Below are 56036 nucleotides of genomic sequence, written 5' to 3'. Positions count from 1 at the left end.
AAGGGCATGCGCGCGGTGGAGAGCGAGGCGCTGTTCGACGACGCGCTCGCCTCCTGCCAGCGCGAGGCGCAGAACAGCTTCGGCGATGCGGCGGTGCTGATCGAGCGCTACGTGCAGCGGCCGCGCCACATCGAGATCCAGGTCTTCGGCGACACCCACGGCAACTGCGTCTGGCTCTTCGAGCGCGACTGCTCGGTGCAGCGGCGCCACCAGAAGGTGCTGGAGGAAGCGCCCGCGCCCGGCATGACAGAGGCGCTGCGGCGCGAGATGGGCGAAGCGGCGGTGGCGGCGGCCCGGGCCGTGAACTACGTGGGCGCCGGCACCGTCGAGTTCATCGTCGAGCAGCGCGAGGGCGGCATGCAGTTCTTCTTCATGGAGATGAACACCCGCCTGCAGGTGGAGCACCCGGTGACCGAGGCCATCACCGGCCTGGACCTGGTGGAGTGGCAGCTGCGCGTGGCCGCGGGCGAGCCGCTGCCGAAGAGGCAGGACGAACTGCACATCCACGGCCACGCGATCGAGGCCCGCATCTGCGCCGAAAACCCCGACAACAACTTCCTGCCCGCCACCGGCCGCCTGGCGGTGGCGCGCTGGCCGGCGCACGTGGCCTTCCGGCGCAACGCCCAGGGCGAGCCGGGCCTGCACGCCGCGCCGGTGCGGCTGGACGCGGGCTTCGGCGAGGGCGACACCATCTCGCCCTTCTACGACTCCATGATCGCCAAGCTCATCGTGCACGGCGCCACGCGCGAGCAGGCCCTGGCCCGGCTGGACGCCGCGCTGGCGCAGGTGCAGATCGTGGGCGTGGCCAACAACGTGCAGTTCCTGCGCCATGTGGTGCGCAGCCGCTCCTTCGCCCAGGCCGACCTGGACACGGCGCTCATTCCGCGCGAGGAGGCGGCGCTGTTCAACCAGCAGCCGGTGTCGCTGGCGCGCGCCGCCGCGGCCGCCATCGCCGCCGCGCTGCGGGACGAGCGCCTGCAGGCCGGCGCCGACCCCTTCAGCCGCCGTGACGGCTGGCGCTCGCACGGCGTCACGACGCGCCGCTTCGAGTTCGAATTCGCGGGCGAGCGTGCCGCGGCCGAGCTGGCCTGCCTGCACGACGGCGCGCTGCACCTGCGCGTGGACGGGCGCGAAGGCCTGCTCGCCTTCGAGGCGGCGCCGGACGGCCTCGCGATCGAGTTCGACGGCGAGCGCTTCAACGCCCGGGTCGACCGCTTCGGCGAGGTCGACCACGTGTTCACGCCGCAGGGCGCGGCGGTGATCACCGCGATCGACCTGCTGGCCCATGCGGGCGAAGGCGCGAGCGAGGGCGGGCGGCTCACCGCGCCCATGCCGGGCAAGGTGCTGTCCTTCGCGGTGAAGGCGGGCGACACGGTGAAGAAGGGCCAGGCCCTGGCCGTGATGGAGGCCATGAAGATGGAGCACACCATCGCCGCGCCGGGCGACGGGGTGGTGGCCGAGCTGCTCTACGCCCCGGGCGACCAGGTCGCGGAGGGGGCGGAGCTGCTCAAGCTCGCCAGCGCGGGCGCAACGGCACAATAAGCCCATGCGTATCGTTTTCTCCGCCACGGGCATGAAGGCCGCGCCCTGGCTGGCCGGGCTGCGCGAGGCCCTGCCCGGGGCCGAGGTGCTGGAGTGGCAGCCGGGCGCGCCGCCGGCCGACTACGGCGTGGTCTGGGCGCCGCCGCAGGCCTTCATCGACGAGCAGCCCGGGCTCAAGGCGCTGTTCAACCTGGGGGCGGGCGTGGACGCGCTGCTGCGCCTGGCGCTGCCGCCCGGCCTGCAGGTGGTGCGGCTGGACGACGCCGGCATGGCGGTGCAGATGGCCGAGTTCGTCTGCCATGCGCTGATCCGCCATTTCCGCGAGCTGGACGCCTACGAGCGTGACATCGAGGCCGGCACCTGGTCGTACCGCAAGCCGCGCGATCGTGCTGAGTGCCCGGTCGGCATCATGGGCCTGGGCGTGCTGGGCGCGCGCGTCGCGCAGGCGGTGCAGCAGTTCGAGTTCCCGGTGCGCGGCTGGAGCCGCTCGCCCAGGGCGCTGCCGGGCGTGGAATGCTTCGCCGGCGCGGACCAGCTGGACGCCTTCCTGGCCGGCACGCGGGTGCTGGTCTGCCTGCTGCCGCTGACCTCGGAGACCGAGAACATCCTCAACCAGCGCACGCTCTCGCGCCTGCTGCCGGGCGCCTTCCTCATCAACGTGGCGCGCGGCGCGCACCTGGTGGAGGCCGACCTGCTGGCCCTGCTGGACAGCGGCCAGATGGCCGGGGCGGCGCTGGACGTGTTCCGCACCGAGCCGCTGCCGGCCGGCCACCCGTTCTGGACCCACCCGCGCATCACCGTCACGCCGCACACCTCGGCCCGCACGCTGCGCGAAGCCACCATTGTCCAGGTCGCGGCCAAGCTGCAGGCGCTGGAGCGTGGAGAGCCCATCGCCGGTGTGGTCGAGACGAAGCGCGGATACTAGGAGCCCCATGAACATTCCCTCTCGCGTCAAGCTCGTCGACGTGGGCCCGCGCGACGGCCTGCAGAACGAGAAGCAGCCCGTGCCCGCCGAGGCCAAGGTCGGCCTGGTGCACCGGCTGCAGGAGGCCGGGCTGAAGGAGATCGAGGTCACCAGCTTCGTCTCGCCCAAGTGGGTGCCGCAGATGGCGGACAACGCCGAGGTGATGGCCGCGATCCAGCGCCAGCCCGGCGTGCGCTATTCGGTGCTCACGCCCAACATGAAGGGCCTGGAAGCGGCGCTGCCCTCCAGACCGGACGAGGTCGTGGTCTTCGGCGCGGCCAGCGAGGCCTTCAGCCAGCGCAACATCAACTGCTCCATCGCCGAGAGCATGGAGCGCTTCGCGCCCGTGGTGGCGGCGGCCCGCGCGGCGGGCGTCTACGTGCGCGGCGCGATCTCCTGCGCGGTGGGCTGCCCCTACGAGGGCGATGTGGCGCCCGAGCGGGTCGAACTCCTGGCGCGGCTCATGAAGGAGATTGGCGTGCAGCACATCGGCGTGGCCGACACCATCGGCGTGGGCACGCCGCTGAAGGTGCAGCGCGCGCTGGAGGCCGCCCTGCGCCACTACACGCTGGCCGACATCTCCGGCCATTTCCACGACACCTACGGCCAGGCCCTGGCCAACACCCTGGCCGCGCTGCAGATGGGCGTGTGGCAGTACGACACCTCGGTCGCCGGCCTGGGCGGCTGCCCCTACGCCAAGGGCGCGACTGGCAACGTGGCCACGGAAGACGTGGTCTACATGCTGCACGGCATGGGCATAGAGACCGGCATCGACCTGGACAAGCTGGTCGACGCCGGCCAGTACATCAGCGAACGCCTGGGCCGCAAGCCGAATTCGCGCGCGGCGACGGCGATCCTGAACAAGCGGGCGGGGTAAGAGCGCAAAGTGCCATAATCTCACTTTGAGATAGCATGGCCGGATGCGGGTGATCTCGAACCGGGCCCTGGTGGACTTTGCATCCGCGCATCCCGAGGCGCATGCTGCGCTCCAGGCCTGGCGACAGATCCTCCAGTCGGGCAGCTATCCCAACTTCGCGGCCTTGCGCCGCAGCTTCAATTCAGTGGATCGGGTGGGCGATTACCATGTGTTCAATGTAGGCGGGAACAAGGTGCGCGTGGTTGCAGCCCTTCATTTCAACCGCCAGATGGTGTTCATCCGCCACGTGTTCACGCACAAGGAGTACGACCTGTGGAAGCCGTGATTGACAGCCGGACGGCCGCTGAACTGGGCCGCCATGTGGCTGCGATCGAGAAGCACGTGCCGTTGCGCCCCATCCGGTCCATGAGCGATTACGAAGCCGCCGTGCAAGCCCTCAACGCCCTGCTCGACGCCGGCGCCGCCCAGGAGTCCCATCCGCTGGCCAACTTGGCCGCGACGCTGGGCGAACTGGTGGCCGACTATGACGAGGCCCACCATGCCATGGCCGCCGCGACGCCCGCCGAGATTCTTCTGCACCTGATGCAAGCCCATGGGCTGAAGCAGGGCGACCTGCCCGAGGTGGGCTCGCAGGGGGTGGTCTCTGAAATCCTGCGCGGGCGCCGTGAACTCAACCTGCGGCAGATCCGCGCGCTGGCACAGCGCTTCGGCGTGTCGCCAGCCCTGTTCCTCGGCAAGGAGGCTGCGTGATGTGCGGCGCTGAACTCACCGCCCTGCCCGAAGGCGTGCAGCGCGTCGCGCGGCTCCTGGAGGCGGCCGGCCACCCGCACCGGCCGGTGATGCTGGACGATGCGGCGCGCACCGCGCGGCAGGCGGCCGACGCGCTGGGCGTGGCGCTGGGGCAGATCGCCAAGAGCATCATCTTCCGGCGCAAGGCCGACGAGGTCGCGGTGCTGGTCGTCACCTCGGGCGACCGCCGGGTGGACGAGAAGAAGGTGGAGGCGCTGGTCGGCAAGCTGGGCCGCGCCGATGCCGAGTTCGTGAAGTCGCGCACCGGCTTTTCCATCGGCGGCGTGTCGCCCGTGGGCCATGCGCAGCCGCCGGTGACGCTGATCGACCGCGAGCTCTACCGCTTCGACGAGATCTGGGCCGCGGCCGGCCACCCGCACGGCGTCTTCCGCCTGAAGCCGGCCGACCTGGAACAGCTCACGGGTGCGCCCGTGGCGGACGTGGTGCAGCCTCCGGTGGCCGCGTCATGAGCGCACACCACGCCCTCGCCCGGCAGGCCCGCCGCGTCCTCGGGGATGAGGTGGCGGCCGTGCCCTCGCCGTGCATCTCGCTGTGCCGCATGGACGCCGACAACCGCTACTGCCAGGGCTGCCTGCGCACCCTGGACGAGATCGCGAGCTGGTCCACCCTCGGCGAGGACGCCCGGCGCGAGGTCTGGACGCAGATCGGCCAGCGCATCGCGCAGGCCGGGGAGCGCGCGTGAAGACCCTCACTTTCCACCTGGACTTCATCTCCCCGTACGCGCACCTCGCGTTCGAACACCTGCCGCAGGCCCTGCAGGGCATCAGCCACGCGGTCGACTACCGGCCGGTGCTGTTCGCCGCCATGCTCAAGCACGGCGGCCAGCTGGGCCCGGCCGAGATTCCCGGCAAGCGCGAGTGGACCTACCGCCAGGTGCTCTGGCTGGGCCATGCGAACGGCATCGACATCCAGATGCCCGCGGCCCATCCCTTCAACCCCTTGCCGCTGCTGCGCCTGGCGCTGGCCTGCGGCCGCGACGGCCTGGTGAACCGGCATGTGGCCGAGACCGTATTCCGCCACGTGTGGCACGGCGGCGCCGACGCGGCCGACCCCGCGCGCCTGGCGGCCCTGCGCGCACGGCTGGCCCCGGCCCGGGACCCCGATGGCGACGAGGTGAAGGCCGAGCTGCGCGCCAACACCGAGGCGGCCATCGCCGCCGGCGTGTTCGGCGTGCCCGCCCTGGTCGCCGACGGCCGTGTCTTCTGGGGCTTCGACAGCCTGCCCATGCTGCGGGCCGCCCTGCAGGGCGACCCCTGGTTCGACACCCACTGGGACGGCGCTGCAAGCGTGGTGCAAGGCATCCGGCGCTGAATCGGCGGGCAGCGACTGCCCCAGATGCCCAACGCCTTCAATTTCGCCGCCTCGCCCTTCGACTGCCTGCAGCCGCAGGAGCGCCGGCTGGTGCGTGACAGCGTGGACATCGCCTACTTCCGCGCCGGCGAGCTCATCCTGGACGTGGGCGCCCGGCCCACCCACCTCTTCGTCGTCATCAAGGGTCGCGTCACCCAGCACGACGGCGAGGAGCTGGTCGCCACCTACGGCCCCGACGACACCTTCGACGGCCGCGGCCTGGTGGCCGGCCGCGTGAGCCACCGCTTCGTCGCCGCCGAGGAGGTGGTGGCCTACCAGCTCGCGCAGGCCACGGTGAGCAGCCTGATCGCCTCCAACGCCACCTTCGGCGCCTTGCTCTTCTCCGACCTGGGCCACAAGCTCAGTGCCATCGCCCAGCGCCAGGACGGGCGCGAGATGCAGTCGCTCACGCTGTCGCGCGTGGACGAGGCCTACCTGCGGCCGCCGCAGTTCGTCGATGCGACGACCGACATCCTGTCGGTGGTGCGCATCTTCCAGCAGCACCGCAGCTCCAACGTGCTGGTGCGCGACCGCGCCAGCGAGCCGCCGCGGCTGGGCATCTTCACCGCCACCGCCCTGCAGCGCGCCATCCTGGACGGCCGGCCGCTGGACCGGCTGCCGGTGGGTGAGCTGTCCAACTTCCAGCTCATCACGGTGCGCCCCGGCGACCAGCTGGGCGACGCGATGGCGCTGATGCTCAGGCGGCGCGTGCACCGCGTGGTGGTCATGGAGGGCGAGGAGATCCGTGGCGTGCTGGAGGCGCTGGACCTGTTCAGCTTCCTGTCCAACCACTCGCACCTGATCTCGGTGCGCATCGAGGACGCCACGGACCTGCAGGGCCTGTCGCAGGCGGCTTCGCAGATCACGAAGCTGATCGCGCTGCTGGAGCGGGGCGGCACCAAGGTGGCGCTGATCGCCCAGCTGGTGCAGGGCCTGAACGCGCGCCTGTTCGAGCGCGCCTGGCAGCTGGTGGCCGGCCCGGACCTGGTGGCCCACAGCTGCCTGTTCGTCATGGGCAGCGAGGGCCGGGGTGAACAGCTGCTCAAGACCGACCAGGACAACGCGCTGGTGCTGCGCGAGGGCTACCTGCCGCCAGCGGACCTGCAGGCGACCTGCGACCGCTTCTCGCAGGTGCTGGCCGATTTCGGCTACCCGCCCTGCCCGGGGCGCGTCATGGAGAACAACCCCGCGTGGCGCGGCGACGTGGCCGCCTTCTCGCGCCAGGCGCGGGAATGGCTGCTCATGCCCACGCCCGACAGCCTGATGAAGCTCGCCATCTTCATGGACGCGCACGCCGTGGGCGGCGACGCGAAGCTGCTGGACGCGGTGCGCGACAGCCTGTTCCAGCTCTCGGCCGACAACGACCTGGTCCTGGCGCGCTTCGCCGCCGCCATCGACAGCTTCGCCCCGGCGGCCGGCTGGCTGGGCCGGCTGTTCTCGCTGGGCGGCGAGGGCGAGGGGCGGCTGGACCTGAAGAAGGAGGGCCTGTTCCCGCTGGTGCACGGGGTGCGCGCGCTCGCCTTCGCCCACGGCGTTCGCGAGACCGGCACGGCCGCGCGCATCGCGCGGCTGGCCGCGGCCGGGCAGCTGCCCGCGGCGCTGGGCCACGAACTCACCGACAGCCTGCATTTCTTCATGGGCCTGCGCCTGAAGGCGGGCCTGGCCGAACTGGACCGCGGCCAGCCGGTCAGCGGCGCGATCGAGCTCGCCAGCCTGGGCTCGCTGGACCGCGACCTGCTCAAGGACACGCTGGAGGTGGTGCGCCGCTTCCGCGGCCTGCTGCGCCAGCGCTTCCGGCTGGACCTGGTGTCGTGAAGCCGCCCGCGCTGCCCACCCGCTGGTGGCAGGCCCTGCGCCGCGAGTGGCTGCTCTACCACCTGGGCCTGCCCGAGTTCCGCTTCATGTTCGATGCGCCGCCGCCCGGCGAATGGGTGGCGCTGGACTGCGAGACCACGGGGCTGAACGTGCGCAGCGACGAGATCATCTCCATCGGCGCGGTGCGCATCGCCGGCAACCGCATCCTCACCAGCGAGCGCCTGGAACTGCTGGTGCGGCCCGAGCGGGGCGTCTCGGCCGAAAGCGTGCGCGTGCACCGGCTGCGCGAGCAGGACGTGGCCCAGGGCCTGCCGGTGGACGAGGCGGTGCGGCGCCTGATGCACTTCATCGGCAGCCGGCCCCTGGTCGGCTACTACCTGGAGTTCGACCTCGCCATGCTGGACCGGGCCGTGTTTCCCCTCCTGGGCATGGGCCTGCCGCAGCCGCGCATCGAGGTCTCGCGCCTGTACTACGAGTGGAAGTTCAGCCAGCTGCCCGCCGCCGAGCAGCAGGTGCGGGTCGACCTGGACCTGCGCTTTTCCACCCTGATGCAGGACCTGGGCCTGCCCGAGCGCGAGGCGCACGACGCGCTCAACGACGCGGTGATGGCCGCCCTGGCCTTCATCAAGCTGCGGCAGTTGCTGCAGCTGCCCTGAGGGCCCCCCGCGGCCTTGGCATGCAATCCCGTGAACGCGGGATGCGCCAGCGGCCCGGCGGCTTTGCACCGGTGGGCGGTTGCTGTAGCCTGCCCGGCAACAAGAGGGGGAGTTCCAGATGCTGGATTTCAACGCACGCCGTGGCTTCCTGCGGACGTCCTGCGGCCTGGGCGGGGCCGCGCTGCTCGGCGGATTGATGCCCGGGGCTGCCGCGGTCGCGGCGACCCCACCCACAGGAGGAAATGCCATGGACACCATCGACGCGCGGCTGGCCGCGCTCGGCCTGCAACTGCCCCAGCCGCTGAAGATGCCGCCCGGCCTGAAGCTGCAGTTCCCCTGGGTGCGCGTTCTGGGCTCGCGCGCCCTCATCTCCGGCCACGGGCCCACGGACGCCGAGGGCAACATCGCGCAGCCGCTGGGCAAGGTCGGCGCGGAGGTCAGCGAGGAGCAGGCCTACCACGCAGCCCGGCTCACAGGCCTCGCCATCCTGGGCAGCCTGAAGCGCGAGCTGGGCAGCCTGGACCGCATCGCCGGCTGGGTCCGTGTCTTCGGCATGGTCAATTCGGCGCCCGGGTTCAACCGCCAGCCGGCCGTGATCAACGGCTTCAGCGACCTGATCCTGGAGGTGTTCGGCCCGGAGCGCGGCGCGCACGCGCGCAGCGCGGTCGGCCTGGCCGAGCTGCCGTTCCGCATCCCGGTCGAGATCGAGGGCGAGGTCGCGCTGCGCGACTGAGCCCGGGGCGGGCGCTGCGGCGCGTGGCGGGGGCAGGACCCCGGGCCGTCGGCCAGGCCGCCCGGCGGGACTGTGCGGCCCGGGCGAAAACTGCTAGCCTGCCGCTCAACAATGAGGAGAAGGCCATGGTGGGTTCCAATGCACGGCGCAACTTCCTGAAGACCTCCTGCTGCCTGGGCGGGGCGGCCCTGTTCGGCAGCCTGGTCCCCGGGCGCTCCGCGAGCGCGGCCAGCCTGGACGTCCCGGTGGTGGACAAACTGGCGATCAAGGTCCTGGTGGACAGCAGCTTCGACATCTTCCTGCGGCCCACCCAGGTGCACGGGGTGGCCTTCGCGCCATCGCGGCCCCAGGGCGACTACCGCCGCTCCCTGCACAACGAGTGGGGCCTGTCCCTCTGGCTGGAGTCGCAGCGTGGCAGCGAGATGCGCAGCTTCATGCTGGACTACGGCTACACGCCGGAAGTCCTCGCCAACAACATGGAGTTGCTGGGCGTGGACCCGGCCCGGCTGGACGCCCTCATCATCAGCCACGGGCACTTCGACCACTTCGGCGGCCTGATGGGCTTCCTGGACCGGTACCGCGACAAGCTGCCGGCGGACATGAAGCTCTACGCCGGCGGCGAGGACAACTTCTGCCACCGCGTGGCACGCACCGCCACGCCGGGCCAGTTCACCGACTTCGGCACCCTGGACCGGCGTGAACTGGCCGCCCGCCGGATCACCACGGTGCTGGCCGAAACCCCGGCGGTCATCGGCGGCCACGCGTTCACCACGGGGCGCATCCAGCGCAACAGCATTGAGAAGGTGCTGCCGCAGACCCTGGTCGAGTTCGGCATGAAGGACGGCCTGGGCTGCGACAGCTCGCACTACCTGCCCGCCGAGATGGCGGGCAAGATCGTTCCCGACGAGCACATCCACGAGCACGCCACCTGCTACCACGTCAAGGACCGGGGCCTGGTGGTCATCAGCAGCTGCGGCCACGTCGGCATCGTCAACACGGTGCGGCAGGCCCAGGCGGTCTCCGGCGTGGAGAAGGTGCACGCCATCGTGGGCGGCTTCCACCTGGGCCCGGCGCCCCAGGACTACCTGGTGCAGGTGGTCGCCGAGATCCGCAAGCTGCAGCCCGACGTGGTGATCCCCATGCATTGCAGCGGCCTGAACTTCGTGCAGGAAGCGCGTGCCCAGATGCCGGGCAACCTGCTGCTGTCGACCACCGGCGGCCGCATCACCTTCGGCGCCTGATGAGCGCGGCGGCCGCGGCGCGTCCGGGCCTGCTGGCGCTCGTCCTGGCGCTGGCGGCCTCGTCCACCCTGGCCCATGCGCCCGGCCGGCGTTCGGCGGCCGAGCTGATGGACGCCATCATGTGGAACCGCGAAACCATCGGCGGCCCGTTCGCGCTCACGGATCAACAGGGCCGGCGCCGCACCGACGCGGACTTCCGTGGCCGGCTCATGCTGGTGTACTTCGGCTTCACGGCCTGTGCCGACGTCTGCCCGGGGGACCTGCAGCAGATCGCCACGGCCTTGCAGCAGCTCGGGCCGGCCGGCGAGGACGTGCAGCCGATCTTCATCACGCTGGACCCCGCGCACGACACCCCCGCGCGGCTGGCCCAGTATGTGCCGCACTTCCACCCCCGCCTGCTGGGCCTGACGGGCACGGCGCGCCAGATCGACCAGGTCGCCTCGGCCTACCGCGTCTACTACCGCACGGTCGCCCGGCCCCGGCGCGCCGGTGACGCCGTCGACCACTCGGCCTTCATCTACCTGATGGATCGCGAGGGCAAGTACCTGGGCTTCTTTCCGCCCGGCACGCCGGCCGCGCGCCTGCGCCAGGTCATCCAGCCCTACCTCGGCACCCCGTAGCCGCCGCGCGAGCCCGAGGGCCGTCCAGGGCAGGAAAAAAAAAGCCGGGCCCGCGGGCCCGGCCGGTGGCGGCGGCGCTGGGCGCCGCGGTTGTCAGGTTCAGTGGCCCGACGCGCCGGAGGCGCCCAGGCCGGTCTCCGAACGCACGCGCTGGGCCGCGAAGGCCGCGCGTTCCTTCTGCGCCTGCGGGCTGCGGTCCAGCACCGAGAAGAGCCAGATGCCGACGAAGCCGATCGCCATGGAGAACAGGGCGGGCGAGGTGTAGGGGAACAGCGCCGAGCCCTTGGGGTTGCCCAGCGTGGCTTCCCACACCGAGGGCGACACGATGGTCAGGCCCACCGAGGACACCAGGCCCAGGAAGCCGCCGATCACCGCGCCCTTGGTGGTGCAGTCCTTCCAGAGCACGGAGAGGAACAGCACCGGGAAGTTCGCCGAGGCCGCGATGGCGAAGGCCAGCGAGACCATGAAGGCGATGTTCTGCTTCTCGAACACGATGCCCAGCAGCACCGCGACCACGCCCAGCGCGATGGTGGTGATGCGCGAGACCTTGAGTTCGCTGGCGGTGTCGGCCTTGCCCTTCTTGATCACCGTGGCGTACAGGTCGTGCGACACGGCCGAGGCGCCCGAGAGCGTCAGGCCGGCGACCACCGCCAGGATGGTGGCGAAGGCCACGGCCGAGATGAAGCCGTAGAACACGTCGCCGCCCACGGTCTTGGCCACCAGCACCGCGGCCATGTTGGCCGTGCCGGCGCCGCCCTTGATCACGCCCTTGGCGACGTCGGACAGCTCGGGGTTGGTCAGCACCAGGGTGATCGCGCCGAAGCCGATGATGAAGATCAGCACGTAGAAGTAGCCGATCCAGGTCGTCGCCCACAGCACCGACTTGCGCGCTTCCTTCGCATCCGGCACGGTGAAGAAGCGCATCAGGATGTGGGGCAGGCCGGCGGTGCCGAACATCAGCGCCATGCCGAAGCTGATGGCGGAGATCGGGTCCTTCACGAAGCCGCCCGGGCCCATGATGGACAGGCCGGCCTTGGCCGCCGCCTCGGGCGACTTGCCGCCGTTGGCCTCGATGGCCGTGCGCACCTGCACCGCCTTGGCGAACAGCGCCTCGGGGCTGAAGCCGAACTGCGCCAGCACCATGAAGGCCATGAAGCTCACGCCGGCCAGCAGCATGATGGCCTTGATGATCTGCACCCAGGTGGTGGCGGTCATGCCGCCGAACAGCACGTAGACCATCATGAGCGCGCCCACGATGACCACGGCCATCCAGTAGTCCAGGCCGAACAGCAGCTTGATCAGCTGGCCCGCGCCCACCATCTGCGCGATCAGGTAGAAGGCGACCACCACCAGCGTGCCGGCGGCCGCGAAGCCGCGGATCGGGGTCTGCTGGAAGCGGTAGCCGGCCACGTCGGCGAAGGTGAACTTGCCCAGGTTGCGCAGGCGTTCGGCCATCAGGAAGGTGATGACCGGCCAGCCGACCAGGAAGCCGATGGAGTAGATCAGGCCGTCGTAGCCCGTGGCCATCACGGCCGCCGAGATGCCCAGGAAGGACGCCGCCGACATGTAGTCGCCCGCGATCGCCAGGCCGTTCTGGAAGCCGGTGATACCGCCGCCGGCGGTGTAGAAGTCGGCCGCGGACTTGGTGCGCGAGGCCGCCCACTTGGTGATCCACAGGGTGAGGATCACGAAGCCGCCGAACATGGCGATGGCCGTCCAGTTGGTGGCCTGCTTGGCCGCCTGGCCCACGTCGGCGCCCGCCGCGAGGGCCGCGCCGGTGGCCGCCAGGGCCGCCAGCGCGGCCAGGGTGTTCTTCAGCGTGCGGCTCACTTGGAGGCCTCCTTCAGGATCTCGGCGGTCAGCGTGTCGTACTCGCTGTTGGCCTTGCGCACGTAGATGGCGGTGATGACGACCGTGAACACGATCACGCCCATGCCGATCGGGATGCCCAGCGTGGTCACGCCGGCGCCGATCGGCTGCGCCAGGAAGGACTTGTCGAAGGCGATCAGCGCGATGTAGCCGTAATAGACCACCAGCATCAGCACCGCCAGCGTCCAGCCGAGCTTGTTGCGCTTCTCGCGCAGTTCCTTGTACTTGGGATTCGCCTGAATCCGCTCGACCACCGGGTCGTTCATGCTCTGTCTCCTGTCTCGCCCTGTGAAGGCTGTTCCCCGGGCGCGAAGGCGCCCGGCTTGCGCGCGATTCTGTGGAGGGGGACTGACCGCCTGCTTACTCGGTGCGACGGCGGGGCCGCGCCGCGCGCGAGGGCGTCGCGGGCGAAAAAGCGGGCCGGGGTGCACGCGAACGCACATTGTTTTGCCATGCTGAACGCGGGCCTCGGGTTGCACCCTAGTCTGTAAGCCCCGTATCAGTTGCGCGTCAGTTCCTGTTGGCGTCCGGTCAGCAGAGGGTCAGAGAGCCCGTCTGCCGGCCGGCCTGAGGGGCGTGAAAAATACTTGGCGCCTGGCAAGACCCCATGGCGCGAACTGTCAGGGGCGCTTCCCTAGAATGTTTGCCCCGACCACCGAAGGCCACAATGACACAGGGATTGATCCGTATCCGGGGTGCGCGCCAGCACAACCTGAAGAACCTCGACGTGGACCTGCGCACCGGCGAGCTGACGGTGGTGACCGGCCCCAGCGGCTCGGGCAAGTCCAGCCTGGTGTTCGACACCCTGTACGCCGAAGGCCAGCGCCGGTACGTGGAGACCTTCTCCGCCTACGCCCGCCAGTTCCTGGACCGCATGGACAAGCCGGCGGTGGACCGGGTCGAGGGCGTGCCGCCCGCGATCGCGATCGACCAGACCAACCCGGTCCGCTCCTCGCGCTCCACCGTGGGCACCATGACGGAGCTGAACGACCACCTGAAGCTCCTGTTCGCGCGCTCCGCGCAGCTGTTCGACCGCGAAACGGCCCGCCCGGTGCGGCACGACACGCCGGAAACCATCTACGCCGAGCTGATGCGGCGCACCGCCGCCGCCGACCCGCGCCTGGTCGTCACTTTCCCGGTGGAACTGCCCGGCGGCACCAGCGCCGAGGAAGTGCAGCAGTGGCTGGCGGCCAGCGGCTTCACCCGCGTGCAGGCCGAGCGCGAGGTGGCCACGCCGACCGGGCCGCGCAAGGTGCTGGACGTGGTGGCCGACCGCTTCCGCCTGCAGGGCACCGAGAAGGCGCGCGCCATCGAGGCCATCGAGGTGGCGCTCAAGCGCGGCTCCGGCCGGCTCGCGGTCTATGCGCAGAAGCCGGACAGCGAGGACTACGAGGCCTGGAAGTTCTCCACCGGCCTGCACTGCCCGGAGAGCGACATCCGCTACGCGGACCCGATCCCGTCCATGTTCTCGTTCAACTCGGCGGTGGGCGCCTGCGAGGCCTGCCGTGGCTTCGGCCGGGTGATCGGCGTGGACTGGGGGCTGGTGATCCCCAACGACAAGCTCACGCTGCGGGCCGGCGCCATCAAGCCGATCCAGACCCCCGCCTGGGCCGAGGCCCAGGACGACCTGATGCGCCATGCCGAATCCGCCGGCATCCCGCGCGACACCGCCTGGAACAAGCTGACGCCCGAGCAGAAGGCCTGGGTGCTGGACGGTGCGCCCAACTTCAAGGAAGGCAACTGGAACAAGCAGTGGTACGGCATCAAGCGCTTCTTCAAGTACCTGGAGAGCAAGTCCTACAAGATGCACATCCGCGTGCTGCTGTCCAAGTACCGCAGCTACACGCCCTGCGAGACCTGCGGCGGCGCCCGGCTGAAGCTGGAGAGCCTGCTCTGGCGCATAGGCACCCGCGAGGACGCGGACGCCGCGCTGCCGCCGGCCCGGCGCTTCATGCCGGTGGGCGTGCAGTGGTCGCGCGCGCAGCTGGAGTCGCTGCCCGGCCTCACGCTGCACGACCTGATGCTGCTGCCCATCGCCCGGCTGCGTGATTTCTTCTCGCGCGTGGAGCCCACGGCCGAGGCGCACGCCGGCGGCGGTGACCTGCAGGCGCTCAAGCTCCTGTTCGAGGAGATCAACACCCGCCTGCGCTACCTGGTCGACGTGGGCATCGGCTACCTCACGCTGGACCGGCAGAGCCGCACGCTGTCGGGCGGCGAGGTGCAGCGCATCAACCTCACCACGGCGCTGGGCACCTCGCTGGTGAACACGCTCTTCGTGCTGGACGAGCCCAGCATCGGCCTGCACCCGCGCGACATGGGCCGCATCACGCAGGCCATGCACCGGCTGCGCGACGCCGGCAACACCCTGGTGGTGGTGGAGCACGACCCGGCCGTGATGGTGGCCGCCGATCGCGTGATCGACATGGGCCCCGGCCCCGGCGAGCGCGGCGGCGACATCGTGTTCGACGGCACGGTGCAGGACCTGCGCGCGGCCGACACGCTCACCGGCGCCTACCTGGGCGCGCGCAAGCACGTGGGCATGGGCTTCAAGCGCGCGGTCACCGACGCCACGCCCCGGCTGATCCTGGAGGGCGCGCGCGAGCACAACCTGCAGGACGTGTCCGTCGAGTTCCCGCTGCAGCGCATGGTCTGCGTCACCGGCGTCTCGGGCTCGGGCAAGTCCACCCTGGTGCAGGACATCCTGGCGCCGGCGCTGATGCGCTACTTCGGCAAGGCCACCGAGGCGCCGGGCGCGCATGCGCGCCTGCTGGGCGCAGACCACCTGAGCGACGTGGTGTTCGTGGACCAGTCGCCTATCGGCAAGACGGCGCGCTCCAACCCGGTCAGCTACGTGGGCGCCTGGGACGCGATCCGCGAGATCTTCGCCACCGCGCCGCTGGCCCGCCAGCGCGGCTACACCGCCGCCAAGTTCAGCTTCAACTCCGGCGACGGCCGCTGCCCCACCTGCGGCGGCTCGGGCTTCGAGCACGTGGAAATGCAGTTCCTCTCCGACGTCTACCTGCGCTGCCCGGACTGCGACGGCCGGCGCTACCGGCCCGAGATCCTGGAGGTGACCATCGAGCGCCAGCCGGTGGGCACGCCCCGGCCGCGCGTGATGAGCGTGGCCGACGTGCTGGAGCTCACCGTGAGCGAGGCGGCGCTGCTGTTCGCGGGCGACCGCGAGGTGATACGCGCGCTGCAGCCCATCGTGGACGTGGGGCTGGAGTACGTGAAACTGGGCCAGCCGGTGCCCACGCTCTCGGGCGGCGAGTCGCAGCGCCTGAAGCTGGCGGGCTTCCTGGCCCAGGCGGCCAAGGCCGCCACCGGCTCGCGCCAGCCCACCGCCACGCGCGGCGTGCTGTTCCTCTTCGACGAGCCCACCACCGGCCTGCACTTCGACGACATCGCCAAGCTGATGCGCGCGCTGCGCAAGCTGCTGGAGGCGGGCAACTCGCTGATCGTCATCGAGCACAACCTGGACGTGATCCGCGCGGCCGACTGGCTGATCGACCTGGGTCCCGAGGGCGGCGACGCCGGCGGGCTGGTGGTGGCCGAGGGCCCGCCGGAGGAGGTGCGGCAGCACGCCAGCTCGCACACCGCCCTGGCGCTGCGCGAGTACGACACCACGCTGGGCGTGGGCGAGCCCCTGGCGGCCTACGCCGCGCCCGCCCGGCGGCCCGAGCCGCCGCAGGCGATCCAGATCGTCAACGCGCGCGAGCACAACCTCAAGTCGCTGTCGGTCGAGATCCCGCACAACCGCTTCAGCGTGATCACCGGCGTCTCGGGTTCGGGCAAGTCCACGCTGGCCTTCGACATCCTGTTCAACGAGGGCCAGCGCCGCTACCTGGAGTCGCTGAACGCCTACGCGCGCAGCATCGTGCAGCCGGCCGGCCGGCCCGAGGTGGACGCGGTGTACGGCATCCCGCCCACCGTGGCGATCGAGCAGCGCCTCTCGCGCGGCGGCCGCAAGTCCACAGTGGGCACCACCACCGAGGTCTGGCACTTCCTGCGCCTGCTGTACGTGAAGATGGGCGTGCAGCACTGCGTGCACGACGGTGCCGCGGTGAAGCCGCAGACGCCGGACAGCATCGCCGCCCAGATCCTGCGCCGCTACCGCGGCCAGCACGTGGGCCTGCTGGCGCCGCTGGTGGTGAACCGCAAGGGCGTCTACACCGAACTGGCCGACTGGGCGCGGCCGCGCGGCTACACCCACCTGCGCGTGGACGGGCAGTTCCTGCCCACCACCGGCTTCCCGCGCATCGACCGCTTCAAGGAACACACCATCGAGCTGCCGGTGTGCGACCTGGACGTGACGCCCGCGAACGAGGCGCTGCTGCGCGCCAAGCTGGCCGAGGCGCTGGAGCACGGCAAGGGCGTGCTGCACCTGCTCGCGCCGCTGGACGGCCTGCGTGACGCGCTGGCGGCCGGCGATCCGCACCACCACCTGGGCCGCGTGGAGGTGTTCTCCACCCTGCGCGCCTGCCCGGTGTGCAGCACCAGCTACCCCGAGCTGGACCCGCGCCTGTTCTCCTACAACAGCAAGCACGGCTGGTGCCCGGACTGCGTGGGCACCGGCGTCAAGCTCACGCGCGAACAGCGCAAGGCCTACGACGACACCCTGTTCGCCGCCGACGACAAGGGCCGCGAGCAGAGCTTCGAGGAGCCCGAGGTGGAGGAGGTCGGCGACGAGCCCTGCCCGGCCTGCCAGGGCGCGCGCCTGAACGCGCAGGCCCGCAACGTTCTCTTCGACGGCACCGGCATCCACCAGGTGGCGGCGCTGTCGGTGGGCGAGGTGCGCGGCTGGGTGCAGGGCCTGCAGGCCCGCAACGTGCTGAGCGTGCGCGAGGAAGGCATCGCGCGCGACCTGATCCCCGAGATCCGCAGCCGGCTGGAATTCCTGGAGGAGGTGGGCCTGGGCTACCTCACGCTGGACCGTGGCGCGCCCACGCTCTCCGGCGGCGAGGCGCAGCGCATCCGCCTGGCCGCGCAGCTGGGCAGCAACCTGCAGGGCGTGTGCTACGTGCTGGACGAGCCCACCATCGGGCTGCATGCGCGCGACAACCAGATCCTGCTGGACGCCCTGCACAAGCTGGGCGACAAGGGCAACACGCTGGTGGTGGTGGAGCACGACGAGGACACCATCCGCCGCGCCGACCACATCATCGACATCGGCCCCAGCGCGGGCAAGCGCGGCGGGCGTGTGGTGGCCCAGGGCGACGCGGCCGCGGTGGCGGCCGTGGACGAGTCGGTCACCGGCCGCTATCTGCTGCACGCCATGCGCCACCCGGTGGCCGCGCGCCGGCCGGTGCCCTCGGGCACCGCACTGCAGTTGCGCGGCGCCAGCCTGCACAACCTGCAGGCGGTGGACGTGGAGGTGCCGCTGCAGCGCCTGGTGGCGGTGACCGGGGTCTCGGGCTCCGGCAAGTCCACGCTGGCGCGCGACGTGCTGCTGGCGAACGTGCAGGCCGCGGTGCAGCAGCGCAGCACCAAGGCCGGCCGCGACGCCGACGACAAGGGCAAGCACCCGGCCTGGAGCGGTTGCACCGGCCTGGACGGCTACCAGACCGTGGACCGCGTGCTGGAGGTGGACCAGACCCCCATCGGCAAGACGCCGCGCTCCTGCCCGGCGACCTACATCGGCTTCTGGGACACCATCCGCAAGCTCTTCGCCGACACGCTGGAGGCGCGGGCGCGCGGCTACGGGCCGGCCCGGTTCTCCTTCAACACCGGCGAGGGCCGCTGCCCCAGCTGCGAGGGGCAGGGCGTGCGCACCATCGGCATGAGCTTCCTGCCGGACGTGAAGGTGCCTTGCGAGTCCTGCCACGGCGCGCGCTTCAACCCCGAAACCCTGGCCGTGACCTGGCGCGGCAAGAGCATCGGCGACATCCTGCAGATGGAGGTGGACGAGGCGGTGGAGTTCTTCGGCGCGATGCCCTCCATCAGCCACCCGCTGCAGCTGCTCAAGGACGTGGGGCTGGGCTACCTGACGCTGGGCCAGCCCTCGCCCACGCTCTCGGGCGGCGAGGCGCAGCGCATCAAGCTGGTGACCGAGCTGTCCAAGGTGCGCGACGACGTCACGCGCCGCGGCCAGAAGCCGCCGCACACGCTGTACGTGCTGGACGAGCCCACGGTAGGCCTGCACATGGCGGACGTGGAGAAGCTGGCGCGCGTGCTGCACCGGCTGGTGGACGGCGGCCACAGCGTGGTCGTCATCGAGCACGACCTGGACGTGATCGCCGAGGCCGACTGGGTGATCGACCTGGGGCCCGAGGGCGGCAACGCGGGCGGCCGGGTGGTGGCGGCCGGCACGCCGGAGCACCTGGTGCTGCTGGGCACGCACACGGGGAGGGCGCTGGCGCCGGTGCTGGCGCGCTGAGGCGCTGCGGCTCCGAGGCGCTGGAGGGGGCCGCCCCTTCCGTCGCCTGGACCGTTACAGGACAGGCCCTTCCGTCGCTCTGAACGGAACGGGGTGGTCTCTTCTGTCGCGAGAGGGCTGTTTCTTCTGTCGCCCGGACCGGGACGGGGGTGGGCCACTCCGCTCATGTCCCCCGCCGCGCTGCGCGCGGCTCCTCCTTGACTTCGCTGCGTGGCCCACCCCCATCCCGCTCCTCGAGCACGGGCGCGCCGCCGTGCGGAGCTCGTTTCAAGCTCAGGGCTGGGTCACGTACGTACTGCTCCAGTTCAACTCTGCTGGTGTGAGCCAAACTCACGCACGATGCGCTGCGGGCTGCCCCCAGACGATCGATCGCCCAGGTCTCCAGGACCGTGGCAGGGGCGGCTCATGGAGCGGAATCAAGGAGGAGCGTTGCCGCTTGCGGCAACGCGGGGGACATCCGCGGAATGAGTCGCCCCTGTCGCGGTCCGGGCGCGTGAGCGGTGTTGTCTCCTCCCCCACTCCGGGCGCGTGAGCTGCGCTGCAGCCCCGCTTCCGACCGCCCTGCCTCAGGCCGCGCCGCGCCGGGCGCTCAGGATCGCTGCGGCCGCCTGCGCGAAACCCGCGCCCCGCTCCGCTGGCGTGACGTAGGCCGGCGGGTGCTGCAGCTGCGAAGCGAAGCGCTGGATGTTGGCCACGCCCAGGCTGTGCGGAAAGTGGCGGAACATCAGCTCGTCGTTGGTGGAGTCGCCCACGTAGGCCCAGCGCTGCAGGTCGTCTTCCAGCGCCAGGCCCAGCAGTTCGCGCGCGATCCATCGCGCGCCCTGCCACTTGTCATGCGCGCCGTACCAGCCGTTGATGTGGATGGAACTCACCGTCGCATTCATGCCGGCCTCGCGCATCCGCGCCACCACGGCCTCGATGTCGGGCTGCGGCAGGTGGGTGAACTCGGAATGGTCGATCGCGATGTCGGTCTCGCGGCCGGCGCTGTCGCGTGCCAGCGTGGCGCCCGGCACCTCGCGCAGGATGCGCTGCGCGACCTGCTGCATGCGGGCGTAGTTCTCGCGCCGCTCGGCCTCGCCCTGCTGGTAGAGCTTGCGCAGCCGGCCCTGGCCTTCATGCACCAGGGCCACCGCGCCGTTCTCGGCCACGATGGCGTCCACCGGCCAGGCCGCGGCGAAGGGCTGGCTCCAGCCGACCGGGCGGCCGGTGATGGGGATCAGGTGCAGGCCGGCCGCCTTGAGCGATGCGAGCGCGGCCAGCGCGTCGGGCGTAATCCCGCCCTCGGTGGTCAGCGTGTCGTCGATGTCGGTGAACACGCCGACCAGGCCGGCGCGGGCCGCCGCCGGCCAGGTGGCCAGCGGGCGCAGGGCCCGTGCATCGGCCTCGCCCTGCGCGGCCCGGCCCGCGGCCCGCGCCGCGCAAGCCGCCGCGTCCTCGCCAGCCCCCGGGGCGCTCATGGCCTCACTGCGCGCCGTGCAGCGCCAGCCCCGCGTGCTCGCGCAGCGGGTGGAAGTGGATCTTGGGGAAGCGCTCCTGCGCCAGCCGCACGTCGTAGGGGCTGGTGCACAGGAAGGCCAGCGCGTCGGCCGCGTCACGCGCCATGCGCTGCGGGTAGGCGTCGGTGAAGGCGCGCAGCTCGGCCGGCGTGTCGGCCGTGATCCAGCGGGCGCCGGTGTACTGGCAGCCCTCCAGCCGGATGTCGGCGTCGTACTCGGTCTTCAGGCGGTGCTGCACCACCTCGAACTGCAGCTGGCCCACCGCGCCCAGCAGCATGGGACCGCCGATCTCCGGCCGGAAGACCTGGATCGCGCCTTCCTCGCCCAGCTGGGCCAGGCCCTGCTGCAGCTGCTTGGTGCGCAGCGGGTTCTTCAGGATCACGGTCATGAACAACTCGGGCGCGAAGAAGGGCAGGCCGGTGAACTGCAGCGCCGCGCCGTCGGTGATGGTGTCGCCCAGCTGCACCCCGCCGTGCGTGGTGAAGCCGATGATGTCGCCGGCGTAGGCCTCGTCCACCGCCTCGCGCCGCTGCGACAGGAAGGTGACCACCGAGGTGGGCCGCAGCTCCTTGGCGGTGCGCTGCACCTTGAGCTTCATGCCCGGCGTGTACTTGCCCGAGGCCATGCGCACGAAGGCGATGCGGTCGCGGTGGTTGGCGTCCATGTTGGCCTGCACCTTGAAGACCACGCCGGAAAAACCGCCGTCGTCGGGCTGGATCACCTTTTCCTGCATCTGGCGGTTCACCACCAGGTGGCTGGTGCGGGGGCCGGGCGAGGGCGCCAGGTCCACCAGGGCGTCCAGCACTTCCATCACGCCGAAGTTGTTCACGCCGGAGCCGAAGAACACCGGCGTCTGCTTGCCGGCCAGGAAGGCTTCATGGTCCCAGGCGGGCGAGGCGCCCACGGCCAGCTCCATGCTCTGCTCGGCGTTCTCGAACTCGGCGCCGAAGCGTTCGATGAGGCGCGCGCGGTCGGTCAGCGGGATGGTCTCGAAATCCTGCGGCAGGCGCTCGGAGCCGGATTCGAACACCGTCATGGCGTTCGTGCGCAGGTTGATGATGCCGCCGAAGCCCTTGCCCTGGCCCACCGGCCAGGTCATGGGTACGCAGGGCATGCCCAGCTCGCGCTCGATCTCGTCCAGCAGCTCCAGCGGCTCGCGCACCTCGCGGTCCATCTTGTTGACGAAGGTGATGATGGGCGTGTTGCGCTGGCGGCAGACCTCGATCAGGCGCCGCGTCTGCGCTTCCACGCCGTTGGCCGCGTCGATCACCATCAGGGCCGAGTCCACCGCCGTCAGCACGCGGTAGGTGTCTTCCGAGAAGTCCTTGTGGCCGGGCGTGTCCAGCAGGTTGATGACGTGCTCGCGGTAGAGCATCTGCATCACGGACGAGGCGACAGAGATGCCGCGCTGCTTCTCGATCTCCATCCAGTCGGAGGTGGCGTGGCGCGAGGCCTTGCGCGCCTTCACCGAGCCCGCGATCTGGATCGCGCCGGAGAACAGCAGCAGCTTTTCCGTCAGCGTGGTCTTGCCCGCGTCAGGGTGGGAGATGATGGCAAAGGTGCGGCGGCGCCGCGTCTCGGCGGTCAGGGGCGAGGCAGACAAGGGAGGGCTCCGGAACATCCGGTCACTGAAACCCCCGATTGTCCCATGAGGGTGCTACGGTGCCCGGATGGCCACGCCGAATGCCGATCCGGACCGTGAAGTCCCGCAGGTGCAGGGCCGCGAGCTCATCGTCTCCCACCCCGGCAAGCTGCTCTTCCCCGAGGCGGGCGTGACCAAGCGGGACCTGGTGCAGCACTACCTGGCGGTGGCCCCGGGCGCGCTGCGCGGCGCGGGCGGACGGCCCTGCGTGCTCAAGCGTTTCCCGGACGGCGTGGGCGGGGAGGCCTTCTTCCAGAAGCGCGTGCCCTCGGCCCGGCCGGACTGGATCGAGGTCGCGACGATCCGCTTCCCCTCCGGCCGCACCGCCCAGGAGATCGTGCCGCGCGACGCGGCGGCGCTGGCCTGGATGGCCAACCTGGGCTGCCTGGAACTGCACCCGCACCCCGTGCGCGCGCAAGACCTGGACCACCCGGACGAGCTGCGGGTGGACCTGGACCCGGTGCCGGGCGTGAAGTGGCGCCAGATCGTGCAGGTGGCGATGGAATCGCGCGAGGTGCTGGCCGGCCTGGGCCTGCAGGGCTGGCCCAAGACCTCGGGCTCGCGCGGGCTGCACATCCTGGTGCGCATCGCCCCGCGCTGGGCGTACCACGAGGTGCGCTCGGCCGCGCTGGCCCTGGCGCGCGAGATCGAGCGGCGCGTGCCCAAGCTCGCCACCACCGCCTGGTGGAAGGACCAGCGGCACGGCGTCTTCATCGACTACAACCAGAACGCACGCGACCGCACGGTGGCCTCTGCGTATTCGGTGCGTCCGCTGCCGGATGCGCGGGTGTCCATGCCGCTGCGCTGGGACGAGCTGGCGGCCTGCAACCCGGCGGATTTCAGCGTGAAGACCGCGTCGGCGCGCTTCGCCGCGCTGGGCGATGCCCACGAGGGCCTGGATGCGGTGGCCCAGGGCGACATCGCGCCGCTGCTGGAACTCGCGGCGCGGCAGGCTCGCGAGGGCGCCGAGGACGCCCCGTGGCCGCCCTACCATCGCAAGCCGCACCGGGCCGCGCCGGCGGGCCAGCCTCCGGTGCGGCAGGCGGATGCGCCCGCAGGGAAAGCGGCCGGGGCCGCGCCTGGCACCGGGTCACGGCCGCGTGGCCGCAAGCCCGGCCCCGGGGCCGCCGGCTAGGCCTTGAACACCTGCGCCAGCTCGAAGGGCGCCGCCACCTCCAGCTGGTCGTAGCGGCAGTCGGCCGCCGGCTTGTCGGGGCGCCAGCGCATGAAGACCGTGGCGTGGCGGAAGCGGTCGCCCTGCAGGTGGTCGTAGCGCACCTCGCACACCCGCTCCGGCCGCAGCGCTTCCCAGGACAGGTCCTTGCCGGCGCTCCAGCGGCTCTGCGCGCCCGGCATGCGGCTGGGCACGGCAGGCTTCCCGGCCGCCGCGGGCTCGTCCATCGCATCCGCGAGCACGTCGGCGGAAGCTTCCGGCGTGTCCGGCGCCTCGGCCGCGTTGCCGGCGGGCTGGTTCCAGTGCCGCCAGGGGTGGTCCGCCAGCGCGTTCTCGCGCAGCGGCGCCAGCAGGTCCACCAGCTCGCGCCGCACCTCCAGGGTGAAGGCCGAGGTCACGCCAACGTGGTGCAGGGCGCCCTCGGCGTCGTACAGGCCCAGCAGCAGCGACCCCACGGCGTCCTCGCGGTCCTTGTACCAGCGGAAGCCGGCCACCACGCAGTCCGCGCTGCGCACGTGCTTGACCTTGAACATCGCCCGCTTGCCCGGCTGGTAGGGCGCATCGGCCGGCTTGGCGACCACGCCGTCCAGTCCCGCGCCCTCGAAGCGCGCCAGCCAGTCCTCGGCCTGGGCCCGGTCGCGGGTCATGGGCGTCAGGTGCAGCGGGCCCTTGGCCTGGCCCAGCAGGCGCTCCAGCCGCACCCGGCGCTCGGACTGCGGCAGCGCCAGGGTGGACTTGCCGCCCGCGGCCAGCAGGTCGAAGGCGACGAAGGCCGCCGGGGTCTGCTTGGCCAGCCGCGCCACCCGCGAGGGCGCCGGATGGATGCGCTGCTGCAGGGCGTCGAAATCCAGGCCGCGCGGCCCGGCCACGACGATCTCGCCGTCCAGGATGCAGCCCTTGGGCAGCAGGTCCGCCAGGGCGCGCTCCAGTTCCGGGAAGTAGCGGTTGAGCGGCTTGAGGTCGCGGCTCTGGATGTGCACGCCGTTGCCGTCGCAGAAAACCAGGGCACGGAAACCGTCCCACTTGGGTTCGTAGAGGAAGCCGCCTTCGGGCGGGAGCGTGTCGGCCACCTTGGCCAGCATGGGTTCGATCGGGGGGGAGGGCAGTGCCATTTCTCCCTTGTACCCTATAATTGCGCCCATCCGAGGAGCGTTGCAGCACCCACGCGGTGCGAGGCTCGGAAACTCTGCAACGACGCTCACCCACTGTCCTGTCGGGTGAGCCGCACATCCCCCTGCGATCGCGTCCCCGCCAGCCGGCAGTGGCTTCCTGAACCGAGCATTGGAGTCACCATGAACGCCGTCCTGAAACCGACCGCTGACTACGTCATCGCCGACCCGTCCCTCGCCGCCTGGGGCCGCAAGGAAATCCGCATCGCCGAAACCGAGATGCCCGGCCTGATGGCCGTGCGCGAGGAATACGCCGCCAGCCAGCCGCTCAAGGGCGCGCGCGTCACCGGCTCGCTGCACATGACCATCCAGACGGCGGTGCTGATCGAAACCCTGCAGGCCCTGGGCGCCCAGGTGCGCTGGGCCTCCTGCAACATCTACTCCACGCAGGACCACGCCGCCGCGGCCATCGCCGAGGCCGGTACCCCGGTGTTCGCGATCAAGGGCGAGACCCTGGCCGAGTACTGGGACTACACGCACCGCATCTTCGAATTCGGCCCCAAGGGTGCCGACAACGAAGGCCCGAACATGATCCTGGACGACGGCGGCGACGCGACGCTGCTGATGCACCTGGGCAAGCGCGCCGAGAAGGACATCTCCATCCTGGCCAACCCCAAGGGCGAGGAAGAGACCTGCCTGTTCGCCGCCATCAAGGCCAAGCTGGCGCAGGACCCCACCTGGTACAGCCGCAAGGCCGCCAAGATCATCGGCGTGACCGAAGAGACGACCACCGGCGTGCACCGCCTGAACGAGATGAGCGCCAAGGGTTCGCTGCTGTTCCGCGCCATCAACGTCAACGACTCCGTCACCAAGAGCAAGTTCGACAACCTCTACGGCTGCCGCGAATCCCTGGTGGACGGCATCAAGCGCGCCACCGACGTGATGATCGCCGGCAAGGTCGCGGTGGTGTGCGGCTATGGCGACGTGGGCAAGGGCTCGGCCCAGGCCCTGCGCGCGCTGTCGGCCCAGGTCTGGGTGACCGAGATCGACCCGATCAACGCCCTGCAGGCCGCCATGGAAGGCTACAAGGTCGTGACCATGGAGTACGCCGCCGACAAGGCCGACATCTTCGTCACCGCCACCGGCAACAAGCACGTGATCCGCCACGAGCACATGGCCGCCATGAAGGACCAGGCCATCGTCTGCAACATCGGCCACTTCGACAACGAGATCGACATCGCCTCGCTCGAGAAGTACACCTGGGAAGAAATCAAGCCCCAGGTCGACCACGTGATCTTCCCGGACGGCAAGAAGATCATCATGCTGGCCAAGGGTCGCCTGGTGAACCTGGGCTGCGCCACCGGCCACCCCAGCTTCGTGATGAGCTCGTCCTTCACCAACCAGACCATCGCCCAGATCGAGCTGTTCACCCGCAGCGACTTCTACGAGCAGGGCAAGGTCTACGTGCTGCCCAAGCACCTGGACGAGAAGGTGGCGCGCCTGCACTTGAAGAAGGTCGGCGCCATGCTGACGGAGCTGTCGGAAGAGCAGGCCGAGTACATCGGCGTGCCGCAGAACGGCCCCTACAAGCCGGACACCTACCGCTACTGAGATCGCGGTGCGCGCGGACCAGCTGCTCGTGGAGCGCGGGCTCGCCGCCACCCGGTCGCAGGCCCAGCGCCTGATCGCCACCGGCGTGCGCTGGCTGGCGCCCGGCGGCTGGCGCCCCGTGGCCAAGAACGGCGACGAGATCCCGGCGCATGCCGAGCTGGAACTGCTGGACGACGCCGAGACGCGCTATGTCTCGCGCGGCGGCCTGAAGCTCGAGGGCGCGCTGAAGGCGGCCGGCCTGGACCCCGCCGGGCTGCGCTGCCTGGACGTGGGCCAGTCCACCGGCGGCTTCACCGACTGCCTGCTGCAGCACGGCGCCGCGCACGTGACGGGTGTGGACGTGGGCCACGGCCAGCTGCACCCCTCGCTGCGGCTGGACGGCCGCGTCACGGCCCTCGAGAAGCTGAACGCACGCGAGCTCACGCTGGCGCCGCTGGGCGGCCAGCCCTTCGGCCTGGTGGTGGGCGACCTGTCCTTCATCTCGCTCACGCTGGTGCTGCCGGCCCTGGTGCCCCTGCTGGCGCCGGGCGGCCAGCTGCTCATGCTGGTGAAGCCGCAGTTCGAGCTGCAGCCGGGCCAGGTGGGCAAGGGCGGCATCGTCGCCGACCCCGCGCTCCATGCCGTGGTACGCAGCCGCATCGAGGCGGCCTGCGACGCGCTGGGGCTGCAGCTCGGGGGCTGGTACGACAGCCCCATCGCCGGCGGCGACGGCAACCGCGAGTTCTTCGTGCACGCGCGCAGGCCCTGAAACGAGACACAAGAAAGGAGGCTGCGCATGGCCTCGCACACCGACGACAACAACCCGGCCCGCTCGGGCATCCCGATCAGCCTGGAGTTTTTCCCGCCCAAGACGCCCGATGGCGCCGAGAAGCTCAAGGCCGCGCGGGCGGGGCTCTACGCGCTCAAGCCCGAGTTCTGCTCCGTGACCTACGGCGCCGGCGGCTCCACGCAGGAGGGCACCTTCGCCACCGTGGCCCAGATCCTGGCCGAGGGCGTGGACGCGGCCTCGCACTTCTCCTGCGTGGGCGCGACGCGCGCCCGGGTCAGCGAGCAGCTGCAGCAGCTGCGCGGCATGGGCGTGCGCCGCCTGGTGGCGCTGCGCGGTGACCTGCCCAGCGGCTACGGCGCGGGCGGCGAGTTCCAGTACGCGAGCGACCTGGTGGCCTTCATCCGCGAGCAGACCGGCACCCACTTTCATGTCGAGGTGGCGGCCTACCCCGAGGTGCATCCGCAGGCGCGCTCGCCCGAGCAGGACCTGCAGGCCTTCGCCGCCAAGATGCGCGCGGGGGCCGACAGCGCCATCACGCAGTACTTCTACAACGCCGATGCCTACCTGCGCTTCGTGGACGACGCGCGGCGGCTGGGCGTGGACCGGCCCATCGTGCCCGGCATCATGCCGATCTCCAGCTCCACGCAGCTGATGCGCTTCTCGGACGCCTGTGGCGCGGAGATCCCGCGCTGGGTGCGGCTGCGCCTGCAGGGCTTCGGCGACGACACCGCGTCCATACGCGCCTTCGGGCTGGACGTGGTCACGCGGCTGTGCGAGCAGCTGCGCGACGCGGGCGCGCCGGCGCTGCACTTCTACACCATGAACCAGGCCGCGGCGACGCTGGAGATCTGCCGCCGGCTCGGCCTCTGAGCCGGCCAGGGCCCGCAGCCGCGCCGTTGCGCCCGCGCGTCAGCCGGCCGCGGTAACGCTGACCCAGGTCAAATCCCCGGCGCCCGCAGGGCCGGGGCGTGGCGCATCTTGCGCCGCAGCAAATCGCGCCGGGGCGCGCCTGCCTGTAATGGACCCAGGGCCACGAGGCCCCGTTCCACAACACACAGGAGTCCTTTCCATGCGCAAGTCCGTCCTCGCCCTCGCCGCTGTCACCGCCGTCCTCGCCACCCCCATGCTCGCCGCCGCGCAGGACGCGGGCCACTGGATCGTCCGGGCCCGCGCGGTGCACCTGGACCCGGCCAACGGCAACAGCGGGGACCTGCAGGCCGCCCTCTCCAGCGTGACCGGCGTGCCGACCGAGGCCGCGATCAACAGCCGCACGATCCCCGAAGTCGACATCAGCTATTTCTTCACGCCCAACATCGCCGCCGAGCTGGTGCTGACCTACCCGCAGAAGCAGGACGTCTCCCTCAAGACCGCGGCGGGCAGCGCGAAGATCGGCAGCTTCAAGCACCTGCCGCCCACCCTCACGGCGCAATACCACTTCACCGGTTTCGGCAAGCTGCGCCCCTACCTGGGCGCGGGCCTGAACTACACCAACATCTCCGATGTGCAGTTCGACCCGGCGCTGTCCGCGCTGCAGCTGAACCTCAAGCGCAACAGCTTCGGCCTCGCCGCGCAGGCGGGCGTCGATTACGAGCTGGGCGGCGGCTGGCTGCTGAACCTGGACGTGAAGAAGGTGCAGATCCGCACCGACGTGACCGCGGCCGGCACCAAGCTGGGCACCTTCAAGGTCGACCCGCTGCTCGTGGGCCTGGGCATCGGCAAGCGGTTCTGAGGAGCTTCCGGGCCGGCGGCTGCGGCCGCCGCCCGTTCAGCGCTCGTCGTAGCTCACGACCACGCGCGGGGTGAGGGGCCTGGCCTGGCAGGTCAGCACGAAGCCCTTCTCGATCTCCCAGGGCTCCAGGGTGAAGTTCTTCTCCATCGCGACCTGGCCCTCGACCAGCTTGGCGCGGCAGGTGCAGCACACGCCGCCCTTGCAGGAGTAGGGCAGGTCCAGGCCGGCGTCCAGGGCCGCGTCCAGCACGCGGCCGTCGTGGTTCATGCCCAGGTGCCAGGTCTTGCCGTCCAGCACCACGTCCAGTTGCACGTCGGCCGGCGCGGCCGCGGCGGGCGCCTGCGCGCGCGCCGCCGCAGCGCCCGGGGCGCCGGTGAGGAAGCGCTCGGCATGGATGCGTTCGCGCGCCACGCCCGCGGCCAGCAGCGCGCGCTCCACGCCCTCGATCATGGGCTCGGGCCCGCAGAGGAAGGCCTCGTCGATGTCCGCCGCCGGCACCAGCCCCTGCAGCAGCTCGGTGGCCTTGGCCTCGTCCAGGCGGCCGTTGAGCACGGCCAGCTCCTGCGGCTGGCGCGACAGCAGGTGCACCAGCTTCAGGCGCGCCGGGTGGCGGTCTTTCAGGTCCTGCAGGGCCTCGTTGAACATGATGCTGCCCACCCGCTGGTTGCCGTAGACCAGGGTGAAGCGGGAGTCGGGCTCGCTCTCCAGCGTGGTGGCGATGATGGACAGCAAGGGCGTGATGCCGGAGCCGGCCGCGAAGCCCACGCGGTGGCGGGCACCGGGCACCCGCGGGGTGAAGCGGCCGTCGGGCGGCAGCACCTCCAGCGTGCTGCCCGGCTGCAGGTTCTGCACCGCCCAGCGCGAGAAGCGTCCGCCCTCCACCGGCTTGATGCCGACCTCGATCTCCAGCGCGCCGTCGTAGCGCTGGCGCGGGCTGCAGATCGAGTAGCTGCGCCGCAGGTCCTCGCCGTCCACCCGGGCGCGCAGGGTGAGGAACTGGCCGGGCGTGAAGGCGTAGGCGTCGCGCAGGGCAGGCGGCACGGCGAAGGTGATCGACGCCGCGCCGGCCGCCTCGGGCGTGACGCGCTTGACCGGCAGGGAATGGAAGTGCAGGGCCATGGCGCAGGCGGTCTCAGTAGGGCTTGAAGTGGTCGAAGGGCTCGCGGCAGTCCAGGCACTTGAACAGCGCCTTGCAGGCCGTGGAGCCGAAGTGCGAGGTTTCGGTGGTGTTGGACGAGCCGCAGCGGGGGCAGGGCACCGCATCGCCGCCGGGCTTGCGGCGCGCGAACTGCAGCGCGTGCGCGCCGGCGCTGCTCACCGGTGGCGCGATGCCGTAGGCACGCAGCTTCTCGCGCGCGGCCGGGGTGATCCAGTCGGTGGTCCAGGCGGGGGCGAGCTGGGTGAGCACGCGGGCCCCGAGGCCGGCGGTCGCCAGCGCGGCCTTCACGTCGTCCTCGATCTGGGACATCGCCGGGCAGCCGTTGTAGGTGGGCGTGATGACCACCTCCAGCACGTCGTCCGCTTCCCGGATCTCGCGCAGGATGCCCAGTTCGCGGATGGAGACCACCGGGATCTCCGGGTCGGGCACGGCCTCCAGCAGCGCCCAGGCCTGCTCGGCCCGCGTCACCACGTCGCGCCCGGGTGCTGGCGCGCCAGGCTCTGCATCTCCGCCAGCACGAAGCCCAGGTGCTCCGAGTGCAGGCCCTGCTTGCCGCCCGGCACATGGCCGATGGCGGGCGGGCGCGCGAGCGTGGCCTCGTCGAGTGCGTCGTCGACCATCGCGTCCCAGGCCTCGCGCAGCAGGGCGGTGTCCACGCCGGTGCCGTTCGCCACGGCCTCGCGCTCGGCGGCGCCCGGCGTCCAGAACTCCTGGGTGTAGGGCATCAGGTGCGCCAGCGCGGCCTGCGTGCGGCGCTGCGACTCGTCGGTGCCGTCGCCCAGGCGCACCAGCCAGTCGCGGGCATGGCGCAGGTGGTAGCGCGTCTCCTTCAGGGACTTGGCGGCGATGGCGGCCAGCTGGGGGTCGCGGCTGGCCTGCAAGGCCTCCCACAGCAGCACCATGAAGGCGCCGTAGAGGAAGTTGCGGGTGATGGTGGTGGCGTAGTCGCGGTCGGCGGCGGCGGTGCCCGCCAGCGGGCCGTGGTGCGGCAGCTCCAGCAGCGTGAGGTTGCGGAATTCGCCCGGATCGCGGAAGTAGGCCAGGCTGTCCTCGGTGGTGCCGGGGGCCATCTGCGCCGCCGCGTGCTGGTAGAGCAGGCGGGCCTGGCCGACCAGGTCCAGGCTGATGTTGGTGAGGGCGATGTCCTCCTCCAGCACCGGGCCGTGGCCGCACCATTCCGCGTTGCGCTGGCCCAGGATGAGCGCGCTGTCCGCCAGGTGCAGCAGGTAGTCCGTCGGGGCCGTGGCCATCACATGTGCCCGACGTCGTCGGGGATCTCGTAGAAGGTGGGGTGGCGGTAGATCTTGTCCGCTGCGGGCTCGAACAGCTCGCCCTTGTCCTCGGGCAGGCTGGCCGTGATCATGGCCGAGGGCACCACCCACAGGCTCACGCCTTCCATGCGCCGGGTGTACACGTCGCGCGCCATCTGCAGGGCGTGCTGCGCGTCCGAGGCGTGGAGGCTGCCGCAGTGCTTGTGCTCCAGGCCCTGCTTGGAGCGCACGAACACCTCCCACAGCGGCCACTCGTTCCTGACATCGCTCATCGTCGTCTCCCCGCGCCGGTCAGGCGGCTTGCTTCAGTGCGCGCTGCTTCTGCTTGCGCGCATGGGCCAGGGCCGCGTCGCGCACCCACTGGCCGTCCTCGTGGGCCTTGACGCGGGTGGCCAGGCGCTCCTTGTTGCAAGGGCCGTTGCCGTTGACCACGTTCCAGAAGTCGTCCCAGTCGATCGCGCCGTAGTCGTGGTGGCCGCGCGCCTCGTTCCACTTCAGGTCGGGATCGGGCAGGGTCACGCCCAGCACCTGCGCCTGGGGCACGGTGGCGTCGATGAACTTCTGGCGCAGCTCGTCGTTGCTGATGCGCTTGATGCCCCAGCGCATGCCGATGGCGCTGTTGGGGCTGTCCTTGTCGGGCGGGCCGAACATGGCCAGCACCGGCCACCACCAGCGGTTCACCGCGTCCTGCACCATGGCGCGCTGGGCGTCGTTGCCCTTCATCAGCGTGAGCAGGGCCTCGTAGCCCTGGCGCTGGTGGAAGCTCTCTTCCTTGCAGACGCGGATCATGGCGCGCGCATAGGGGCCATAGGAGCAGCGGCACAGCGGGATCTGGTTCATGATCGCCGCGCCATCCACCAGCCAGCCGATCACGCCCACGTCGGCCCAGGTCAGGGTGGGGTAGTTGAAGATGGAGCTGTACTTGGCCTTGCCGCTGTGCAGGGCGTCCTGCATCTGCTCGCGGCTCACGCCCAGGGTCTCCGCGGCCGCGTAGAGGTACAGCCCATGGCCGCCTTCGTCCTGCACCTTGGCCATCAGGATGGCCTTGCGCTTGAGCGAGGGCGCGCGCGAAATCCAGTTGCCCTCGGGCAGCATGCCGACGATCTCGCTGTGCGCGTGCTGGCTGATCTGGCGCACCAGGGTCTTGCGGTAGGCCTCGGGCATCCAGTCCTGCGGCTCGATGCGGCCGTCGGCGTCCATGCAGGCGTCGAAGCGGGCCTGCAGCTCGGCCTCGCGGCCGGCGGCGGCGGCCGGGACGGCCGCAAGGCGCGCCTGCGGGTCCGGCAAGTCCATGGCTTGGGTGTACATGGCGCCCAAGTATAGCGATTAGCCGACCGATCGGTCGGCTAATTTCGTCACCATGGTGTCGTCTTTCTGTGCAGCGGTGTTGCGCGGACGCAGCAGCGCGCGGCCTTGGCAGGCAGGAGTCAGGGTTTCTGCTCATGGAAGCCCTTACATTGAGTAACGGCACAGCTTTTGCTGGGCACATCGCGGTCGGGGCGCGGCGCGCCACGCACAACACAAGATCCCTATCAATCACCCAGGAGTGGAAATGAAGAACTTCAAGACGGGCCTCGTGGCCGCCGCCGTGCTGGCCCTCGCCGCGGGCAGCGCCTCGGCGCAGAGCTCGGTGCAGGTCCAGGGCCTGCTGGACGTGTACGCGGGCAGCATCCGCATGGCCGGCGACGGTGCCAGCACCTCGACGCTGGGCAGCGGCGGCATGACCACCTCCTGGTGGGGCGTGAAGGGCTCGGAAGACCTGGGCGCCGGCCTGAAGGCCAACTTCGCGCTGACCAGCTTCCTGCAGGTGAACTCCGGCCTGCCCGGGCGTTTCCCCGGCGACACCTTCTTCGCGCGTGACGCGAACGTGGGCCTGTCCGGCAGCTTCGGTTCCCTGGCCCTGGGCCGCAACCTGGCGCCCAACTTCCTGCCCACCATCATCTTCAACCCCTTCGGCGACTCGTTCACCTTCTCGCCGCTGGTGCTGCACGCCAACGTGCCGCTGTTCAACGGCACCAACTGGGGTGCGACCACCCCGTCGGACACCGGCTGGTCCAACGAGCTGCTGTACACCACGCCCAACTACAACGGCCTGAGCGCCAACGTGCACTACCAGCTGGCGAACTCCAGCAGCTCGGCGCACAACGTCGGCATCAACGCGCTGTACTTCAACGGCCCCTTCGCCGCGACCGCCTTCTACGAGCGTGACCAGCTGAACAACCCGGTCGTGTCGCAGTTCAGCACCAAGGACGTGAAGAAGGACTGGATGGTCGGCGCCTCCTACGACTTCAAGGTCGTGAAGCTGTTCGGCACCTACGGCAAGGCCGAGTCCGACGACGCCGCGCTGCCCAGCGCCAAGACCCTGTCCCTGGGCGCCTCCGCGCCGCTGGGCGCCGGCTCGCTGATGGCCGCCTGGGCCAAGACCAAGCTGAGCACCGGCGAAGACCGCAAGACCGCGTCCTTCGGCTACGACTACTTCCTGTCCAAGCAGACCGACCTGTACGCCGCCCTGATGCGTGACGAGATCACCGGCGCCAGCAGCGGCACCAGCTTCGGCGTCGGCATCCGCAAGCGCTTCTGAGGCTGAAACACGCGCTCACCCCCGCGGCCTGCCGGTGCTGACACACTGGCCGGGTGCGACGGGTCCGCGACAGGGGCTCCCGCAGGGGAGCCCTTTTTCTTTTCATCGCCCTGCTGCCGGGCCTGGCCCTGGCGCAGGGCGGCTGCGCGCCCGGCGCGCTGGCCGGGCCGGCGCTGGACGCGATCAACCGGGCCCGGGCCCGGGGCGCGCGCTGCGGCCGCCAGGCGATGCCGCCGGCGCCGCCGATGCGCTGGAGCCCTGCGCTCGCGGCCGCCTCCGCCGGGCACGCAGCGGACATGGCAAGGCGTGATTACTTCGAGCACCTGAGCCCGGAAGGCGCACGGCCCGGCGACCGCGCGCGCAGCCAGGGCTACCGGTACCGGGACCTGGCCGAGAACATCGCCTTGGGGGACCTGGACGCCGCCGGCGCGGTGCGCCTCTGGCTGGGCAGCCCGCCGCATTGCCTCAACCTGATGGATGGCCGCCTGCGCGAGGTGGGCGTGGGGTGCGCGGACAGCCCGCGCGGCCCCTGGGAGCGCCGCTGGGCCATGCTGCTGGGGTTGCCGCGCTGAGCGGCGCGCCCTCAGCCGGCCGATTCGACCAGGTGGCCCTGGCCGCGGCCGCGGCCCAGCAGCTGCACCACCTGGGGCAGGGCGGCCTCGAGGTCGGCGCGCAGGGTGTGCGGCGGGTTGACCACGAAGATGCCGCTGGCGCTCATGCCCGGGTCCCGGCGCTCCTCCGGTGCCAGGGCGGCGGGTCCGGTCTCCTCGTGGCCGATCGCCAGCGTGGCATGCAGCCAAGCCTTGCCGGCGCGGTTGCACACGGTCTTCAGCCGGCGCGGCAGGTCGTGCGCCTCCGGCCGGGGGATGACCGGGTACCAGATGAAGTAGGTGCCGGTGGCAAAGCGCTGCAGTGCGTCCTGCACGCAGGTGATCACCTTGCCGTAGTCGGACTTGATCTCGTAGCTGGGGTCCACCAGCACCAGGCCGCGGCGCGAGGGCGGCGGCAGCAGGGCCTTGAGGCCCTCGAAGCCGTCCTGGCGCGTCACGGTCACCTGGCGGCCGGCCTGCAGCTGGGCCACGTTGCCCGCCAGCGCCCGGCTGTCGCTGGGGTGCAGCTCGAAAAGCTTGAGCTTGTCGCGTGCCTCGGTGCGCAGCAGGTGCTGGACGATGAAGGGCGAGCCCGGGTAGATGCGCAGCTCGGGGCCGCGGTTGAAGCCGCGCACCAGGGCCAGGTAGTCGGCCAGCAGGGGCGCCGGGCTGGGCAGCCCGGCCGCGCCTTCGGCCAGCCGCAGCACACCGGCCTGCGCCTCGCCGGAGGTGCCGGCGAATTCGTCGTCCAGCCGGTACAGGCCGGCGCCCGCGTGCGTGTCCACCACCATCAGGGCGGCGTCCTTGCGGGTCATGTGGCGCAGCACGGCCACCAGGGCCATGTGCTTGAGCACGTCGGCGTGGTTGCCGGCATGGAAGGCATGGCGGTAGCTGAACATCCCCCTATGCTACCCGGCCCGGGGCCCGCTCATTGCGCTAAGTGATTGATTCTTCGTATAATCTCAGGCTCCGCAGCGAATGATGCCCCGCGGCGGAGGTTCGGCGAGGCCGCAAGGCCGGGCCGGATGACCCCACCTAAGAGGTCGCCAGAAGAGCGACACCGACCGTGGAAAAGGGCACGACAAACCACAGGAAATCTCATGAAAACGTTCAGCGCGAAACCCGCTGACGTGACGCACGAGTGGTTTGTGATTGACGCCACCGACAAGGTGCTCGGGCGAGTTGCCAGTGAAGCAGCAGCCCGTTTGCGCGGCAAGCACAAGGCCATCTACACGCCTCACGTCGATACCGGCGACTTCATCGTCGTCATCAACGCAGCCAAGCTGCGCGTCACGGGCGCCAAGCCCCTGGACAAGATGTACTACCGCCATTCGGGCTACCCCGGCGGCATCTACCAGACCAACTTCCGTGACATGCAGGCCAAGCATCCCGGCCGCGCACTCGAGAAAGCCGTCAAGGGCATGCTGCCCAAGGGCCCCCTCGGCTACGCGATGATCAAGAAACTCAAGGTGTACGGCGGCGCAGAGCACCCGCACACCGCCCAGCAGCCCAAGCCGCTGGAGATCTGAGGAGCCCGGAATGATTGGTGAATGGAACAATGGCACCGGCCGTCGCAAGTCCAGCGTCGCCCGCGTGTTTCTGAAAAAAGGCAGCGGCAAGATCACGGTCAACGGCAAGGAGATCGAAAAGTTCTTCGGCCGCCAGACCTCGATCATGATCGTCAAGCAACCCCTGATGCTGACGAACCATGCCGAGAGCTTCGACATCATGGTCAACGTGCATGGCGGCGGTGAATCCGGCCAGGCCGGCGCGACCCGCCACGGCATCACCCGTGCGCTGATCGACTATGACGCGTCGCTGAAGCCCGTGCTGTCGCAAGCCGGCTTCGTCACCCGCGACGCCCGCGAGGTGGAACGCAAGAAGGTGGGCCTGCACTCTGCCCGCCGCCGCAAGCAGTTCAGCAAGCGCTAAACCGCTCCGGTCCCGGAAAAAGCCGCACAAGTTCTCTTGCTGCGGCTTTTTTCTTGGGCGTATGGTCGGGCATGCGCTGGAAGCTGCTCCGCCGCCGCCTCACCGTCAGCGCGCCGCGCATGGCGGTGCGCAGCCGCCTGCCCTGGCCCCTGCGCTGGGCCCGGGTGGCCGTCGCGCTCGGCGTCTGCGCGGCCCTCGGCCTGTGGGCCTTCGAGTCCGGCCGGTCCCTTGCAGGCATCGAGGCCGGCGGCCGCGAGGCGCTGTTGCGATTGCGTGGCGAAGCCCAGCGCCTGCGCCGTGAGCGTGACCAGGCCCAGGCGGTGGCCGACAGCGCCGCCAGCCTGCTGACCGCCGAGAAGGCCGCGCAGGACCGCCTGGCCGCCCAGGTGCGGGCGCTGGAGCAGGAGAACCGCGCCCTGCGCGACGACCTGGGCTTTTTCCAGGCCCTGATTCCCGCCAGCGGCGACGGCATCGCGATCCGCGCGCTGCAGGCCGAGGTGATCACGGGCAACCGCCTGCGCTGGCGGGTGCTGGCCATCAACCCGGCCCGCAACGCCCCCGAGTTTCGTGGCCACCTGGAACTGACCCTGGGCGGCACGCAGGGCGGCAGGCCCTGGCGGATGGCTCTTCCGGGCGGCCCGCAGGCGCTGGAATTCCGGAAATATCGGCGCGTCGAGGGAATCTGTGATCTGCCGCCACAGGCCATGGTAAAAAACGTCTCTGCCCGCTTGTTGGAGGGCACGGCCATCCGGGCGAGCCAGACCGTGGACCTGTAGCCCCCGCACGAGGAGACCCCATGTTCGGAAAGAAAGCCCCCCCGCCGATCAAGAGCCTGATCGCCCAGGGCAGCCGCATCGAGGGCAACCTTCGCTTCACCGAGGGGCTGCGGGTGGACGGCGAAGTGAGCGGCAACATCACCGCCAGCGCCGACGCGCCCAGCATGCTGGTCATCTCGGAATGCGGCTCGGTCGAAGGCGAAATCCGCGCCGGCCACGTCATCGTCAACGGCCTGGTGCGCGGGCCCGTCCATGCCTCCGAACTGCTGGAACTCCAGCCCAAGGCGCGCATCGAAGGGGACATCCACTACAAGTGCCTGGAAATGCACCAGGGCGCCGTGATCGCCGGCCAGCTCAAGCCCCTGGCCCAGGAAGAGGAAAAGCCCCTACTGAAGCTGGCGGCAAGCGGGGCGCCCGCCTAATTCCCGAGCGTTGTGCTGTAGTATTAGGGCTGTCTGAAAGTCCCCGGAGTTTGAACGCCATGAGCGCTGTTGCCCAAGAGACCGTTTCCGAAATGCCCGCGCCGCTGCTCTTCACCGACAGCGCGGCGGCCAAGGTGGCTGACCTCATCGCTGAAGAAGGCAACCCCGAGCTGAAGCTGCGCGTCTTCGTGCAAGGCGGCGGCTGCTCGGGCTTCCAGTACGGCTTCACCTTCGACGAGATCGCCAACGACGACGACACCGTCATGACCAAGAACGGCGTCTCGCTGCTGATCGACGCGATGAGCTACCAGTACCTGGTGGGCGCCGAGATCGACTACAAGGAAGACCTGCAGGGCGCGCAGTTCGTGATCAAGAACCCGAACGCCACCACCACCTGCGGCTGCGGGTCCAGCTTCTCCGCCTGAAGATTTCACTCAGGCGGGCCAGACCGCTCCCAGCACACGGGCGCCTTGGGCGCCCGTTGTACTTTGCAGTTCCAGCGGCTCGTTGCGCAGCGCCTTGCGGGCGAGCCAGGCGAAGGCGGCCGCCTCCACCTGCAGCGGCGGCAGGCCCAGCGCCTCGCTGGATGCGACCTGCGCGCCAGGCAGCAGCGCCTGCAGCCGCGCCATCAGGTGCCGGTTGTAGGCGCCGCCCCCGCACACCACCAGCCGGGCCAGGCCCGGCGCGTGCACGCCCGCCGCATCGGCGCAGGAGCGTGCCGTCAACTCGGCCAGCGTGGCCTGCACATCCGCGGGCGCTGCCTGTGCTGGCAGCCTGGGCAAAAGCCAGGCCGGGTTGAACAGGTCGCGGCCAGTGCTCTTGGGCGGCCTGCGGCTGAAGTAGGGCTCAGCCAGCAGCGCTTGCAGCAGGCCGGGCAGCACCTGGCCGGTCGCCGCCCAGGCACCGCCTTCGTCGAAGGGCCGGCCCGTGTGGCGCTCGCTCCAGAAGTCCAGCAGGGCATTGGCGGGGCCACAGTCGAAGCCCAGCTGGCTGCCGTCCGGGCGCAGCACGGTGAGGTTGGAGATGCCGCCCAGGTTGAGCACCCCCAGCGTGCCGTTGCCACCGCCGAACATCGCCCGATGGAAGAAGGGGGCCAGCGGCGCCCCCTGGCCGCCGGCTGCGACGTCGCGGCTGCGGAAATCGGCCACCACGCGGATGCCGGTCAGCTCGGCGAGCAGCGCGGGCTGCGCCAGCTGCAGGGTGTAGCCGGTGCCATCGAATTCCTGGGGACGGTGGCGCACGGTCTGGCCATGGGCGCCGATCGCCGCCACGCGGGCCGCCTGCATGCCGGCCTGCACCAGCACCTCGCGCACCGCGTCCGCATAGCAGCGCATGAGCGCGTTGGCGGCCAGGGCGGCCCGGTGCAGCTCGTCCGGGCCGCTTGTGTTGAGGGCCAGGAGCTGGGCCCGAAGGTCGGCGGGCAGCGGCAGGGCCGCATGGGCCAGCACGCGCGGAAGGGCCTGGGCGAAGTCGGCCAGCACGGCGTCCACGCCGTCCAGCGAGGTGCCGGACATGAGGCCGATGAAAAGCTCGGACATGGGGCGATGCTAGCTGCGCCGGCCGGCGGAGCTCAAGCGGCCGGGCCCGGCGCTCAGTCGGCGCGGGCCAGGGCCACGCCGCCGCTGGCGGCCTCGGCGGCCGCTGTCAGCTGGGCCCGCATCACCCGGGCCACGCGTTCGAAGGCCGGGCGGGACGCCTCGGCCACGGGCGCGCCGCCGGAATGGCGGGCCATGGCCACGGAGGGGTCCTGGTGGACGCCGTTGACGCGGAATTCGAAGTGCAGGTGCGGGCCGGTGGCCCAGCCGGTCTGGCCGACCGCGCCCAGCGTGTCGCCTTGGGCGATGTGCTGGCCGGTGCGAACGCCGATGCGGCTGAGGTGCGCGTACACGGTCTCCTCGGAGGCGTTGTGGCGCACGATCACCACGTTGCCGAAGCCGTTCTGCTGGCCCGCGAACTCGACGGTGCCGTCGGCGACGTCGCGCACCGGCGTGCCGATCGGGGCTGCATAGTCCACCCCCAGGTGGGCCTTCCACTGGTTGAGGATGGGATGCAGCCGCATGGCGAAGCCGCTGGAGATGCGCGAGAACGCCACCGGCGAGGCCAGGAAGGCGCGCGTCATGCTGCGGCCGTCGAAGCCGTAGTAGCCGCCCTTGCGGTTGCCGTCCTGGAACCAGATGGCCTGGTGCGCGGTGCCGCGGTTGACGAACTCCACGGAGAGGATGCGCCCGGTGCGCAGGGGCTCGCCGTCAGCCTCCAGCGATTCGTAGACGACCTCGAAATGGTCGCCGGTGCGCAGGTGGCGGTGGAAATCGATGTCGCTGCCGAAGATCTCCACCATCTGGGAGACCACGGTGTCGGGGATGTTGGCCTCGTCGGCGGCGGCGAACAGGGAGCTGCGCACCGTGGCGCTGCCCATGCGGGTGGCCGCCACCAGGGGCGCGGTGTCGATGCGCGAGGCGAAACGGCCGTCGGCGCCGCGTTCCACCACCAGGCGCTGGAAGTTGCCGCTGTCGTCGCTGACCCAGCGCACCGTGAGCTTCTTGAGCTCCTGGTGCTCGCCGGCTTCGACGGTGACGGTGCGGCCGTAGCGGGCCAGCACCTGGCTGCGGAAGGCCGCGTCACGGCGCAGCCAGGCGGCCGCGGCCTCGTCCTCCACGCCCAGCCGGGCGAGCAGGGAATCCACGGTGTCGCTGGGACGCGCCACTTCGGTGCGGAACAGCCGCAGGTCCTGGGTGTCCAGCTGGTCCAGCTGGGGCTGCACCGGCAGGGTGTTCACGCTCTCCAGCACCTGGCGGACCGTGACCGTGGAGGGATCGGGGTCCAGCGAGGCGACGCCGAAGGCGGTGCCGGCCCCGCCCAGCAGCAGGGCGGCCAGCAGAGCGGTCGCCTTGCGGGGGTGGTGCGAGAGTGCGTGTGCCCTGCGGGACACAAACCTTTCGCATGCGGCAATCCAACCGTTCTTCAATTCGGATCCTCGGGGTGGTGGCGGGCGGAAGTTCCCAGTGGGGTGCCTGCCAGTGCCCCACGGCCTTCGGCCGGAGCCGGGTAGGACGGGACCGCCAACTAGAATCGGCGTCTCCCGCGGGGCTGGCGCAGTATACCCAGCGCCCTCAAGCTCATCCACGAAAAATTCCCATGAATTCCGCCGCTGTTACAAACTTTCCTGTGACCGACCGTGTCCGCCAGGCGCTGGCCGTCACGCTGCGTGGCGTGCAGGAGCTGCTGCCCGAGGATGAGTGGTTGCGCAAGCTGGCCCGCGCCGAAGCCACCGGCAAACCCCTGCGCATCAAGCTGGGCCTGGACCCCACCGCTCCCGACATCCACATCGGCCACACCGTCGTCCTGAACAAGATGCGGCAGTTGCAAGACCTGGGCCACACCGTCATCTTCCTGATCGGCGACTTCACCTCCATGATCGGCGATCCCTCGGGCCGCAACACCACCCGGCCGCCGCTGACGGCCGAGCAGATCAAGGCCAACGCAGAGACCTACTACAAGCAGGCCAGCCTGGTGCTGGACCCGGCGAAGACCGAGATCCGCTACAACAGCGAGTGGAGCGACCCGCTGGGCGCGCGCGGCATGATCCAGCTCGCCGCCCGCTACACCGTCGCCCGCATGATGGAACGCGACGACTTCACCAAGCGCTTCCGCGAGGGCCGCTCGATTTCGGTGCACGAGTTCCTGTACCCCCTGATGCAGGGCTATGACTCGGTGGCCCTGCAGAGCGACCTGGAACTGGGCGGCACCGACCAGAAGTTCAACCTGCTCATGGGCCGCCACCTGCAGCAGGAGTACGGGCAGGAGCCGCAGTGCATCCTGACCATGCCGCTGCTCGAGGGCCTGGACGGCGTCGAGAAGATGTCCAAGAGCAAGAACAACTACATCGCGCTCACCGAGGACCCCAACACCATGTTCGCCAAGGTGCTGTCCATCTCGGACACGCTGATGTGGCGCTGGTACACCCTGCTGTCCTTCCGCAGCGAGGCCGAGATCGAGGGCCTGCGCGAGGAGGTGGAGGGCGGGCGCAACCCCAAGGACGCCAAGGTGCTGCTGGCGCACGAGATCACCGCCCGCTTCCATGGTGAAGCCGCGGCGCAGCGCGCACGCGAGGACTTCGAGAACCGCAGCAAGGGCGGCATCCCCGACGAGATCCCCGAGCTGGCGCTGTCGGGCGCCCCGCTGGGCATCGCGCAGCTGCTCAAGCAGGCGAACCTCGCCCCGTCCACCAGCGAAGCCAACCGCCTCATCGACGGCGGCGGCGTGCGCATCGATTCCAGCGTGGTCAGCGACAAGGGCCTGAAACTGGCGGCGGGCACCTACGTGGTGCAGGTCGGCAAGCGCAAGTTCGCGCGGGTGACGCTGGCCTGAGCCCGGCCATGGTCCAGTCCGGCTGGAAGACCCTGCCGCCGCAGCTGCTGCTGCGCATGTCGGTGGTCGTGGCCGTGCTGACCATCCTGATGAAGGGCGGAGCCTGGTGGCTCACGCAATCGGTCGGCCTGCTCTCCGACGCGATGGAATCCCTGGTCAACCTGCTGGGCGCGGCCTTCGCGCTGCTCATGGTGCGCATCGCCAGCCGGCCGGCCGACGACGACCACCCCTACGGCCACCACAAGGCCGAGTACTTCTCCGCCGGCTTCGAGGGCCTGCTGATCCTGCTGGCCGCGCTGGGCATCATCGCGGCCGCGGTGGAGCGCCTGCTGCACCCGCAGGCGCTGGACCAGCTCGGCGTGGGCCTGGTGCTCTCCGTCCTCAGCTCGGCGCTGAATGGCGCGCTCGCCTGTGCCATGCTGTCCTCGGCGCGCCACCACCGCTCCATGGCGCTGGAGGGCGACGGCCGCCACCTGATGACGGACGTCTGGACCTCCGTCGGCGTGGTCGTGGGCATCGCGCTGGTGGCGGCCACGGGCTGGGCCTGGCTGGACCCGGTGGTGGGCCTGGGCGTGGCGCTGAACATCCTGCGCGAGGGCGCCGCGCTCGTGTGGAAGTCGTCCCAGGGCCTGATGGACGAGGCGCTGCCGCCCGAGGTGATGGACGTGGTGCGCCGCACGCTCGCCGAATTCGAGCATCCCACCATCCGCTTCGACCACATCTCCAGCCGGCGCTCCGGCCAGCGGCTCTTCATCGACCTGCACATGCACATGCCCGCCGGCTGGACGCTGGGCCGCGCGGCCGCGCTGCGCACCTCGGTCGAGCAGGCGCTGATGAGCGCGGTGCCCGGCCTGCGCGCGAGCATCCAGCTGCTGCCCACCGACGTGGAAGCCCACTTCGACGACGCGAAGGACCTGATTTGATCGGCCTGGTCCAGCGTGTGCGTGAAGCCCGCGTGCGCATCGCGGGCGAGGTGGTGGGCGAGATCGGCCCCGGCCTGCTGTTGCTGCTGTGCGCCGAGCCGCAGGACGGCCCGTCGCAGGCCGAGCGGCTGCTGGCCAAGCTGCTCAAGCTGCGCATCTTCAGCGACGAGGCCGGCAAGATGAACCGCAGCCTGCAGGACGTGCAGGGCGGGCTGTTGGTGGTCAGCCAGTTCACGCTGGCGGCCGACATCTCGGGCGGCAACCGGCCCAGCTTCACGGCCGCGGCGCCGCCTGTTTTGGGACAGCAGCTCTACGAGCTCTTCCTCGAGAAGGCGCGCGCCGCGCACCCGGGGGTGCAGTGCGGCCGCTTCGGCGCGGACATGCAGGTGGAACTGGTGAACGACGGGCCGGTCACGATCCCGATGCGCATCGCCTGAAGCCCTGCGGGCCGGGGCCAGCCCGCTGGCCTGGGGGCAGGTCGCCGCTGCGGCGCCGGCTAGTAGGGGTTCGGCAGGCCCAGCCCGCCCATCAGCAGAATCTCGGCCGTCTCCATCGCCAGGGCGTCGGCCTCGGAGGTCTCGTGGTCCCAGCCCTGCGCGTGCAGGGTGCCGTGCACCAGCAGGTGCGCGTAGTGGTCGGCCAGGGCCTTGCCCTGCGCGTGCGCCTCGCGCTCCACCACCGGCCCGCACAGCACCAGGTCGGCCATCACCACCGGCGCCTGCGCGTAGTCGAAGGTCAGCACGTTGGTGGCGTAGTCCTTGGCGCGGTACTGCGCGTTCAGCGCCCGGCCCTCGTCTTCGCCGACGATGCGCACCGCGATCTCGCCCGGGTGCTGCAGGGCCTGGCGCATCCAGCGCGACACCCTGGCCCGCGTGAGGATGGCGCGGTGGCGGGCCAGCCCGGCGAAATCGCCGAACTGCAGCGACAGGTCCAGCCCGGGCAGGGCTGCGGCCGGCGCCGGGGCGGCTTTCCGTGGGGCCCCGGCCACGCGGGCCTTCCGCTCAGCGCCCGGCATCGGTCTTGCGCGCCGCGTCGTAGGCGTCCACGATGCGGGCCACCAGCGGGTGGCGCACCACGTCGGCGCTGGTGAAGCGGGTGTGGGCGATACCGCGCACGCGCTTGAGCACGCGCTCGGCATCCACCAGGCCCGACAGCGAGCCCTTGGGCAGGTCGATCTGGCTGATGTCGCCGGTGACCACGCACTTGCTGCCGAAGCCGATGCGGGTGAGGAACATCTTCATCTGCTCGGGCGTGGTGTTCTGCGCTTCGTCCAGGATGACGAAGGCGTTGTTCAGGGTGCGCCCGCGCATGAAGGCCAGGGGCGCGATCTCCAGGGCGTTGCGCTCGAAGGCCTTGGTGACCTTGTCGAAGCCCATCAGGTCGTACAGCGCGTCGTACAGCGGCCGCAGGTAGGGGTCCACCTTCTGCGACAGGTCGCCGGGCAGGAAGCCCAGCTTCTCGCCGGCCTCGACAGCCGGCCGGGTGAGCACGATGCGCTGCACCGCGCTGCGCTCCAGCGCGTCCACCGCGCAGGCCACCGCCAGGTAGGTCTTGCCGGTGCCCGCCGGGCCGATGCCGAAGGTGATGTCGTGGCTGGCGATGTTGTCCAGGTACACGGTCTGGTTGGGCGTGCGGGCCTTCAGGTCGGCGCGGCGGGTGTGCAGCGTGCCGGCGCCTTCCTCGTCCTCGCCCATGGGCATGTCCGAGGCCACCATCAGCTGCACGCGGTCAGCCGGGATGGCCCGGCCGGCCAGCTCGAACAGGGCCTGCAGCACCTCGACGGCGCGTTCCGCCTTGGCCTTGGGGCCTTCGATGCGGAACTGGTCGTGGCGGCGCGAGATGCGAACCTGCAGCGCCGTCTCCAGCGTGCGCAGGTGTTCGTCCATGGGGCCGCACAGGTTGGCCAGGCGCGAATTGCTCGCGCCCGTGAAGGTGTGTCTGAGAATCAAGCTGATAATCCGGGAAGCAGCGGCCGAGGAGGGCCGAAGGACCCCATGATAGGCAAATTGACGGGCACGCTGGGCGAGAAGAATCCGCCCCAGGTCCTGGTGGACTGCAACGGCGTCGGCTACGAGGTCGACGTCCCCATGAGCACCTTCTACAACCTGCCGGCGGTGGGCGAACGCGTCACCCTGCTCACCCACTTCGTGGTGCGCGAGGACGCGCAGCTGCTCTACGGCTTCGCCAGCGCCGGTGAGCGCGAGGCTTTCCGCCAGTTGATCCGCATCTCGGGCGTGGGGCCGCGCACCGCGCTGTCCCTGCTCTCGGGCATGGGCGTGGCCGACATCGCGCATGCGGTCGCCACCCAGGACAGCGGGCGGCTGGTGAAGATCCCCGGCATCGGCAAGAAGACGGCCGAACGCCTGCTGCTGGAGCTCAAGGGCAAGCTGGCGCCCGACCTGGGCCTGCCCGGCCACGCGCCGGCGACCGATGCGCAGGCCGACATCCTGCAGGCCCTCCTGGCGCTGGGCTACAGCGACAAGGAAGCCCAGGCGGCGCTCAAGCCGCTGCCGAAGGACGTGGGCGTGAGCGAAGGCATCAAGCTGGCGCTGAAGGCGCTGGCGAGGTAAGCCATGAGCATCCAGACCGACGACTTCGGCGCCCCGCCGCCCCGGCGCGTGGTGTCCGCCGCGCCCGCCTCGCCCAGCGAGGAGGCGATCGAGCGCGCGCTGCGGCCCAAGCTGCTGCAGGAGTACGTGGGCCAGGCCCGCACCCGCGAGCAGCTGGAGATCTTCATCGGCGCCGCGAAGAAGCGCAGCGAGGCGCTGGACCATGTGCTGCTGTTCGGCCCGCCCGGGCTGGGCAAGACCACGCTCTCGCACATCATCGCGCAGGAGCTGGGCGTGAACCTGCGCCAGACCAGCGGCCCGGTGCTGGAAAAACCCAAGGACCTGGCCGCGCTGCTCACCAACCTCGAGAAGAACGACGTGCTCTTCATCGACGAGATCCACCGGCTGTCGCCCGTGGTCGAGGAGATCCTGTATCCCGCGCTGGAGGACTACCAGATCGACATCATGATCGGCGAGGGCCCGGCGGCCCGCTCCATCAAGCTCGACCTGCAGCCTTTCACCCTGGTGGGGGCCACCACCCGCGCCGGCATGCTCACCAACCCGCTGCGCGACCGCTTCGGCATCGTCGCGCGGCTGGAGTTCTACACCGCTGAGGAGCTGGGCCGCATCGTGCACCGCAGCGCCGGCCTGCTGGGCGCGCCCATCGACGAAGGCGGCGCGGGCGAGATCGCGCGCCGCTCGCGCGGCACGCCGCGCATCGCCAACCGCCTGCTGCGCCGTGTGCGCGACTACGCGGAGGTCAAGTCCGACGGCCGCATCACGCAGGAGATCGCCAACAAGGCCCTGGCCATGCTGGACGTGGACCCGCAGGGCTTCGACGTGATGGACCGCAAGCTGCTGGAGGCGGTGGTGCTGCGCTTCGACGGCGGCCCGGTCGGTCTGGACAACATCGCCGCGTCCATCGGCGAGGAGTCCGGCACCATCGAGGACGTGATCGAGCCCTACCTGATCCAGCAGGGCTACCTGCAGCGCACGCCGCGCGGCCGCATCGCCACGCTGGCGGCCTTTCGTCACCTGGGCGTCGCGCCCCCGAGCAGCGCCGGCGAACTCTTCTCCTGAGCCTGCGGCCTGAAGTGCATGGCGATCAGCCATTGCGCGCCGTAGTAGGTGGACAGCACCCAAAGCGGTGCCAGCGGCAGGGCCAGGGCGAAGCGGTTGACCGCCAGAAGTGAATCGCTGGCCATGAAGAGCAGGGCGCCCAGGCCCACGGCGGCGGCGTCGCGGCCGCCCAGCACCGCCGCGCGGCCCAGGGCTTGCGCCGCCATCAGCGCGATCACCGCCACGTAGGCCGATACTGGCATCCGCAAGGCCGGGGGCAGGGTGGGGAACAGGAAGGCCAGCATGGCCGCGCCGTAGGCCAGCGTGGCCGCCAGCGCGAGCGGGCGCGGCAGCCAACCGGCCCCGTCGCGCAAGGCAGCGATGTAGCACAGGTGGGCCAGCAGGAAGGCCACCAGCCCGCCCACGAAGTGGCCGGGCAGCATCAGCAGCACGTCGCCGGCGAGTGAGAGCAGCAGCCCACCGGCCAGCCAGCGGCCCGGCGCGGCCCGCAGCGCCGGCACGCCCAGGCGATGCACGACGCAGGCCATGAGCAGCAGCAGCGCCGCGGGCTTGGCCACCTGGTGCACCGTGCCCCAGCCCGCGGCGGAGGAGACCGTGGCCAGTGCGGCGGCCTGCAGCGCCAGCACGGGCAGCGCGCCCAGGCGCCCCTGCAGCAGCGCACCCAGCGCCCAGGACGCGGCCACCAGCCCCGCCAGGGCGGCCCAGGCCGTGCCGGCGGGCAGGGCGTCCACCTGCCAGAGGAACAGGGCCGCCGCGCCCAGGTGTGCCAGGAACAGCAGGCCCGCGAGCGGGCGCAGGCGGGCGGCCATGGGGGGATCCCAGCGGCGCACGGCCGAGAGGTCAAAGGGCCCCGCGCCGTCGCGCAGTTCGGGCGGCAGCCAGCCCGGTGGCTTGAACCACACCCGCAACTTGTCCAGGGGCGAGCGCGCCTGCCACGAGAGACGGGCCAGCGTTCCATACACTTCCAGGTTGGCCCACAGCGGGTCGCAGCTGCGCAGCGGGCTGCGGGTGCCGTAGACGCAGGGCTCGGTCTCCTCCACGAAGGTGCCGAACATCCGGTCCCAGACCATCAGGATGCCGCCGTAGTTGCGGTCCACGTAGCCCTCGTTCACGGCGTGGTGCACCCGGTGGTTGGAGGGCGAGCAGAACCAGCGGTCGAAGCCGCCCAGCCTGCCCACGTGCTCGGTGTGGACCCAGAACTGGTAGAGCAGGTCGACCAGCGCGACCACCGCGAACACCAGCGGCGGCACGCCCGCCAGCGCCATCGGCAGGTAGAAGACCCAGGCGAGCAGCGGCCCGGTGCTGGTCTGGCGCAGGGCCGTGGAGAGGTTGTAGTGCTCGCTCTGGTGGTGCACCACGTGCGCGGCCCAGAGCAGGGCCACCTCGTGGCCGGCGCGGTGCAGCCAGTAGTAGAGGAAGTCGTAGGCCAGCAGGGCCAGCCCCCAGCCGGCGGGCGACAGCCAGAACGCGTCGTTGCGCCACAGCGCGGCCTGGGCCTGGACGCTGGCATACAGGCCCAGCGTGAGCAGCGGCGCGAGCGCCGCGCTGACCTGGCTCAGCAGGCCCAGGGAGATGCTGCAGAGCGTGTCGGGCAGGCCGTAGGTGTCGCGGCCGCGCCAGCGGCCCCAGGCGTATTCCAGGGCGATCAGCGCCAGGAAGACGGGTGTCGCGAGGACGATGACCTGCGAGGGGCTCATTGCCCCGATTGTCCCGGCCTCAGGTCAGGGCGCCTCTGGCGTCAACCCTGAGGAGGCGCTCCACCACCCCGGCCTGCAGCCCGCCGCGCACGCCGACCATGTGCGCGTGCAGGTTCACCGTCGGGTCGCAGTGGCCGGGCACCAGCCAGACGGAGTCGCCGATGGCGGGCAGCAGCCCCCGGGCCGGGTCCGGCCGCAGGATGCCGTGCTCGTCGCCGCCGTTGGCGAATTCCAGGGTGCCCAGCGCCGGGTGCGGCCATACCGCCGGCAGGCCCGAGTCGATGGCGTGGCTCTTGTGGCCGGCGTCGCAGACCGCGTGGTCGCGGCTGCGGCTGATCACCTGCGCCTTGACGAAGAGCGCGTGCTCGAAGCGCGGCTGCGCCGGGTCGGGCGCGTTGCGGCCGTAGTCGGCGTCCATGAACAGGAAGGAGCCGGTCTGCAATTCCCCGTACAGGCCGCTGGCCGCTTCGCAGGCAAAGGTGCCGGTGCCCGCGCCCGTGACCAGGCCGACGGGCAGCCCGGCCGCCTCGATGCACTCGCGCGTGTGGCGCGCATCGCGCACCGCCGCGGCGATTGCCTCGTGGCGCTCGGCCACCCCGCGCAGGTGCTGCGCCCGGCCCTGGTAGGCCTGCAGGCCGGCGAAGTGCAATTCGGCGTGCTGCGCGATCGCCCGCGCCAGTGCGACCGCCGCCTCCCCGGGCGGGACGCCGCAGCGGCCCTGGCCCACGTCGATCTCCACGAACACGTCCATCGCGGCCGGGCCGGCGCCCCGCGCCGCCAGCGCGTGGGCCAGGCCCTGGATGCCCGCCTCGCTGTCCACGGCGATGGACAGCCGGCCGCCGCGCCCGGCCAGGTCCAGCGCCAGGGCGGCCACCCGGGCCAGCTTGGCAGGCGCCACCACCTCGTTGCTGATGTACAGGTCCAGCACGCCGCCGGCGGCCATGGCCTCGGCCTCGGCGGTCTTCTGGACGCAGGCGCCCACGGCCCCGGCCGCGACCATCTGCACCGCCAGTTCGGCGCACTTGTGCATCTTGGCGTGCGGCCGCCACTTCATGCCCTGGTCGCGGGCGAAGGTGGCCATGCGCGCGATGTTGCGCTCCATGGCGTCCAGGTCCACCACCAGCGCCGGGGTGTCGATCGCGTCCACCGGCTGGCCGGGGCGCGGCAGGCGGGCCTCAGGCGCTGCCGTCATCGGCCGCTTGTTGTTCCAGGTGCTGGGTGTCCGACCAGTGCAGCAGGGTGAAGCCTTCCGGCGTCCAGAGCAGGCGGTTGATCGCGCCGTTGGGCAGTTCCCAGGTGCGGGGCGCGTTCACCTCCTGGCCGGTGGCCACGCGGTAGAGCGCGTCCAGCACGCCGCCGTGCGCCACCACTACGATCTGCTCGCCCGGGTGCCGCGCCGCCAGTTCCTCCATGGCCTCGACCACGCGCCGGCGCAGGTCCACCAGCGATTCCCCGCCCTCGGGCGGCTCCCAGTCCGGCTCGCGCCGGCGCCAGGCCTGCGCGTGCTCGGGCCAGGTGGCGTGGATCTCGTCGAAGGTCTTGCCCTCGAACATGCCGAAGCTGCGTTCGCGCAGCCGCTGCTCGGGCACCACGGGCGCGCCCGCCACCTCGGCGATGGGCGCCGCCGTCTGCCAGGCCCGGCCCAGGTCGCTGCTGTAGATGGCCGTGATCGGTTCGCCGGCCAGGGCTTCGCCCACGCGACGGGCCTGCCAGAGGCCGTTCTCGTTCAGGCCGATGTCGATCTGGCCCTGGATGCGGGCGGCCGCGTTCCAGGACGTTTCACCGTGCCGGATGGCGATGATGCGGGTGGGCTCCATGCCTTGCCATTGTGGAGGGTGGTGGCCCGACTTCAAGCCCAGCAGTTCAGGCCGCTCAACCGGGCACTGTGATGTTGACGGTGCGCGGGCCGGCCGGCGGGTTGGGGAAGCCGGCCATCGCGGCCTGGAACATCGCGGGAAGCACCATCGCGTTGTCGCCCCAGGGGCCATCGCTGGTGGCGTGTGACTCGAAGATCACCTTGTTTGACGAAAGATCGCGCACGATCACGCTGACTTCGCGCTGGTACCAGGGGTTGGTCCACTGGGAGCCCATGAACATGCCGCCGTGGTGGCGGTGCCAGCCCAGGCCCCATCCCATCCAGGGGTCGTCCCAGGGCGAGAGCACCTGCTGCACCCGGGCGCCGATCTGCACCGACAGGCGCGGGGCGGCATCGTCGCGCCGCAGGCCCACCTGGGCCAGCGCCGTGTCCGCCATCGCCTCCAGCCGGGGCTGGTTCACGTCCTGCTGCGACGGCAGGCGTTCGAAGCGGTAGCTGGTGGGGGCCGGCAGGGCGGTGCCGGCCGAGAAGGCGCGCACCTGGCTGTCGATGGTGGTGACGCCGGCGCAGCCGGCCAGCAAGGCCAGCATCGCCAGCAGCGCAACAAGACTCGAACGTGATGCTTTCATGGCTGCTACTCCCGCGCGGCCTGCCGCGCCTCAGATCCGGATGACCTGCAGCCCGGGCAGCCCGGGCGCCGCCGGGAATTCTTCCTCGTCGAAGGCCTTGTCGCCCGCGTCGTCGGGAATGCCCGTGATTTCAAGACCCTTGAAATCGAAAAGCGTTCCGTCGGCCAGGTGGGAGGGCACCACGTTCTGCAGGGCGTGCAGAATGTTGTCCAGCCGGCCCGGGAAGCGGCGGTCCCAGTCGCGCAGCATCTCGCCCACCTGCTTGCGCTGCAGGTTCTCCTGGCTGCCGCACAGGGTGCAGGGAATGATGGGGAACTGCCGGTGCGCGGCCCAGCGGACCAGGTCCTTCTCGGGCACGTAGGCCAGGGGGCGGATCACCATGTGGCGGCCGTCGTCGCTCACCAGCTTGGGCGGCATGCCCTTGAGCTTGCCGCCGAAGAACATGTTGAGGAACAGGGTCTGCAGCATGTCGTCGCGGTGGTGGCCCAGGGCGATGCGCGTGGCGCCCAGCTCATCCGCGACGCGGTACAGGATGCCCCGGCGCAGCCGCGAGCACAGGCTGCACATCGTCTTGCCTTCGGGGATCTTGTCCTTGACGATGGAGTAGGTGTCCTGCTCCTCGATGTGGAAGGGCACGCCCAGCGCCTTGAGGTAGGCCGGCAGCACATCGGCCGGGAAGCCCGGCTGCTTCTGGTCGAGGTTGACCGCGATGAGCTCGAAGCGCACGGGCGCGCGCTCGCGCAGCTTCAGCAGGATGTCCAGCAGGCCGTAGCTGTCCTTGCCGCCCGACAGGCAGACCATCACGCGGTCGCCCTCGCCGATCATGTCGTGGTCGGTGATGGCCTGGCCGACCAGCCGGCACAGGCGCTTCTCCAGCTTGTGGGTCTCGCGCTCGATCTTGCGCTCCCGCTCCAGGGTCATGGGTTCGACTGAGGTCCAGACTGCGCTCATTCCGATATTGTCCCCCAATGCAGACGGGCGCGGATGGGCCGGATACGCTGCCGAGCGCGACGCATTGCTTGCCGCGGCCCTGAGGCTATCGCCCATGTTCCAGAGGGACTGCGAAGTTCTGCGCCAGCCTAGGGGGTGCTCGCGCTGCGGATGCTGGCGTTTGTTCCGCGGCAGTCCATGAGGCTCTGGCAGGGCGCAGATTGACGGCTTCGAGTCCCACGCCGCCCGGCGGATCTCTGTCGATGCCTGAGCACCTCATTCGTGGCTGGATTGGCTGCCTCATGGCCTGCGCCCCGTTCCTTGTTGCGGCTCAGGCCGCGCCAGACCTTGGCGTGCAGCAAAGGCGGTCGGAGGAGAGGGAGGATGCGCAGCGGCGGGCGCTCGAAGCGCATCCCGATGTTCGAATGTCGTCGGTTGTGACCGCCCTGCGTCGGCGGTTACCTGACAGGGAGCAGCCCTGCTTCCCGCTCGCGCGTATCGACTGGCAGTTCGGCGATAGCGCATTGCCGTCCTGGCAAACGTGGCTGGAGGCGGCCCTTGCGGGCCCTGACGGGGATGATGCGCCGCTGGGGCGCTGCATTGGTGTTGTGGGCGTCGCCCTCCTGCAGGATCGGGCGCAGGAGGCGGTTGTTCGTCGCGGGTACATCACGACGCGCGTGGTCGCGCCCGAACAGAACCTGCAATCGGGCGAGCTTCGATTCGTCGTCATCCCGGGACGGATCCGGTCAATCCGCCCCGTCGGAGGAGGGGGACATCCTCCTTTTGCCGGATCTGGAGCAAGCGCTGGAGAACCTCAAGCGGGTGCCCACGGCCGAGGCTGAAATCCAGGTCGAACCGGCACAGACCCTCGCGGGGGAGGGGCAGGTCGGGCCGGGCCAAAGTGATCTCGTCGTCCGCTACAGCCAGAACCTGCCGATCCGATTGAACTTGAGTGTCGATGACAGCGGCACCACAGGCACCGGAAAGTATGTGGGCAGTGCGACCCTGAGCTACGACAACGCGTTGAACATCAACGATCTCCTGTACCTGACGCTCAACCTCGGGCGTCCAGGCCGCAAACCTGCTGACCGGGGAACACAGGGCTACACCGTCCACTACGACGTGCCGTGGGGCTACTGGCTGTTCGGTCTGACGGGTAGCGAGAACCGTTACCTCCAGCGTGTCGCGGGCCTCAACGGTGCCATTGATTACCGCGGCCTCAACCGCGCCGGCGAGGCGGCCCTGTCACGGGTGGTGCAGCGCGACCAGGGTGGCAGGACCTCCGTCACATTGAAAGGCTGGCGGAAATCAAGTCAGAACTTCATTGACGACACCGAGGTGCTCGTCCAGCGTCGCATCGAGGCGGGCTGGGAGATGCAATTGCAGCGCACCCAGAGCTTCGGTTCTGCCAACTTCGACGGCCGCCTGGCCTACAGGCACGGGACTGGGGCCCTAGGATCGCTGCGCGCACCCGAGGAGACCTTTGGCGAAGGCACGTCTCGCCTCTCGCTGATCGCCGCAGACGCAGCCTTCACAGTGCCCATGCAGTGGGGGGCTGGCCAGTTGCGCTACGGTGGCCAGTGGCGACTGCAGTTCAACCGAACGCCACTTGTTCCTTCGGACCGCTTTGCCATCGGTGGCCGCTATACCGTGCGCGGCTTCGACGGCGAGCAACAGCTCAGCGCCGAGCGCGGGGGCTTGTGGCGCAATGAGCTCGCGCTTGCGCTTCCCGCACCTGGGCACGAGCTCTACACCGGGGTCGACTACGGTCAGGTGGGAGGCCCGAGTGCCAGGCTCCTCGCTGGAACCGCGCTATGCGGCGCAGTGCTGGGCCTCCGGGGCCAATGGTCGAAGGTCCAGTACGACCTGTCCATCGGCACGCCCATCTCGAAGCCGCGGGCCTTCCCGACCTCACCCTGGAGCGTGGGGTTCAGCCTGCACTGGTCTTCTGGATCCGCTGGCTGAGCGCGCGACAGATTCCATCCACTTCCACCCAGGGCACGCCATGAATCAGCAGCGTCACCGCGTCGTCTTCAACCGCCATCGCGGCCAGATGATGGCAGTATCCGAGACTGCGACAGCCAGCTCGTCCGCCACTGCGCGGCGTGACAGGCGCTCCCGCATGCATGCAGCCACCCGTCCGCAGGGAGGGCTGGTCCGCCCCTGGATGACCTTCGCGGTCCTGGGTTGGTTGCTGCAGCCTGCGCTGGCACAGGTGGTGGCGAACCCCAATGCACCTGGCGGGCAACGCCCCACCGTGCTGGCCGGGGCGAACCGAACGCCGGTGGTCAACATCCAGACACCGGGTGCCGCGGGCGTCTCTCGCAACAGCTACGCGCAGTTCGATGTGCTGGGGAACGGGGTGGTGCTCAACAACAGCCGCACCGGAGCACAAACCCAATTGGCCGGGGCCGTGGGACCGAACCCTTGGCTGGCCACGGGTTCGGCGCGGGTCATCGTGAACGAGGTGAGCAGCAGCAACCCGACGCAGCTGAACGGGTATGTCGAGGTGGGTGGGCAAAAGGCGGATGTGGTCATTGCCAACCCGGCCGGGATTGCGATCAATGGCGGCTTCATCAACGCCGCAGGCGTGACACTCACCACGGGCGCACCGCGATACGGCGCGAGCGGCGCGATCGAAAACTTCAACGTGCAGGGCGGCCAGCTTTCAGTCAATGACCGGGGCATGGATGCCTACGACGCAGACTACGCCCACCTCCTCGCGCGTTCGGTTCAGGTGAACGCCGGTGTCTGGGCGAAGGACCTGACGGTCGTCACGGGCGTCAACGTCGTCAGCGCAGATGCCGCGACAGTCGCCCCCAGCGGCGCTGGACAGGCCGGCCCGAAGCCGACCTTCGCGATCGATGTGGCGCAGCTGGGAGGGGTGTATGCCGGCAGGATCTGGCTTTTGGCGACGGAATCGGGCGTCGGTTCGACCAACGCGGGGATGGTGGGGGCGGCATCGTCCGATCTTGTGCTCAGCGTGAACGGCGAACTGAGCAACCTGGGCGTGGTGCAAGCACGCCGCAATCTCGAGATGACGGTTCATGGTGATCTCACCAACAGCGGAACCGTCGTGGCCGGACGCGACGCGTTCATTGCCGGTAGCGCTGCGATCAGCAACAGCGGCACCCTCGCAGCGCAAGGCAACAACACGATCACTGCGGAACGCCTGAGCAGCACGAGCGCCGGATTGCTTGCTGCCGGCCTCAGTGCCGAGGGGGGGCTGGCGCCCACAGGTGATCTCGTGGTCCGGGCGAACTTGGGCGTGCTTGCCAACGGCCTGAACATTGCGGGGGGCCTTGTGCAATTGACTGGCGGCAGCATCGACGTGTCTGGCAGCCAGACCGCGGGCGCATACGTCCGGTTGAACGCCACGGAGGCGAACGGCGGTCGTATCGACACCCGCCATGCCACAGTGCAGGCGAGGCAAGACCTGGAGGTCAACGCCGCGGCCGATGTCATCAATTCGGGCAGCCTGTACGCAGGTGGCAACACAACGGTCCACGCGGGCGCGGCGCTGTTCAACACGGGCTTCGTCGCCGCGAATGGCGACACAACCGTGACAGCCAGACGCATCGCTGCGAGCAGTGGGTCGCTTCTGGGGGCCGGCCTGAAACCCGATGGTGGCTGGAGCAGCGTCGGCGATCTCACCGTGACTGCCGCGCAAACACTGAGCGCGAATGGCACCAGTGTGGCTGCCGGCGACCTCAGCTTTGCCGGCGCCACCGTGGATCTCTCCGCCGGCCAAATACTTGGCAGGACCGTCATGCTGGCGGCCAGGTCTGGCCCCATCAGCACCGCCGGAGCCCAGGTCCTGGGCCTGGGAGACACCGGCGCCATTCATGTGGTCGCGAACGCCATGGCAGGCCAGACCCTGAATAACAGTGCGGGAACGCTGAGCGCGGGCCGGGTTCTGCTGGAGGTGGCAACGTTGAACAACGCCGCCGGCGCGGTGAGCGGGCACGAGGTCGATCTGTCCCTGGGCGAGATGGACAATCGCAGCGGCACCGTGGTGGCCCAGCGTCTCACGGGGACGATAGCAGGCGTGCTGAGCAACGGGCATGGCCAGCTGTATGGCCTGAACTCGCTGAGCCTCAGCGCTGGAACCCTTGAAAACGGAAACGGCCAGGTCAGCAGTGGCGCAGACGTTACGCTCAATGCTTCCGTCATCTCCAACCGGGAGGGATCGGTCTACGCTGGCCGCGACGGAACAGTGGCTGCGACCCGTCTCGACAACACGGGGGGCGCCATCATGGCCGGCCGTGACCTGTCCATCCTGGCCCCGCAATGGGCGGGGGCGGCAAACGGCAGCGGGTACGGTTCCTTGGTCGCCGCCCGTGACCTGCGGGTGGAAACAACGGGCGACCAGAACATCAGCACGCCTGCCTTCGCGGCCAACCGGAACCTGTTCTTCACGACCTCGGGCTCCGTGAGCAATTCCGGGCTGCTGCAGGCCCAAGGGGATCTCTCCATTGCTGCGGCCAGTGCCACGAACACCGGCGGCCTCCTCGCGGGCGCGAAATTGAGCGTGAGCGCCAGGGATCCGGCGGGTTCGATCACGAACAGCGGCGACGTGATCGGTGGGACTGTCGTTCTCGCCGCGCCTGGCGCCATCGTCAATACAGGTCCGAAAGCCGTAATCGGCGCGTTCGATCCGAACGGCAGCCTGGTGATGCTGTCGGGGAGCATCGTCAATGCCGATGACACGACCGTCACGGACACCGCCGCAACGACCACGATTCTCGGCATGGGCCGTGTCGTGCTTGCGGGCCCGGCCGATACGAGCGGCAACCTCACCCAGGCTAAGGAAATTGTCAACCGGTCCGGCTTGCTGCAGTCCGGTAGCGACATGGTGCTGGCTGCGAAAAGCGTGATCAACACACGGCGCCGCCTGACCATGAGCAGCACGTTCGACGAGCCGGTCAGC

The 56036-nt window shown here is 70.4% G+C and carries 54 protein-coding genes and 1 riboswitch (2 of these 55 cut by a window edge); of the genes, 34 read left to right on the top strand and 20 right to left on the bottom strand.

Features of this window, described 5'->3' with window-relative positions:
- From IM725_RS01135 to IM725_RS01075, 13 genes are all read left to right on the top strand, one after another.
- Positions 1 to 1542, top strand: the 3' portion of a protein-coding gene (locus IM725_RS01135; RefSeq protein ID WP_193778718.1) for an acetyl/propionyl/methylcrotonyl-CoA carboxylase subunit alpha. The gene continues 495 nt to the left of window position 1, outside the view; the window shows 1542 of its 2037 coding nt (coding positions 496-2037); the start codon falls outside the window, past its left edge; the stop codon is at positions 1540 to 1542.
- Positions 1543 to 1546: 4 nt separating this feature from the next.
- The gene (locus tag IM725_RS01130) at positions 1547 to 2467 is read left to right on the top strand and encodes a 2-hydroxyacid dehydrogenase (protein WP_193778717.1); all 921 of its coding nucleotides are present in this window, start codon (positions 1547 to 1549) and stop codon (positions 2465 to 2467) included.
- A 7-nt stretch (positions 2468 to 2474) separates the two neighbouring features.
- Entirely contained in the window at positions 2475 to 3383 is a 909-nt protein-coding gene (locus IM725_RS01125) for a hydroxymethylglutaryl-CoA lyase (RefSeq protein WP_193778716.1), read from the top strand.
- Between the two features lie 43 nt (positions 3384 to 3426).
- A complete protein-coding gene (locus tag IM725_RS01120) occupies positions 3427 to 3708 on the top strand; it encodes a type II toxin-antitoxin system HigB family toxin (RefSeq protein WP_193778715.1) in 282 nt (93 codons plus the stop codon).
- Positions 3696 to 4133 carry a helix-turn-helix domain-containing protein gene (locus IM725_RS01115; protein WP_193778714.1) on the top strand — a complete coding sequence of 146 codons (438 nt, stop codon included), beginning with the start codon at positions 3696 to 3698 and terminating at the stop codon, positions 4131 to 4133. The genes IM725_RS01120 and IM725_RS01115 overlap by 13 nt, the downstream gene beginning before the upstream one ends.
- The gene (locus tag IM725_RS01110; RefSeq protein ID WP_193778713.1) at positions 4133 to 4642 is read left to right on the top strand and encodes a YbaK/EbsC family protein; all 510 of its coding nucleotides are present in this window, start codon (positions 4133 to 4135) and stop codon (positions 4640 to 4642) included. The genes IM725_RS01115 and IM725_RS01110 overlap by 1 nt, the downstream gene beginning before the upstream one ends.
- Positions 4639 to 4875: a DUF1289 domain-containing protein gene (locus tag IM725_RS01105; protein ID WP_193778712.1), complete on the top strand. Its 237-nt coding sequence runs from the start codon at positions 4639 to 4641 to the stop codon at positions 4873 to 4875. The genes IM725_RS01110 and IM725_RS01105 overlap by 4 nt, the downstream gene beginning before the upstream one ends.
- The gene (locus tag IM725_RS01100; RefSeq protein WP_193778711.1) at positions 4872 to 5504 is read left to right on the top strand and encodes a 2-hydroxychromene-2-carboxylate isomerase; all 633 of its coding nucleotides are present in this window, start codon (positions 4872 to 4874) and stop codon (positions 5502 to 5504) included. The genes IM725_RS01105 and IM725_RS01100 overlap by 4 nt, the downstream gene beginning before the upstream one ends.
- Positions 5505 to 5528: 24 nt before the next feature.
- Complete coding sequence (locus IM725_RS01095; protein ID WP_193778710.1) at positions 5529 to 7358, top strand: putative nucleotidyltransferase substrate binding domain-containing protein; 1830 nt, start codon at positions 5529 to 5531, stop codon at positions 7356 to 7358.
- Positions 7355 to 8014 carry a 3'-5' exonuclease gene (locus IM725_RS01090; protein WP_407692492.1) on the top strand — a complete coding sequence of 220 codons (660 nt, stop codon included), beginning with the start codon at positions 7355 to 7357 and terminating at the stop codon, positions 8012 to 8014. Before IM725_RS01095 ends, IM725_RS01090 begins: the two co-directional genes overlap by 4 nt.
- Before the next feature lie 247 nt (positions 8015 to 8261).
- Positions 8262 to 8747: a RidA family protein gene (locus IM725_RS01085; RefSeq protein ID WP_193778709.1), complete on the top strand. Its 486-nt coding sequence runs from the start codon at positions 8262 to 8264 to the stop codon at positions 8745 to 8747.
- Between the two features lie 125 nt (positions 8748 to 8872).
- Positions 8873 to 9988 (top strand): MBL fold metallo-hydrolase, encoded by a 1116-nt coding sequence (locus tag IM725_RS01080; RefSeq protein ID WP_193778708.1) that lies wholly within the window; start codon positions 8873 to 8875, stop codon positions 9986 to 9988.
- Positions 9988 to 10608 carry an SCO family protein gene (locus tag IM725_RS01075; RefSeq protein ID WP_193778707.1) on the top strand — a complete coding sequence of 207 codons (621 nt, stop codon included), beginning with the start codon at positions 9988 to 9990 and terminating at the stop codon, positions 10606 to 10608. The genes IM725_RS01080 and IM725_RS01075 overlap by 1 nt, the downstream gene beginning before the upstream one ends.
- Before the next feature lie 99 nt (positions 10609 to 10707).
- Here IM725_RS01075 and IM725_RS01070 read toward each other — a convergent pair whose 3' ends face one another.
- Both IM725_RS01070 and IM725_RS01065 read right to left on the bottom strand, forming a co-directional pair.
- Complete coding sequence (locus IM725_RS01070) at positions 10708 to 12438, bottom strand: cation acetate symporter (RefSeq protein WP_193778706.1); 1731 nt, start codon at positions 12436 to 12438, stop codon at positions 10708 to 10710.
- On the bottom strand, positions 12435 to 12743 hold the full coding sequence (locus tag IM725_RS01065; protein ID WP_193778705.1) for a DUF485 domain-containing protein: 309 nt from the start codon (positions 12741 to 12743) through the stop codon (positions 12435 to 12437). The genes IM725_RS01070 and IM725_RS01065 overlap by 4 nt, the downstream gene beginning before the upstream one ends.
- 401 nt (positions 12744 to 13144) lie before the next feature.
- On the opposite strand from IM725_RS01065, the gene uvrA reads away from it, so the two are divergent.
- The gene (gene uvrA, locus IM725_RS01060; protein ID WP_193778704.1) at positions 13145 to 18853 is read left to right on the top strand and encodes an excinuclease ABC subunit UvrA; all 5709 of its coding nucleotides are present in this window, start codon (positions 13145 to 13147) and stop codon (positions 18851 to 18853) included.
- Between the two features lie 566 nt (positions 18854 to 19419).
- Here uvrA and IM725_RS01055 read toward each other — a convergent pair.
- Together IM725_RS01055 and IM725_RS01050 are read right to left on the bottom strand one after the other, a co-directional pair.
- On the bottom strand, positions 19420 to 20220 hold the full coding sequence (locus IM725_RS01055; RefSeq protein ID WP_193778728.1) for an HAD-IIB family hydrolase: 801 nt from the start codon (positions 20218 to 20220) through the stop codon (positions 19420 to 19422).
- Positions 20221 to 20314: 94 nt separating this feature from the next.
- Positions 20315 to 21952: a peptide chain release factor 3 gene (locus IM725_RS01050; RefSeq protein WP_227753477.1), complete on the bottom strand. Its 1638-nt coding sequence runs from the start codon at positions 21950 to 21952 to the stop codon at positions 20315 to 20317.
- A gap of 67 nt (positions 21953 to 22019) precedes the next feature.
- Here IM725_RS01050 and ligD point away from each other — a divergent pair, with 67 nt between their 5' ends.
- Positions 22020 to 23126 (top strand): non-homologous end-joining DNA ligase, encoded by a 1107-nt coding sequence (ligD, locus tag IM725_RS01045; RefSeq protein WP_193778702.1) that lies wholly within the window; start codon positions 22020 to 22022, stop codon positions 23124 to 23126.
- Here the strand turns inward: ligD and IM725_RS01040 are convergent.
- Positions 23123 to 24277, bottom strand: coding sequence for an ATP-dependent DNA ligase (locus tag IM725_RS01040; protein ID WP_193778701.1), 1155 nt, complete (start codon positions 24275 to 24277; stop codon positions 23123 to 23125). The genes ligD and IM725_RS01040 overlap by 4 nt on opposite strands.
- A gap of 26 nt (positions 24278 to 24303) precedes the next feature.
- A riboswitch (S-adenosyl-L-homocysteine riboswitch) is annotated at positions 24304 to 24372 on the top strand.
- An 85-nt stretch (positions 24373 to 24457) separates the two neighbouring features.
- On the opposite strand from IM725_RS01040, the gene ahcY reads away from it, so the two are divergent.
- From ahcY to IM725_RS01020, 4 genes are all read left to right on the top strand, one after another.
- Positions 24458 to 25885 (top strand): adenosylhomocysteinase, encoded by a 1428-nt coding sequence (ahcY, locus tag IM725_RS01035; protein WP_193778700.1) that lies wholly within the window; start codon positions 24458 to 24460, stop codon positions 25883 to 25885.
- Between the two features lie 7 nt (positions 25886 to 25892).
- Positions 25893 to 26633 (top strand): TlyA family RNA methyltransferase, encoded by a 741-nt coding sequence (locus tag IM725_RS01030; RefSeq protein ID WP_193778699.1) that lies wholly within the window; start codon positions 25893 to 25895, stop codon positions 26631 to 26633.
- Between the two features lie 27 nt (positions 26634 to 26660).
- Positions 26661 to 27524 carry a methylenetetrahydrofolate reductase [NAD(P)H] gene (metF, locus tag IM725_RS01025; protein ID WP_193778698.1) on the top strand — a complete coding sequence of 288 codons (864 nt, stop codon included), beginning with the start codon at positions 26661 to 26663 and terminating at the stop codon, positions 27522 to 27524.
- Between the two features lie 199 nt (positions 27525 to 27723).
- Positions 27724 to 28383, top strand: a complete 660-nt coding sequence (locus IM725_RS01020; protein WP_193778697.1) for an OmpW/AlkL family protein — start codon at positions 27724 to 27726, stop codon at positions 28381 to 28383.
- Between the two features lie 36 nt (positions 28384 to 28419).
- On the opposite strand, the gene paaE is transcribed toward IM725_RS01020, so the two are convergent.
- Genes paaE through paaA form a run of 5 tightly spaced genes read right to left on the bottom strand, consistent with a single transcriptional unit; the run spans position 28420 to position 32121 of the window.
- Positions 28420 to 29502 carry a 1,2-phenylacetyl-CoA epoxidase subunit PaaE gene (gene paaE, locus IM725_RS01015; protein ID WP_193778696.1) on the bottom strand — a complete coding sequence of 361 codons (1083 nt, stop codon included), beginning with the start codon at positions 29500 to 29502 and terminating at the stop codon, positions 28420 to 28422.
- A gap of 13 nt (positions 29503 to 29515) precedes the next feature.
- Positions 29516 to 30010, bottom strand: coding sequence for a 1,2-phenylacetyl-CoA epoxidase subunit PaaD (paaD, locus tag IM725_RS20250; RefSeq protein WP_407692491.1), 495 nt, complete (start codon positions 30008 to 30010; stop codon positions 29516 to 29518).
- On the bottom strand, positions 30007 to 30792 hold the full coding sequence (paaC, locus tag IM725_RS20245) for a 1,2-phenylacetyl-CoA epoxidase subunit PaaC (RefSeq protein WP_227753476.1): 786 nt from the start codon (positions 30790 to 30792) through the stop codon (positions 30007 to 30009). Before paaC ends, paaD begins: the two co-directional genes overlap by 4 nt.
- Complete coding sequence (gene paaB / locus IM725_RS01005) at positions 30792 to 31085, bottom strand: 1,2-phenylacetyl-CoA epoxidase subunit PaaB (protein WP_193778695.1); 294 nt, start codon at positions 31083 to 31085, stop codon at positions 30792 to 30794. Before paaB ends, paaC begins: the two co-directional genes overlap by 1 nt.
- Before the next feature lie 19 nt (positions 31086 to 31104).
- On the bottom strand, positions 31105 to 32121 hold the full coding sequence (gene paaA, locus IM725_RS01000) for a 1,2-phenylacetyl-CoA epoxidase subunit PaaA (RefSeq protein ID WP_193778694.1): 1017 nt from the start codon (positions 32119 to 32121) through the stop codon (positions 31105 to 31107).
- Between the two features lie 244 nt (positions 32122 to 32365).
- Between paaA and IM725_RS00995 the strand changes: the two genes are divergently transcribed.
- Positions 32366 to 33394 carry a porin gene (locus IM725_RS00995; RefSeq protein ID WP_193778693.1) on the top strand — a complete coding sequence of 343 codons (1029 nt, stop codon included), beginning with the start codon at positions 32366 to 32368 and terminating at the stop codon, positions 33392 to 33394.
- Positions 33395 to 33447: 53 nt separating this feature from the next.
- The gene (locus IM725_RS00990) at positions 33448 to 33966 is read left to right on the top strand and encodes a CAP domain-containing protein (RefSeq protein WP_193778692.1); all 519 of its coding nucleotides are present in this window, start codon (positions 33448 to 33450) and stop codon (positions 33964 to 33966) included.
- Between the two features lie 11 nt (positions 33967 to 33977).
- On the opposite strand, the gene IM725_RS00985 is transcribed toward IM725_RS00990, so the two are convergent.
- Positions 33978 to 34883 carry a 23S rRNA (adenine(2030)-N(6))-methyltransferase RlmJ gene (locus tag IM725_RS00985; protein ID WP_193778691.1) on the bottom strand — a complete coding sequence of 302 codons (906 nt, stop codon included), beginning with the start codon at positions 34881 to 34883 and terminating at the stop codon, positions 33978 to 33980.
- Positions 34884 to 35084: 201 nt separating this feature from the next.
- Between IM725_RS00985 and rplM the strand changes: the two genes are divergently transcribed.
- From rplM to erpA, 5 genes are all read left to right on the top strand, one after another.
- Positions 35085 to 35513 (top strand): 50S ribosomal protein L13, encoded by a 429-nt coding sequence (rplM, locus tag IM725_RS00980; protein WP_193778690.1) that lies wholly within the window; start codon positions 35085 to 35087, stop codon positions 35511 to 35513.
- A gap of 10 nt (positions 35514 to 35523) precedes the next feature.
- Complete coding sequence (gene rpsI, locus IM725_RS00975) at positions 35524 to 35916, top strand: 30S ribosomal protein S9 (RefSeq protein ID WP_193778689.1); 393 nt, start codon at positions 35524 to 35526, stop codon at positions 35914 to 35916.
- Positions 35917 to 35987: 71 nt separating this feature from the next.
- Positions 35988 to 36692, top strand: a complete 705-nt coding sequence (locus IM725_RS00970; RefSeq protein WP_193778688.1) for a DUF6776 family protein — start codon at positions 35988 to 35990, stop codon at positions 36690 to 36692.
- 20 nt (positions 36693 to 36712) lie between these two features.
- Positions 36713 to 37114, top strand: a complete 402-nt coding sequence (locus IM725_RS00965) for a bactofilin family protein (protein WP_193778687.1) — start codon at positions 36713 to 36715, stop codon at positions 37112 to 37114.
- 59 nt (positions 37115 to 37173) lie between these two features.
- A complete protein-coding gene (gene erpA / locus IM725_RS00960; RefSeq protein ID WP_193778686.1) occupies positions 37174 to 37539 on the top strand; it encodes an iron-sulfur cluster insertion protein ErpA in 366 nt (121 codons plus the stop codon).
- A 9-nt stretch (positions 37540 to 37548) separates the two neighbouring features.
- Here erpA and IM725_RS00955 read toward each other — a convergent pair whose 3' ends face one another.
- Both IM725_RS00955 and IM725_RS00950 read right to left on the bottom strand, forming a co-directional pair.
- Entirely contained in the window at positions 37549 to 38652 is a 1104-nt protein-coding gene (locus IM725_RS00955) for an anhydro-N-acetylmuramic acid kinase (protein ID WP_193778685.1), read from the bottom strand.
- Between the two features lie 53 nt (positions 38653 to 38705).
- Positions 38706 to 40079, bottom strand: a complete 1374-nt coding sequence (locus IM725_RS00950) for a M23 family metallopeptidase (protein WP_193778684.1) — start codon at positions 40077 to 40079, stop codon at positions 38706 to 38708.
- 170 nt (positions 40080 to 40249) lie between these two features.
- On the opposite strand from IM725_RS00950, the gene tyrS reads away from it, so the two are divergent.
- Genes tyrS through dtd form a run of 3 tightly spaced genes read left to right on the top strand, consistent with a single transcriptional unit; the run spans position 40250 to position 42842 of the window.
- Entirely contained in the window at positions 40250 to 41482 is a 1233-nt protein-coding gene (tyrS, locus tag IM725_RS00945) for a tyrosine--tRNA ligase (protein ID WP_193778683.1), read from the top strand.
- 8 nt (positions 41483 to 41490) lie between these two features.
- The gene (locus tag IM725_RS00940) at positions 41491 to 42405 is read left to right on the top strand and encodes a cation diffusion facilitator family transporter (protein ID WP_193778682.1); all 915 of its coding nucleotides are present in this window, start codon (positions 41491 to 41493) and stop codon (positions 42403 to 42405) included.
- A complete protein-coding gene (gene dtd / locus IM725_RS00935) occupies positions 42402 to 42842 on the top strand; it encodes a D-aminoacyl-tRNA deacylase (protein ID WP_193778681.1) in 441 nt (146 codons plus the stop codon). Before IM725_RS00940 ends, dtd begins: the two co-directional genes overlap by 4 nt.
- Positions 42843 to 42901: 59 nt before the next feature.
- Here the strand turns inward: dtd and ybeY are convergent, their stop codons facing one another.
- The gene (gene ybeY, locus IM725_RS00930; protein ID WP_287066374.1) at positions 42902 to 43393 is read right to left on the bottom strand and encodes an rRNA maturation RNase YbeY; all 492 of its coding nucleotides are present in this window, start codon (positions 43391 to 43393) and stop codon (positions 42902 to 42904) included.
- Positions 43394 to 43406: 13 nt separating this feature from the next.
- Positions 43407 to 44354: a PhoH family protein gene (locus IM725_RS00925; RefSeq protein WP_193778679.1), complete on the bottom strand. Its 948-nt coding sequence runs from the start codon at positions 44352 to 44354 to the stop codon at positions 43407 to 43409.
- Positions 44355 to 44399: 45 nt separating this feature from the next.
- Between IM725_RS00925 and ruvA the strand changes: the two genes are divergently transcribed.
- Both ruvA and ruvB read left to right on the top strand, forming a co-directional pair.
- Positions 44400 to 44975 carry a Holliday junction branch migration protein RuvA gene (gene ruvA, locus IM725_RS00920; protein ID WP_193778678.1) on the top strand — a complete coding sequence of 192 codons (576 nt, stop codon included), beginning with the start codon at positions 44400 to 44402 and terminating at the stop codon, positions 44973 to 44975.
- A 3-nt stretch (positions 44976 to 44978) separates the two neighbouring features.
- Positions 44979 to 46034: a Holliday junction branch migration DNA helicase RuvB gene (gene ruvB, locus IM725_RS00915; RefSeq protein ID WP_193778677.1), complete on the top strand. Its 1056-nt coding sequence runs from the start codon at positions 44979 to 44981 to the stop codon at positions 46032 to 46034.
- Here the strand turns inward: ruvB and IM725_RS00910 are convergent.
- Genes IM725_RS00910 through ttcA form a run of 5 tightly spaced genes read right to left on the bottom strand, consistent with a single transcriptional unit; the run spans position 45986 to position 51127 of the window.
- Positions 45986 to 47731: a lysoplasmalogenase family protein gene (locus IM725_RS00910; protein ID WP_193778676.1), complete on the bottom strand. Its 1746-nt coding sequence runs from the start codon at positions 47729 to 47731 to the stop codon at positions 45986 to 45988. The two genes, ruvB and IM725_RS00910, sit on opposite strands and share 49 nt — an antisense overlap.
- A 19-nt stretch (positions 47732 to 47750) precedes the next feature.
- A complete protein-coding gene (locus IM725_RS00905; RefSeq protein ID WP_193778675.1) occupies positions 47751 to 48923 on the bottom strand; it encodes a DSD1 family PLP-dependent enzyme in 1173 nt (390 codons plus the stop codon).
- The gene (locus IM725_RS00900) at positions 48907 to 49548 is read right to left on the bottom strand and encodes a histidine phosphatase family protein (RefSeq protein ID WP_193778674.1); all 642 of its coding nucleotides are present in this window, start codon (positions 49546 to 49548) and stop codon (positions 48907 to 48909) included. The genes IM725_RS00905 and IM725_RS00900 overlap by 17 nt, the downstream gene beginning before the upstream one ends.
- Positions 49549 to 49603: 55 nt before the next feature.
- Complete coding sequence (locus IM725_RS00895; RefSeq protein WP_193778673.1) at positions 49604 to 50176, bottom strand: DUF4136 domain-containing protein; 573 nt, start codon at positions 50174 to 50176, stop codon at positions 49604 to 49606.
- A gap of 30 nt (positions 50177 to 50206) precedes the next feature.
- Positions 50207 to 51127 carry a tRNA 2-thiocytidine(32) synthetase TtcA gene (ttcA, locus tag IM725_RS00890; protein WP_193778672.1) on the bottom strand — a complete coding sequence of 307 codons (921 nt, stop codon included), beginning with the start codon at positions 51125 to 51127 and terminating at the stop codon, positions 50207 to 50209.
- 242 nt (positions 51128 to 51369) lie between these two features.
- Between ttcA and IM725_RS20240 the strand changes: the two genes are divergently transcribed.
- The 3 genes in view from IM725_RS20240 to IM725_RS00880 are tightly spaced (at most 40 nt apart) and all read left to right on the top strand, a layout consistent with a single transcriptional unit that may run on beyond the window.
- Entirely contained in the window at positions 51370 to 51948 is a 579-nt protein-coding gene (locus IM725_RS20240) for a POTRA domain-containing protein (RefSeq protein ID WP_321576178.1), read from the top strand.
- Positions 51890 to 53071, top strand: coding sequence for a ShlB/FhaC/HecB family hemolysin secretion/activation protein (locus IM725_RS00885; RefSeq protein ID WP_227753475.1), 1182 nt, complete (start codon positions 51890 to 51892; stop codon positions 53069 to 53071). Before IM725_RS20240 ends, IM725_RS00885 begins: the two co-directional genes overlap by 59 nt.
- Before the next feature lie 40 nt (positions 53072 to 53111).
- A protein-coding gene (locus IM725_RS00880; protein ID WP_193778671.1) for a hemagglutinin repeat-containing protein crosses the window boundary here: on the top strand, positions 53112 to 56036 show its start. The gene runs 5103 nt beyond the window's last position; 2925 of the gene's 8028 nt are visible here — the first part of the coding sequence; the start codon lies at positions 53112 to 53114; its stop codon lies beyond the right edge, outside the window.

Origin of the sequence: Ramlibacter aquaticus (assembly GCF_015159745.1) — a bacterium.
Classification (GTDB): Bacteria; Pseudomonadota; Gammaproteobacteria; order Burkholderiales; family Burkholderiaceae_C; genus Ramlibacter; species Ramlibacter aquaticus.
The sequence above is the reverse complement of the archived record's forward strand: the minus strand, read 5'-3'. Positions and strand labels throughout refer to the sequence as shown.

Coding starts and splice junctions, on each gene's coding strand:
- IM725_RS00905 (WP_193778675.1), bottom strand. CDS start 48,923: ATGACGGCAGCGCCTGAGGCCCGCCTGCCGCGCCCCGGCCAGCCGGTG.
- IM725_RS01130 (WP_193778717.1), top strand. CDS start 1,547: ATGCGTATCGTTTTCTCCGCCACGGGCATGAAGGCCGCGCCCTGGCTG.
- IM725_RS00940 (WP_193778682.1), top strand. CDS start 41,491: ATGGTCCAGTCCGGCTGGAAGACCCTGCCGCCGCAGCTGCTGCTGCGC.
- uvrA (WP_193778704.1), top strand. CDS start 13,145: ATGACACAGGGATTGATCCGTATCCGGGGTGCGCGCCAGCACAACCTG.
- IM725_RS20240 (WP_321576178.1), top strand. CDS start 51,370: ATGCCTGAGCACCTCATTCGTGGCTGGATTGGCTGCCTCATGGCCTGC.
- tyrS (WP_193778683.1), top strand. CDS start 40,250: ATGAATTCCGCCGCTGTTACAAACTTTCCTGTGACCGACCGTGTCCGC.
- IM725_RS01040 (WP_193778701.1), bottom strand. CDS start 24,277: ATGGCACTGCCCTCCCCCCCGATCGAACCCATGCTGGCCAAGGTGGCC.
- ruvA (WP_193778678.1), top strand. CDS start 44,400: ATGATAGGCAAATTGACGGGCACGCTGGGCGAGAAGAATCCGCCCCAG.
- IM725_RS00900 (WP_193778674.1), bottom strand. CDS start 49,548: ATGGAGCCCACCCGCATCATCGCCATCCGGCACGGTGAAACGTCCTGG.
- IM725_RS01085 (WP_193778709.1), top strand. CDS start 8,262: ATGGACACCATCGACGCGCGGCTGGCCGCGCTCGGCCTGCAACTGCCC.
- paaC (WP_227753476.1), bottom strand. CDS start 30,792: ATGGCCACGGCCCCGACGGACTACCTGCTGCACCTGGCGGACAGCGCG.
- IM725_RS00995 (WP_193778693.1), top strand. CDS start 32,366: ATGAAGAACTTCAAGACGGGCCTCGTGGCCGCCGCCGTGCTGGCCCTC.
- IM725_RS01120 (WP_193778715.1), top strand. CDS start 3,427: ATGCGGGTGATCTCGAACCGGGCCCTGGTGGACTTTGCATCCGCGCAT.
- metF (WP_193778698.1), top strand. CDS start 26,661: ATGGCCTCGCACACCGACGACAACAACCCGGCCCGCTCGGGCATCCCG.
- rplM (WP_193778690.1), top strand. CDS start 35,085: ATGAAAACGTTCAGCGCGAAACCCGCTGACGTGACGCACGAGTGGTTT.
- IM725_RS01095 (WP_193778710.1), top strand. CDS start 5,529: ATGCCCAACGCCTTCAATTTCGCCGCCTCGCCCTTCGACTGCCTGCAG.
- ligD (WP_193778702.1), top strand. CDS start 22,020: ATGGCCACGCCGAATGCCGATCCGGACCGTGAAGTCCCGCAGGTGCAG.
- paaB (WP_193778695.1), bottom strand. CDS start 31,085: ATGAGCGATGTCAGGAACGAGTGGCCGCTGTGGGAGGTGTTCGTGCGC.
- IM725_RS01080 (WP_193778708.1), top strand. CDS start 8,873: ATGGTGGGTTCCAATGCACGGCGCAACTTCCTGAAGACCTCCTGCTGC.
- IM725_RS01110 (WP_193778713.1), top strand. CDS start 4,133: ATGTGCGGCGCTGAACTCACCGCCCTGCCCGAAGGCGTGCAGCGCGTC.
- IM725_RS01020 (WP_193778697.1), top strand. CDS start 27,724: ATGCGCAAGTCCGTCCTCGCCCTCGCCGCTGTCACCGCCGTCCTCGCC.
- IM725_RS00910 (WP_193778676.1), bottom strand. CDS start 47,731: ATGAGCCCCTCGCAGGTCATCGTCCTCGCGACACCCGTCTTCCTGGCG.
- IM725_RS00985 (WP_193778691.1), bottom strand. CDS start 34,883: ATGTTCAGCTACCGCCATGCCTTCCATGCCGGCAACCACGCCGACGTG.
- rpsI (WP_193778689.1), top strand. CDS start 35,524: ATGATTGGTGAATGGAACAATGGCACCGGCCGTCGCAAGTCCAGCGTC.
- IM725_RS01105 (WP_193778712.1), top strand. CDS start 4,639: ATGAGCGCACACCACGCCCTCGCCCGGCAGGCCCGCCGCGTCCTCGGG.
- paaE (WP_193778696.1), bottom strand. CDS start 29,502: ATGGCCCTGCACTTCCATTCCCTGCCGGTCAAGCGCGTCACGCCCGAG.
- IM725_RS00970 (WP_193778688.1), top strand. CDS start 35,988: ATGCGCTGGAAGCTGCTCCGCCGCCGCCTCACCGTCAGCGCGCCGCGC.
- ttcA (WP_193778672.1), bottom strand. CDS start 51,127: ATGAGCGCAGTCTGGACCTCAGTCGAACCCATGACCCTGGAGCGGGAG.
- paaA (WP_193778694.1), bottom strand. CDS start 32,121: ATGTACACCCAAGCCATGGACTTGCCGGACCCGCAGGCGCGCCTTGCG.
- IM725_RS01075 (WP_193778707.1), top strand. CDS start 9,988: ATGAGCGCGGCGGCCGCGGCGCGTCCGGGCCTGCTGGCGCTCGTCCTG.
- IM725_RS01125 (WP_193778716.1), top strand. CDS start 2,475: ATGAACATTCCCTCTCGCGTCAAGCTCGTCGACGTGGGCCCGCGCGAC.
- IM725_RS01065 (WP_193778705.1), bottom strand. CDS start 12,743: ATGAACGACCCGGTGGTCGAGCGGATTCAGGCGAATCCCAAGTACAAG.
- erpA (WP_193778686.1), top strand. CDS start 37,174: ATGAGCGCTGTTGCCCAAGAGACCGTTTCCGAAATGCCCGCGCCGCTG.
- IM725_RS00895 (WP_193778673.1), bottom strand. CDS start 50,176: ATGAAAGCATCACGTTCGAGTCTTGTTGCGCTGCTGGCGATGCTGGCC.
- IM725_RS00965 (WP_193778687.1), top strand. CDS start 36,713: ATGTTCGGAAAGAAAGCCCCCCCGCCGATCAAGAGCCTGATCGCCCAG.
- ruvB (WP_193778677.1), top strand. CDS start 44,979: ATGAGCATCCAGACCGACGACTTCGGCGCCCCGCCGCCCCGGCGCGTG.
- IM725_RS00955 (WP_193778685.1), bottom strand. CDS start 38,652: ATGTCCGAGCTTTTCATCGGCCTCATGTCCGGCACCTCGCTGGACGGC.
- ahcY (WP_193778700.1), top strand. CDS start 24,458: ATGAACGCCGTCCTGAAACCGACCGCTGACTACGTCATCGCCGACCCG.